This is a genomic window from Leclercia sp. UBA7405, from assembly GCF_037152215.1.
Classification (GTDB): Bacteria; Pseudomonadota; Gammaproteobacteria; order Enterobacterales; family Enterobacteriaceae; genus Enterobacter; species Enterobacter pneumoniae.
Map to the genome: position 1 here is coordinate 1593274 of NZ_JBBCMR010000001.1, position 57671 is coordinate 1650944.

The 57671-nt window shown below is 56.6% G+C and carries 49 protein-coding genes and 1 pseudogene (2 of these 50 only partly in view); 19 read left to right on the forward strand and 31 right to left on the reverse strand.

What is annotated here, in order from left to right:
* The 7 genes from WFN75_RS07820 to opgC form a co-directional block, all read right to left on the reverse strand.
* Positions 1 to 734, reverse strand: partial view of a putative bifunctional diguanylate cyclase/phosphodiesterase gene (locus WFN75_RS07820; protein WP_046885273.1) — the 5' portion only. Its footprint begins 1222 nt before the window's first position; only the first 734 of its 1956 coding nucleotides appear in the window; its start codon is at positions 732 to 734; its stop codon lies beyond the left edge, outside the window.
* A gap of 16 nt (positions 735 to 750) precedes the next feature.
* The gene (locus WFN75_RS07825) at positions 751 to 1245 is read right to left on the reverse strand and encodes a molybdopterin-dependent oxidoreductase (protein WP_046885272.1); all 495 of its coding nucleotides are present in this window, start codon (positions 1243 to 1245) and stop codon (positions 751 to 753) included.
* A 287-nt stretch (positions 1246 to 1532) separates the two neighbouring features.
* The gene (locus WFN75_RS07830) at positions 1533 to 1970 is read right to left on the reverse strand and encodes an ATP-binding protein (RefSeq protein ID WP_442913274.1); all 438 of its coding nucleotides are present in this window, start codon (positions 1968 to 1970) and stop codon (positions 1533 to 1535) included.
* Between the two features lie 7 nt (positions 1971 to 1977).
* Positions 1978 to 2316: an STAS domain-containing protein gene (locus WFN75_RS07835; RefSeq protein ID WP_046885271.1), complete on the reverse strand. Its 339-nt coding sequence runs from the start codon at positions 2314 to 2316 to the stop codon at positions 1978 to 1980.
* Positions 2313 to 3521 (reverse strand): PP2C family protein-serine/threonine phosphatase, encoded by a 1209-nt coding sequence (locus WFN75_RS07840; protein ID WP_336995974.1) that lies wholly within the window; start codon positions 3519 to 3521, stop codon positions 2313 to 2315. The genes WFN75_RS07835 and WFN75_RS07840 overlap by 4 nt, the downstream gene beginning before the upstream one ends.
* A gap of 9 nt (positions 3522 to 3530) precedes the next feature.
* The gene (locus tag WFN75_RS07845) at positions 3531 to 4430 is read right to left on the reverse strand and encodes a hypothetical protein (RefSeq protein ID WP_336995975.1); all 900 of its coding nucleotides are present in this window, start codon (positions 4428 to 4430) and stop codon (positions 3531 to 3533) included.
* A gap of 10 nt (positions 4431 to 4440) precedes the next feature.
* Positions 4441 to 5658 (reverse strand): OpgC domain-containing protein, encoded by a 1218-nt coding sequence (gene opgC / locus WFN75_RS07850; protein WP_212475809.1) that lies wholly within the window; start codon positions 5656 to 5658, stop codon positions 4441 to 4443.
* 284 nt (positions 5659 to 5942) lie between these two features.
* Between opgC and WFN75_RS07855 the strand changes: the two genes are divergently transcribed.
* The 7 genes from WFN75_RS07855 to WFN75_RS07885 are packed head-to-tail and all read left to right on the forward strand — an operon-like array spanning position 5943 to position 17305.
* The gene (locus WFN75_RS07855; RefSeq protein ID WP_336995976.1) at positions 5943 to 7757 is read left to right on the forward strand and encodes a glycosyltransferase family 2 protein; all 1815 of its coding nucleotides are present in this window, start codon (positions 5943 to 5945) and stop codon (positions 7755 to 7757) included.
* Positions 7754 to 9085 carry a DUF3131 domain-containing protein gene (locus WFN75_RS07860; protein WP_046885266.1) on the forward strand — a complete coding sequence of 444 codons (1332 nt, stop codon included), beginning with the start codon at positions 7754 to 7756 and terminating at the stop codon, positions 9083 to 9085. The genes WFN75_RS07855 and WFN75_RS07860 overlap by 4 nt, the downstream gene beginning before the upstream one ends.
* Entirely contained in the window at positions 9082 to 10629 is a 1548-nt protein-coding gene (locus WFN75_RS07865) for a DUF3131 domain-containing protein (RefSeq protein ID WP_442913275.1), read from the forward strand. The genes WFN75_RS07860 and WFN75_RS07865 overlap by 4 nt, the downstream gene beginning before the upstream one ends.
* Positions 10614 to 12008, forward strand: coding sequence for a DUF3131 domain-containing protein (locus tag WFN75_RS07870; RefSeq protein WP_336995977.1), 1395 nt, complete (start codon positions 10614 to 10616; stop codon positions 12006 to 12008). Before WFN75_RS07865 ends, WFN75_RS07870 begins: the two co-directional genes overlap by 16 nt.
* A complete protein-coding gene (locus WFN75_RS07875; protein WP_040075438.1) occupies positions 12005 to 12439 on the forward strand; it encodes a hypothetical protein in 435 nt (144 codons plus the stop codon). Before WFN75_RS07870 ends, WFN75_RS07875 begins: the two co-directional genes overlap by 4 nt.
* Before the next feature lie 2 nt (positions 12440 to 12441).
* Positions 12442 to 15114, forward strand: coding sequence for a hybrid sensor histidine kinase/response regulator (locus tag WFN75_RS07880; protein ID WP_336995978.1), 2673 nt, complete (start codon positions 12442 to 12444; stop codon positions 15112 to 15114).
* Positions 15104 to 17305, forward strand: a complete 2202-nt coding sequence (locus WFN75_RS07885) for a glycoside hydrolase family 2 protein (protein ID WP_336995979.1) — start codon at positions 15104 to 15106, stop codon at positions 17303 to 17305. Before WFN75_RS07880 ends, WFN75_RS07885 begins: the two co-directional genes overlap by 11 nt.
* Before the next feature lie 83 nt (positions 17306 to 17388).
* Here WFN75_RS07885 and paaY read toward each other — a convergent pair whose 3' ends face one another.
* The 13 genes from paaY to paaA all read right to left on the reverse strand — a co-directional run bounded on the left by paaY (position 17389) and on the right by paaA (position 28534).
* On the reverse strand, positions 17389 to 17985 hold the full coding sequence (gene paaY / locus WFN75_RS07890) for a phenylacetic acid degradation protein PaaY (RefSeq protein ID WP_263617726.1): 597 nt from the start codon (positions 17983 to 17985) through the stop codon (positions 17389 to 17391).
* A gap of 10 nt (positions 17986 to 17995) precedes the next feature.
* Positions 17996 to 18931 carry a phenylacetic acid degradation operon negative regulatory protein PaaX gene (gene paaX / locus WFN75_RS07895; RefSeq protein ID WP_336995980.1) on the reverse strand — a complete coding sequence of 312 codons (936 nt, stop codon included), beginning with the start codon at positions 18929 to 18931 and terminating at the stop codon, positions 17996 to 17998.
* 87 nt (positions 18932 to 19018) lie between these two features.
* The gene (gene paaK, locus WFN75_RS07900; protein ID WP_212475800.1) at positions 19019 to 20335 is read right to left on the reverse strand and encodes a phenylacetate--CoA ligase PaaK; all 1317 of its coding nucleotides are present in this window, start codon (positions 20333 to 20335) and stop codon (positions 19019 to 19021) included.
* Between the two features lie 26 nt (positions 20336 to 20361).
* Positions 20362 to 21567, reverse strand: a complete 1206-nt coding sequence (pcaF, locus tag WFN75_RS07905) for a 3-oxoadipyl-CoA thiolase (RefSeq protein ID WP_212476232.1) — start codon at positions 21565 to 21567, stop codon at positions 20362 to 20364.
* Positions 21567 to 21989, reverse strand: a complete 423-nt coding sequence (paaI, locus tag WFN75_RS07910; protein WP_207291814.1) for a hydroxyphenylacetyl-CoA thioesterase PaaI — start codon at positions 21987 to 21989, stop codon at positions 21567 to 21569. The genes pcaF and paaI overlap by 1 nt, the downstream gene beginning before the upstream one ends.
* Positions 21979 to 23406 carry a 3-hydroxyacyl-CoA dehydrogenase PaaH gene (paaH, locus tag WFN75_RS07915; RefSeq protein ID WP_336995981.1) on the reverse strand — a complete coding sequence of 476 codons (1428 nt, stop codon included), beginning with the start codon at positions 23404 to 23406 and terminating at the stop codon, positions 21979 to 21981. The genes paaI and paaH overlap by 11 nt, the downstream gene beginning before the upstream one ends.
* 2 nt (positions 23407 to 23408) lie before the next feature.
* A complete protein-coding gene (gene paaG / locus WFN75_RS07920) occupies positions 23409 to 24194 on the reverse strand; it encodes a 2-(1,2-epoxy-1,2-dihydrophenyl)acetyl-CoA isomerase PaaG (RefSeq protein WP_336995982.1) in 786 nt (261 codons plus the stop codon).
* Positions 24195 to 24196: 2 nt separating this feature from the next.
* Entirely contained in the window at positions 24197 to 24964 is a 768-nt protein-coding gene (gene paaF / locus WFN75_RS07925) for a 2,3-dehydroadipyl-CoA hydratase PaaF (protein WP_212475794.1), read from the reverse strand.
* The gene (gene paaE, locus WFN75_RS07930; protein WP_288820490.1) at positions 24961 to 26031 is read right to left on the reverse strand and encodes a 1,2-phenylacetyl-CoA epoxidase subunit PaaE; all 1071 of its coding nucleotides are present in this window, start codon (positions 26029 to 26031) and stop codon (positions 24961 to 24963) included. Before paaE ends, paaF begins: the two co-directional genes overlap by 4 nt.
* 7 nt (positions 26032 to 26038) lie before the next feature.
* Positions 26039 to 26536: a 1,2-phenylacetyl-CoA epoxidase subunit PaaD gene (gene paaD, locus WFN75_RS07935; protein ID WP_286809085.1), complete on the reverse strand. Its 498-nt coding sequence runs from the start codon at positions 26534 to 26536 to the stop codon at positions 26039 to 26041.
* A 14-nt stretch (positions 26537 to 26550) separates the two neighbouring features.
* Entirely contained in the window at positions 26551 to 27297 is a 747-nt protein-coding gene (gene paaC, locus WFN75_RS07940) for a 1,2-phenylacetyl-CoA epoxidase subunit PaaC (RefSeq protein ID WP_336995983.1), read from the reverse strand.
* A gap of 8 nt (positions 27298 to 27305) precedes the next feature.
* Complete coding sequence (gene paaB / locus WFN75_RS07945; RefSeq protein ID WP_040075422.1) at positions 27306 to 27593, reverse strand: 1,2-phenylacetyl-CoA epoxidase subunit PaaB; 288 nt, start codon at positions 27591 to 27593, stop codon at positions 27306 to 27308.
* 11 nt (positions 27594 to 27604) lie between these two features.
* Positions 27605 to 28534, reverse strand: coding sequence for a 1,2-phenylacetyl-CoA epoxidase subunit PaaA (paaA, locus tag WFN75_RS07950; protein WP_040075421.1), 930 nt, complete (start codon positions 28532 to 28534; stop codon positions 27605 to 27607).
* Positions 28535 to 28818: 284 nt separating this feature from the next.
* Between paaA and paaZ the strand changes: the two genes are divergently transcribed.
* The 3 genes from paaZ to WFN75_RS07965 all read left to right on the forward strand — a co-directional run bounded on the left by paaZ (position 28819) and on the right by WFN75_RS07965 (position 34182).
* Entirely contained in the window at positions 28819 to 30864 is a 2046-nt protein-coding gene (gene paaZ, locus WFN75_RS07955) for a phenylacetic acid degradation bifunctional protein PaaZ (protein ID WP_336995984.1), read from the forward strand.
* A 175-nt stretch (positions 30865 to 31039) separates the two neighbouring features.
* Positions 31040 to 33316: a primary-amine oxidase gene (gene tynA / locus WFN75_RS07960; RefSeq protein ID WP_336995985.1), complete on the forward strand. Its 2277-nt coding sequence runs from the start codon at positions 31040 to 31042 to the stop codon at positions 33314 to 33316.
* Between the two features lie 143 nt (positions 33317 to 33459).
* Positions 33460 to 34182, forward strand: coding sequence for a DUF6216 family protein (locus tag WFN75_RS07965; protein ID WP_263617541.1), 723 nt, complete (start codon positions 33460 to 33462; stop codon positions 34180 to 34182).
* 31 nt (positions 34183 to 34213) lie between these two features.
* Here the strand turns inward: WFN75_RS07965 and WFN75_RS07970 are convergent, their stop codons facing one another.
* Positions 34214 to 35713: an aldehyde dehydrogenase family protein gene (locus tag WFN75_RS07970; RefSeq protein WP_263617542.1), complete on the reverse strand. Its 1500-nt coding sequence runs from the start codon at positions 35711 to 35713 to the stop codon at positions 34214 to 34216.
* Positions 35714 to 35949: 236 nt separating this feature from the next.
* On the opposite strand from WFN75_RS07970, the gene feaR reads away from it, so the two are divergent.
* Complete coding sequence (feaR, locus tag WFN75_RS07975) at positions 35950 to 36858, forward strand: transcriptional regulator FeaR (RefSeq protein ID WP_336996240.1); 909 nt, start codon at positions 35950 to 35952, stop codon at positions 36856 to 36858.
* Here the strand turns inward: feaR and WFN75_RS07980 are convergent, their stop codons facing one another.
* Genes WFN75_RS07980 through WFN75_RS07990 form a run of 3 tightly spaced genes read right to left on the reverse strand, consistent with a single transcriptional unit; the run spans position 36859 to position 40014 of the window.
* Positions 36859 to 37179 (reverse strand): YdbL family protein, encoded by a 321-nt coding sequence (locus WFN75_RS07980; protein ID WP_046885247.1) that lies wholly within the window; start codon positions 37177 to 37179, stop codon positions 36859 to 36861.
* Positions 37180 to 37186: 7 nt separating this feature from the next.
* Positions 37187 to 37378 carry a YnbE family lipoprotein gene (locus tag WFN75_RS07985; protein ID WP_212475786.1) on the reverse strand — a complete coding sequence of 64 codons (192 nt, stop codon included), beginning with the start codon at positions 37376 to 37378 and terminating at the stop codon, positions 37187 to 37189.
* Positions 37375 to 40014 carry a YdbH family protein gene (locus WFN75_RS07990; protein WP_336995986.1) on the reverse strand — a complete coding sequence of 880 codons (2640 nt, stop codon included), beginning with the start codon at positions 40012 to 40014 and terminating at the stop codon, positions 37375 to 37377. The genes WFN75_RS07985 and WFN75_RS07990 overlap by 4 nt, the downstream gene beginning before the upstream one ends.
* Positions 40015 to 40328: 314 nt before the next feature.
* On the opposite strand from WFN75_RS07990, the gene WFN75_RS07995 reads away from it, so the two are divergent.
* Both WFN75_RS07995 and hslJ read left to right on the forward strand, forming a co-directional pair.
* On the forward strand, positions 40329 to 41318 hold the full coding sequence (locus tag WFN75_RS07995) for a 2-hydroxyacid dehydrogenase (RefSeq protein ID WP_046885244.1): 990 nt from the start codon (positions 40329 to 40331) through the stop codon (positions 41316 to 41318).
* A 133-nt stretch (positions 41319 to 41451) separates the two neighbouring features.
* Positions 41452 to 41865 (forward strand): heat shock protein HslJ, encoded by a 414-nt coding sequence (gene hslJ, locus WFN75_RS08000; RefSeq protein ID WP_046885243.1) that lies wholly within the window; start codon positions 41452 to 41454, stop codon positions 41863 to 41865.
* Here hslJ and WFN75_RS08005 read toward each other — a convergent pair whose 3' ends face one another.
* Complete coding sequence (locus WFN75_RS08005) at positions 41866 to 42132, reverse strand: putative hemolysin (protein ID WP_040078481.1); 267 nt, start codon at positions 42130 to 42132, stop codon at positions 41866 to 41868.
* A 268-nt stretch (positions 42133 to 42400) separates the two neighbouring features.
* Between WFN75_RS08005 and nifJ the strand changes: the two genes are divergently transcribed.
* The 3 genes from nifJ to WFN75_RS08020 all read left to right on the forward strand — a co-directional run bounded on the left by nifJ (position 42401) and on the right by WFN75_RS08020 (position 47799).
* Positions 42401 to 45925 (forward strand): pyruvate:ferredoxin (flavodoxin) oxidoreductase, encoded by a 3525-nt coding sequence (gene nifJ, locus WFN75_RS08010; protein WP_336995987.1) that lies wholly within the window; start codon positions 42401 to 42403, stop codon positions 45923 to 45925.
* Between the two features lie 363 nt (positions 45926 to 46288).
* Complete coding sequence (gene ompC, locus WFN75_RS08015; protein WP_212475780.1) at positions 46289 to 47398, forward strand: porin OmpC; 1110 nt, start codon at positions 46289 to 46291, stop codon at positions 47396 to 47398.
* A gap of 188 nt (positions 47399 to 47586) precedes the next feature.
* Positions 47587 to 47799, forward strand: coding sequence for a KTSC domain-containing protein (locus WFN75_RS08020; RefSeq protein ID WP_336995988.1), 213 nt, complete (start codon positions 47587 to 47589; stop codon positions 47797 to 47799).
* A gap of 37 nt (positions 47800 to 47836) precedes the next feature.
* Here the strand turns inward: WFN75_RS08020 and WFN75_RS08025 are convergent, their stop codons facing one another.
* A complete protein-coding gene (locus WFN75_RS08025; RefSeq protein ID WP_046885239.1) occupies positions 47837 to 48259 on the reverse strand; it encodes a GFA family protein in 423 nt (140 codons plus the stop codon).
* A 531-nt stretch (positions 48260 to 48790) separates the two neighbouring features.
* Here WFN75_RS08025 and WFN75_RS08030 point away from each other — a divergent pair.
* Positions 48791 to 49032: pseudogene (locus tag WFN75_RS08030) on the forward strand (hypothetical protein); the annotation flags it as partial.
* 11 nt (positions 49033 to 49043) lie between these two features.
* Positions 49044 to 49979: a tRNA 2-thiocytidine(32) synthetase TtcA gene (gene ttcA / locus WFN75_RS08035; protein ID WP_207291830.1), complete on the forward strand. Its 936-nt coding sequence runs from the start codon at positions 49044 to 49046 to the stop codon at positions 49977 to 49979.
* 43 nt (positions 49980 to 50022) lie between these two features.
* Here the strand turns inward: ttcA and dbpA are convergent, their stop codons facing one another.
* The 4 genes from dbpA to WFN75_RS08055 all read right to left on the reverse strand — a co-directional run bounded on the left by dbpA (position 50023) and on the right by WFN75_RS08055 (position 54130).
* Positions 50023 to 51396, reverse strand: a complete 1374-nt coding sequence (gene dbpA / locus WFN75_RS08040; protein ID WP_046885238.1) for an ATP-dependent RNA helicase DbpA — start codon at positions 51394 to 51396, stop codon at positions 50023 to 50025.
* Between the two features lie 28 nt (positions 51397 to 51424).
* A complete protein-coding gene (ynaL, locus tag WFN75_RS08045; protein WP_419394868.1) occupies positions 51425 to 51607 on the reverse strand; it encodes a proline-rich small protein YnaL in 183 nt (60 codons plus the stop codon).
* Between the two features lie 274 nt (positions 51608 to 51881).
* A complete protein-coding gene (gene zntB / locus WFN75_RS08050) occupies positions 51882 to 52865 on the reverse strand; it encodes a zinc transporter ZntB (protein ID WP_040078480.1) in 984 nt (327 codons plus the stop codon).
* Between the two features lie 122 nt (positions 52866 to 52987).
* Entirely contained in the window at positions 52988 to 54130 is a 1143-nt protein-coding gene (locus WFN75_RS08055) for a methyl-accepting chemotaxis protein (RefSeq protein ID WP_336995989.1), read from the reverse strand.
* Between the two features lie 778 nt (positions 54131 to 54908).
* On the opposite strand from WFN75_RS08055, the gene WFN75_RS08060 reads away from it, so the two are divergent.
* The gene (locus WFN75_RS08060; protein ID WP_212475775.1) at positions 54909 to 56141 is read left to right on the forward strand and encodes a GGDEF domain-containing protein; all 1233 of its coding nucleotides are present in this window, start codon (positions 54909 to 54911) and stop codon (positions 56139 to 56141) included.
* A 74-nt stretch (positions 56142 to 56215) separates the two neighbouring features.
* Here WFN75_RS08060 and WFN75_RS08065 read toward each other — a convergent pair whose 3' ends face one another.
* Positions 56216 to 57671, reverse strand: the 3' portion of a protein-coding gene (locus tag WFN75_RS08065) for a peptide ABC transporter substrate-binding protein (RefSeq protein ID WP_336995990.1). It continues 161 nt past the right edge of the window; only the last 1456 of its 1617 coding nucleotides appear in the window; the start codon falls outside the window, past its right edge; the stop codon is at positions 56216 to 56218.

The window sequence follows — 57671 nt, forward strand, 5'->3', positions numbered from 1 at the left end:
TCGTTTAAATTTTCCCAAAAACATAAACGGTTATTCATTCCCGTCAGTGAATCATGATAAGCGTCATATTCCAGCTTCGCATTCTGGATTTGCAATTTTTCTTTTGATTTTTGCAGCTCTTCCGCCAGGGCCTGCACCTGAAGATGCGCCTTGTGAATATTCCTGTTCTGAATGAATATCAGCCCCCCCAGGATCGCACTTAAAATAATCAGCAGGACGGATGTCGCGGAATAAATATAATACAGCGTTTGAATTTTGCTGTTCGTGCCATTAATGGAGTTAACATCCTTATCGATGGCACCGGAAGAGAGACGGCTCAGCGGCGCATCAAGCGCATGCATCCCTTTCAGGTAGGTTTCGAGCTCTGAACGCGTCATTTTCTCAAGATGCGCATCCAGATAATTGAGACTCTCTTCAAGTTGAAAGGCGAGCGCCTGATGCGCTTTATTGCTTTTTATATAGTGTGCTAAATCGCCCTCTTTCAGGAGATTACTCTGGCTGAGCATAATATCGAGACGCATGCGCACTTCGTCGATCGGCATAGCTTCATCAAGCGCGTAAAGGCCGAGCCACGATTCAAATCGGTAGTATTCTGAAACCAGCTGGGCAGCAGACCATGAATCGGTGTAGTGAGTCAGTTTCTGTAACTCTTGTTGCCTTTCATGCACAAGATAAGAGATATACCCGGTAGATATAAAAAGAAAAAAAATGATGCCAGCCAGTATTCTGTTCATGCTGCTCCTTGAACCACTACTCAATGCTCATTCTGCTGACCTGCCATGCCGATCGTGAATAGAAAATCTGATTATTCAGTTCAGGCATGCTGTCATAGGGATACACCACAAAGAGCGGGCCTTTATCACGGATACGCATGTACTCCCCGTTAACTTTCATCGCCAGGATAACATTGTATTTTTTGAAATCACTGAGGGGGATTTCGGTGGTGTAATCATTAAGCGCCGTCACCTTAACAAGCGAACCTTTTGCCCCGACATAATCCATCAGCTTTTGCAGTGAGATGCCCGTAAAGGTTGTACGCCCGTTATACCAGGGTGAGGTGGTCTGGAAAGTGACCATGCCCAGCTTCTCAAGGCTGGCGACATCGAAAACAGCTTTCCCGTCTTCGTTGGTGTTCTCAATATTACCGGACAGTGTTAAAAGCACTTTTCCTGTCGGTTTGGGAAGTTCACCCGCCCAGACCTGGCTTGAGACCATTAAACTTAACAACATCGCGATCAACCGCATCCTAACCTCACCTCACAGACAGACGTAGTAGAATTATAATTTAGTTAACATGTTATTAATATATCCTGCATGACTATTCTTAAGGCAACTGATTCATAAATATTATAATTTATCAAAATCAGAAGGTTGCCCTTTCTTTTATTTTGTGAACTTGATATGGCAACACCGTTGCCAATAATTAAGCCCTGCTAAAACTTATTGTCACTGTACAAATAAAATCCGCCTGTTAACTCAGCGAAACATCGCACCATGACAGTGAGTATTGTCTCTACCGCTTTAGCGTCACTTTATTTTCGAACGACCAGCTCTGGCGCGTAAAATTTTTGCAGCGTTGTGAAGTTCCCTACCTGGACGCGTTCCACATGAAAGGTATCCACGCTTAACAAAATAAGCTTCAGCCCCCTTCCGCTCTCGGCGAACAGATCGCTCTCCTGGAATGACTCGTTGCGCGCGTCGGCGAGACGCCCGGCCGGAAAAGGATCCCCCGCGTCAGTAAAGTGCAACGTCACGCTTGAGGCTGTGGTGATAAAATCCACATCAAAACGGCTGTTCTCATCTTCATGCAGCGCATAACGAATGATATTGGTCGCGGTCTCACAGACCGCGAGGTCAAGCGCAAAGCGCCATTCATCATTTACCGGCAACGGCGCCATGAGCTGCGCAAGCCACTCCGCCAGTGGCGAGATTGACGTTAATGAGGCCGGAAGCGAAAGGGAACTCTTCACAAGCCACTCACTGATTAAGCTGAGCAAGCGCCGCGGCGCGATCCGGGCAGATACGAAAAATGCGATCCATCCGGGTTAGAGTGAACATATTGCGGATACCCGGGTTCAGTGCGCACAAGGTCATTTCACCTTTGCCGTTCATCATTTTCAGAAGAGAAACCAGCGTTCCCAGACCGCTGCTATCGATAAAATCGATTTTGCTAAAATCCACAATCAAGGCTTTTTGGTCGTCGCCAATCTCGCGGGTAATGGCTTCTTTAAAGGCCGCCGCAACCGAGGCATCCAGCCGGCGTACCGACGGCGTCAAAATATTGACGTTGGGCTGCCGCTCCGTATCGATATTCATATCTTTTCTCCTGTCTGTTCAATCACTAAAAGTGAAACATCATCGGCCATTGTCCTCTGCTCCTCGCAATCCCCGCTGCGCCAGTGGATAAGGTGCTGAGCGAACTGCGGCAGCAGACTATCCAGCGCGAGCGTGGCCCCTTCCTGTAGCCAGCGTTGCAGGCGCGCCTCACCATACTGCTCGCCATCAGGGTTTTCACACTCGGTAATGCCATCGCTGAACAGGCAGAGCCGCTCTCCCGGCGCGAGAGTGAAGTTCACGTCGCTCCAGCTCAGGTCGGGCATCAACCCCACCGGCGCGCCCCCATGGCCGACCGTTCTCACCTCCCCGGCAGGGTTAACGATGAAGGGGGTAGGATGCCCGGCCTGACAAAGCTTGCCCTCTCCGGTTGCCAGATCGATAACGCCATAAATCATGGTGAAGTAGCTCACGATCTCCACCTCATCACTGCAAAAGCGGCTGTTCAGGATCCGCACCACCTCAGAGGGCGATGCCACCTCGTTATCACCGGTAAAGAGGAAACGCTCCACCGCCCTGCCGTGCAAAAACTGGCGGGCAACGGCGAGAGACATCATCGCCGCGCCGACCCCATGACCGGACACGTCCACGCAGTAAAATCCCAGATGATTATCCAGCGGGAACACGTTAAAGATATCGCCGGAAACCCAGGCCGAAGGCAGGAAAATCCAGTCAGAAAAATAATCGCGATAGCGCAGCCGGTGCGCCGGAAGAACCGACTGCTGAATGCGCGCCGCCACCTCAAGGTCTTGCTCAATCTGACGCAGGGCCTCGCTCAGGCGCGCGTTACGCGCGGCAAGCGTGGCTTCAAGAGAGAGCACCCTGGCCCCCGCGTGCAGTCGCGCCCGCAGTTCCCCTTGTTCCACCGGCTTGCTGAGAAAATCATCCGCCCCGGCATCAAACCCGAGCGTCAGATCCCCCGGATCTTCACGGGCAGTCAGCAATATGACGTAAACATAGTGGCCAAACTGGCGGCTGCGAATCTCCCGGCATAATGTCAGGCCGTCCATCTCGGGCATCTCCCAGTCGCTAATGACCAGGCTTACCGGCTGGTTTTGCAGGATCTCCAGCGCAGCCACGCCGTTTTCCGCCTCGCTGACGACATATCCCCACTGCGTCAGCATTCGACTGAGCAAACGCCGATAGACCGGCGAATCTTCAACAATCAGAACGTGCTGAACTCCCATTGCGTCACCTCAAAGCGGTAAGAACCAGATCAGGCTGACCGTGCCTTCACGAAACTTGCCATTGCCGCTCTGGTGGCCCGGGTAACGGGTGCCGGAGTAGTTGGCGTACTGAATAGAGAACGAGCCCGGCGTATAGCCCGCGTAGCCAAAACTATAGCTATAGTCGCCGTTCCAGGGTTGCTGCTGACTCCTGTCCGGGAACCAGAATGCCGTCGCGCGCACGAAGAAATGTTGTTTGAAGGTGTAACCGCACCCGCCCAACATCACTTTTTTATTTTTACGGATGTCGTTGCTCTCCAGATCGTAATAACGCGGTACCCAGCTGTACCCCGCCTGGCAAATAATGGAGTCCCCTTTGTTGATCAACAGGGCGTTTTCTACCGGCTTCGGTAGCGAAAATTTATAGGCCAGCGTTACGGCACCCTGTTCAAAATAGGTGTGCCGGTGATTGCCGGAGGTCCAGAAACGGTTATCGCCATAGTTGCTGTAAACCAGGCTGAAGGTATTGGCATGCCAGTCGTCATAGCCAAAGCTATAGCGAAAATCAGCGGTATAGCGGCTGGTATCCGTCACGGGCAGACGTGACGTTACGTTGGCAAACCAGTAGCTGTAGGGGGAGTATTGCAGGCTAAGGTTCAGCGTCTGGTTATATTTCCTTTTCTGCTCTGCGCTATCCGAGCTGTTTGGGATAGACATCCACTGCTCTTTTAGCCCGGAACTAAAGCTTAGTGCGCCGGAAAAGACATCCTCATTCCCTGAGAAAAGCCGTCCCCAGCGGCTGGTGAATACCCCCGCCTGCACCGGCTCGCCATCTTTATCACGCAACGTTTGTCCCTCTTCCTTCTGCGCTGCTTCAGTGCTCACACTGGCACACAGTAGCGCGCAGGCCAGCCAATATTTTTCCCGCATCTGCCCTTCCTTAGTTAGGTATCCAGCGCGCAGCGACGTTGTATTTCGCCATGAGCCACAGCACGGTCAACGCTGCTGCATGAACGAAGGTGTTGACGAGCCAGTCCTGACGCCAGAGATCAAAGGTCACAAACTGGCTTACCGCGAGCACAACATAGACATGCAAAATAAAGGTATACAGCGAACGTTGCCCCAGCGGGATGAGGAACCAGCCGGCCAGCCGGTTAAGGGGCACCCAGCACCAGGTTAACAGCAGATAGACCGTCACCATCAGGCTGATATCGTTAAGGACCCGCACCGGCCCAAGGCCATTTTTTGCCGCCCAGGTATGGTAAAACGCATTGAAATCCGCCGGCGGGATGGTGTGCATCAGGAGGGCGGGCGGCATAAAGGGGTTAGTATGGTTCTGGGCCACATACCCCAGTACCAGCGCGATCGCCACCAGCGCCACCACCACCGCTTTACCGGGTGGGGTGCGGGCAAACGAGAGGAGCTCCGCTTTGTACCAGCCGCTGCACATCCCCAGTACAAAAATAAACTGCCACGCCAGTAGCGGAAAAGCGAACTCAAACTCAGACGGCGTAACGCGCACTGGCCAGCGCTGCCAGCAGCAGTAGACCAGCAGCGATAGACCCAGCAGCCAATAGACTTTTCCGCGTTGCAGCATCCCTAAAAATAGCGGGCTTAAAAGCAGCAGAAAAATATAGAGACCGAGGATCTGCGTCTGATGAGGGCCAATTTGCAGGTAGAGAACAATGTTAAACCAGGTCTCTTTAATTTGCGGCGTGACGGGATAGAGTGACCAGGTTGTGCCAGAAAAGCGATCGGTAAAATGCGTTACCTCAAACACGTTAATAAAAGGCAAATACCCTAATAAAAGAAAGGAGAGAATGATAATAATATTTACCCGGTATATTTTCCACGCCCGGAGAAAAAGCCCCCAGGAAATAGTAAGCAGAACCGTTTTTTCCAGTCTGGTACGATTCAGCATACCTAGCATAAATCCGGAAAGAATAACAAACCCCTCGGCACCGGTAGTCAGACCAAAACGCTCCCAGGTAAATATATTAAATATTGACATCACTTCGGTATGTGCAACCACCATCATGACCAGCGCAATACCGCGCATAAAATCAATGCGCAAGTCGCGATTACCCGCCAGTGAGTACCGCCAGGATATTGATTTAACGCTTTTTTCTTGGGTTATCGCTGGCGCAATCTGGCTCATAGTGAGTCCTGTTATCTATCCTGAAAAAGCCGCGTATCACTTATTTAGATAGCGTATATGCGTTCATCTGGCAATGAATGAAGCGAGGCCAAAAAGGCTTAATAATAAATAACAATCATTTTAGCCGCCCTACACTGTTGCAATTCCCGGTCTGGAATATTTTTCTTCGCCATCTACACTGATTTTATCGATTGTATTTATAAGCGTTAATTTGCGTGGCACTCCACACTGTCGAAAGCAGGTGTTAATTCAATTGTCATCGTGGAATCAGGATATCCTTAACTATGGATTTTTATTTTTCCCGTTTTGAACATCGTCAGCCGCCTGAACCGCTCCAGTCGCCGCGCTGGGTAATAATGACCTGGCAAGTATTAGCGGTTGCCGCGCTTATTCTTGGTGCTAATTATATCTACTGGCGCTGGACAGCCTCGCTGAATACCGATGCGCTCTGGTATGCCATTCCGCTGGTGCTGGCAGAGACTCTGGCCTGGATCGGTACGGTGCTGTTTACCATTAATTTGTGGAAGGAAGAGGACCCTGCGCAAAATCCGCCGCCGGTTGAGATCAACGACTGCCTGAGACCCGAAGACGCAGAAGACGTAAGGCCTATCAAGGTCGACCTTTTCATCGCCACCTATTCCGAAGATGTGGAGCTGGTCAGGCTCTCGATCCGCGATGCCCTGAAAGTCACCTACCCCGGCCCGCTGGATTTTAAGGTGCACGTGCTGGATGACGGACGACGCCCCGAGATGAAGGCCGTCTGCGAACAAGAGGGAGCCAACTACATCACCCGACAGACCAATATCGGCTTCAAGGCCGGTAACCTGCGCAATGGGCTTGAACAGACCGACGGTGATTTCCTGGTAATTTGCGATGCCGATACCCGCGTTTTTCCGACGCTGCTGAGCCATACGCTCGGCTATTTTCGCGATCCGGACGTCGCCTGGGTACAAACCCCGCAGTGGTTCTTCGACCTGCCGGAGGGTGAAAACCTCTCACGCTGGCTGGGGCGCAGGGCGGGTAAAGTGGGCTACGGGCTGGGATGGCTGGCGCAGAAATTCATCGGACCGGTCACCGTTGGCCGGGACCCCTTCTTCAACGATCCGCGCATGTTCTATGACGTAATTTTACGCCGCCGCAACTGGGCTAACGCCGCATTCTGCTGCGGCGCAGCCTCTATCCACCGGCGCGAAGCGGTGATGCAGGCGGCGTTACGAAGCTATGTCTGGGCTGTCGAAGAGGAGATCGACCGCCATACCCGCGATATACGCGATCCCGCGATGCGCGAAACCCTGCAGGACGCCATGCGCCCGCACGTTGCGTTCGATACCGAGCTTACCCCCTATAAGTTTCACGTTTCCGAGGATATCTATACCTCGATCCTGCTGCATGGCGACAGCGCGCGTCGCTGGCGCTCGGTGATGCACCCGCGTATTGAATCGAAAATGCTCTCTCCGCAGGACATGCTGACGTGGATGATTCAGCGCTTCAAATATGCCGCGGGTTCGCTGGATATTCTTTTCCACGATAATATTTTCAGCCGCCGCCGCTTTAAGCTCTCGTTGCCGCAGACGCTGATGTACGCTACCACCTTCTGGTCTTACATGGCCTGCGTGTGGAATACCGTATTTCTGATCTCCCCCATTATTTATCTTTTTACCGGTATTCCGCCCGTCTCCGCCTGGTCTGAGCCCTTTTATCTCCATTTCCTCCCCTTTTTCATTGTCTCCGAGCTGGCATTTATGTTTGGCACCTGGGGCATATCGGCGTGGGACGGCAGGGCCTCTTATCTCTCGTTTTTCTCCATGAATCTGCGCGCGTTAAACACGGTATTGCGCGGGGAGCAGATTAAGTTTCACGTCACGCCAAAAGAGCGACAGACCGGCCGCTTTCTCTATCTGGTGAAGCCGCAAATCGCCATTGTCGTGCTTACCCTGGCAGGGCTCATCTGGGGAGGCATTCAGGTGGCGCGAGGGGAAGTAGACGACCCTTCCGGCTACGTCATTAACATCTTCTGGGGCGCGGTCAATATTGCTGCCATGCTGCCGCTGATCCTGGCCGCCATGTGGACGCCGGCTGAAGAGGAGGCGCAGCCATGAGAAAACGCGATGCGCTGCTGTCCGCCCGCAGTTACCTCACGATTTTGATCGGCTTTCTGCTGGGGTTCGCCATTGTTGTCTGGGTAGAAAAACAGATGCCAACGCGTGTCGAAAGCAGTGCGGGAATGAGCCTAAGTAATGATTTCCCTCCGCTTCCCGCCCCGCGTGAATTGACCTTTGACGAGGCTATCTGGGCGCGCGTGGCATGGCAGTATTATGTGAATAATACGCAGCCGAACGGCCTGGCCAACGCACACGATGGCGAACCCTGGTTCAGCCTGTGGAGCACCGGCAGTTACCTCTTTGCCATGATCGCGGCAAAGCAGCTCAATATTCTGAGCGACGACGAGTTTGATGAACGCGTCACCGCCGCGTTGTTTACCCTGGGCCAGCTGCCGCTTAATCCGCAGGGGTTGCCCGCTGCCTATTATCATGCAGACACGCTTCACATGCTGGGTAAGCCGGATCCCTCCGCGATAGGCATGGGCCGCCTGCTCAACGCCCTGCAAACATTGCTGTGGCGTTATCCTCAGCACGCCGCCGCCGTGCGCGATCTCTTTAACCAGTGGAAGGTGGCGGCCCTGATTACCAACAACACCGCGACACAGGCCGCCGCGCCGCTTCATCACTGGGCGCTGGCGGTGGATGAGCCCAGAAACAGCTTCGGTTACCGCTTGTATGCCAGCCATACGCTGCGGCTCATCGACAGCGCAGCGGGACTGGCGGTCACTAACCCGCCGGAGGGGCAGCAGATGATCGACATCGACGGCATCATGGTGCCCGACGAAGGGCTGCGCACCCCCTGGGGTCGTCAGCCCTCTCTGATCAGCCTTCCCTATCTGTTAACAGGCCTCGAACTGGGTTTTGACGTCCAGAGCGCGGAGATTACCTGGCGCATTATGCAGATCCAGCAGCGCCGCCACGGCTTGCGGGTCAGCAAGCCCCCTATCAGCACCGACTATGCCGAGCCCGCCCCGGACTATGTGAACGATCTGCCTGACCGCCAGCCGCTGCAAAACAGCGCCCTGCGCGATGCCACCCCCGAGCAGACGGCTATCACCTCTACCCGTACCGCCTTTGCCTGGTATGCACTGTTCCGCAATGGCTGGAGCGAAGCCTTGCGCCAGCAAGTGCAGAAATTGCAGGTACCCGGCAAGGGCTGGCAGCGCGGACTTAATCTCAACAGCAGCGTAAACGACATCGTAGACGGCGACACTAACGCCATCGTGCTCGAAAGCCTGGCCTATATCGTTCACGGTCAGATGCTATGTCTGGCCTGCCTCGGCCCCGCCAATCCACCTACTTCGTCAGCAGGAGCTAAGCCATGAAGCTGAAATCGTTACTCTATTTTCCTCTTCTGGCCGGGCTTATGGCGTGCTGGCTCACCCTCTCTGCGGCGCAGGCCGCCACCGGGCTACCGGCCTCCGAGTACGAACCGCGTAGCGGGGAGCTGAATGCGCGAGAGATGGCGATTGCCAAAAACGCCTGGCAATATTTTGTCGCCAATTACCAGCCCACCACCGGGCTGGTGAATGCCGTAAATAAATACCCCTCCACCACCATGTGGGACAGCGCCTCTTATATGGCTGCCATGACGGCAGCCCGTGAGCTGGGGATCATTGATAAAGCCGAGTTCGATCGTCGGATGCTGAAATTACTCGCCACCCTCAACAAGCTGGATTTATTCCGCAACGAGTTACCTAACAAGGCCTACAACACCATCACCGGGCAGAAGGTTAACTACCAGAACAAGCCTGGAGAAATTGGCTTCTCGGCGCTGGATATCGGCAGGATGTTGATCTGGCTGAAGGTGATTAAAGAGCGCTATCCGGAATACGGCAACAGCATCGATAACGTGTTACTGGGATGGAATTTCACCAACGTCATCAACCCCTGCGGTATGCTTTACGGCGCTTACCTGGAAAATGGCCAGCCAAAGTATGTCCAGGAGGGGCGCCTCGGCTACGAGGAGTATGGCGCGGCGGGGTTCTCGCTGTGGGGCTTTGGCACCTGTCAATCCAGCCAGCCTCAGCCCTATGAGCTGGCAGAGATCTACTGTGTGATGGTGCCTTACGATTCGCGCGATCCCCGTATGACCAGCCAGCACAACTATGTGGTCACCGAGTCTTACGTCCTCTACGGCCTGGAGTTTGGCTTTGATAAGCCCGAGGATCGGGATAACACCCCGCGCGACTACTCGCACCCCTGGATGAAAAACTTCGCTGACCGGGTCTACCAGGCCCAGGAGAACCGCTACGCGATTACCGGGGTGTTAACCGCTCGCTCCGAGCATCAGCTCGATAAGTCCCCCTACTTCGTTTATGACACCGTCTTCAGCGACGGCTTTAACTGGAACACCATCACCGATAAAGGCCAGTACGTACCCAATACCGCGGCCATTTCGCTGAAGGCGGCGCTGGGTATGTGGGTCTTATGGGATTCGCCTTATACCGACCGCCTGCTGGACGCCATCGAAAACGCTAACGAAGCGGACAAAGGCTATTACGAAGGGCTGTACGAAAACGGCGATGGCCCCATTAAAGAGTTCACCGCCAATAACAACGGCATCATGCTGGAGTCGCTGCTGTTTAAAAAAGAGGGCAAATTGCTGCAGTTCAATACTGACAACCCGAAAAACCGCGATTTCGCCCCTTCGCTCTGGGACAAAAAGCTGGTGGATCTGTTTGAGCCGAATAACACCGCGCGCAATCGCCCCTTCCTGAACAGTACGCCGGCCGTCAAAACCTGGTGTGAACAGACCGGCACTACGCAGCGGACAAAACCCGCCTGCCAGGCTTGCCAGTGCGCCTCTTGCAACGCGGACGCGCCCGTTAAATTACCCCCGGTGACCGCGCAATGCTTAAAACCCTAGCCCGCACGCTGGCGGTCTCTGCTGTGGTATTGGTCGTCCTGCTGGCGCTGTTCAGCCGGGAGGGCGCCGGGTGGCGCTGGTTAACCAAAGGGGGCTGGCACACCACCGCGCGTATCGATGCCCTCACGCCCCAGGAGCGGGAGTGGGCGCGTATTGCGTGGCGCTATTTTGAAAATAATACCCAGCCGCAAACCGGGTTAGTCAACGGTAGCGACAAACAGCCGCGCGCAACCTTGTGGCAGATGGGCGATACGCTTATCGCCCTGCTGGCCGCCCGGGATCTGGGGCTGGTTAACGAGCCTGAGTTTGATGCCCGGCTGACCCGCCTACTGGGCACGCTCAATCGCCTGGCGCTAACCGACACCCGTACGCCAGGCAGACTTTATTCCACGCAGACGGCGTCCCCCATTGATTTCAGCGGTAAGCCAGCGAAGAGCGGCTGGTCGGCAAAGGATATGGCGCGGCTCATGCTGGCCCTGCGGCTCAGCGCTGAGCGCGCTCCTCAGTATCGCGAGTATCTGGATAAGATCATTCTGCGCTGGAACTTTTGCCCGGTCATCGACGACGAGGGAGAGTTGCGCTCTGCTTCAATGCAGAACGGGCAGCCGATGATTCGCGACGAACTCCGTCTCGGTGAGAGCGAATATGCCGCCAGCGCGTTTCGCCTGTGGGGGTTTGCTCCCGACAAGGCGCTAAACCCGCCGTCGCAGCATGTCATTCTCTTTCAGCGTCGGCTCGCCGTTGATGCCCGCGACCCGCGCACCACCTGGCAACCCTCGCTGCTGACCACCCTTCCCGCCATGCTACCGGGGCTGGAGTTCGGCTGGCAGTTGCCCGGCGTCTCCTCCGATCTGCAAAAAACGCTGCGTACCCGCGCCGAAGGGATATGGCTCAGCCAGAAAACGCGCTGGGAGCAAGATAAAGTCCTTACCGCGCGCGCCGACTTTTATCTCACTCAGGCTCCCTGGCACGTTGAGGATACCGTCTGGGGGAATGGCTATGCCTGGAACACGCTGGGAGACGATGGAAAATATTATCCCCGGCTGGCACAGGTGTCGACCAAAGCGGTTTTTGTGCTCTGGGCGCTGTGGGATAACGACTACACCGACAGCCTGATGGCAGTGACTCGCCATCTCAATCGCCCGCAGCAGGGGTGGTTCGAAGGTCGCGTCGAGGCAACCGGGGACATTAACCCCACCCTCACCCTCTCAACCAACGCCATGGTGCTGGAAGCCCTGCTGTACAAACACAACGCCGGGCCGCTGTTTGAAAACGGTCTGGTGGATAACGCGGGCTATTTCTCTCGCCGCACGTCAGATACTTTCAACCCGCCCGGCCTCTGTCTTCCGGGTGAACGGGCCGCGAGGGCCACGCCATGAAATTCTACCGCGACCTCTTTGAGGCAAGCCTAAACCGCGTCATCGCCGGGCACGACAGAAAACGCTTTTTCGAGGCCTTCTGGGACACCTTCATTCATATGTCTCCTGAAACGGAGCGGCACTTCGCCCGTCGCCCGGAACAGGAGGGGCAGCAGATGATCTACAAAAGCTTCTTCGCCATGCTCGCGGTCGACGGCGTGCTGTTTGTACCCGATTTTCTCGAACGGCTTGCCCGGGAGCAGAGCGATGAAGGGCTGCGCCTGCCTCCGCGCTTTTTTGCCCTGTGGCGAGAAGCGATGCTCAGCACCGTACGCACCCGCGACCCGCTCTGCGATGAGGAGATCCTCACGGCCTGGGCGATGGCGATAGCGCCCGGTCTGGAATATCTGCGCCGCCAGGCGGAGCTTCACTATCAGGCGGGAGACGACTAACTATGCCATCCACCTCTCCTTTCGATCTGAACGCACTGCCCATGGGGGTGATGATCTATGATGCGGCGGAACGCCTGCAGGGCTGGAATGACAAGCTTACCCTCTATTATCCCGTCATTACCCCCTGGTTAACCGTTGGCGCCACGCTGGAGAGCCTGGCCGAGAAATTTATTGATTCGGGCTATCACATCGATCCCGTCCGTCGCCGCACCCTGCGCGACGCGATAATCCGTAACTGTCGTCAGCCGAACCACCGTGAAGTGCGGCAATCCGGAAACCGACGGCTCTATGTTCAGCACCAGCGACTTAACGATGGCGGCATTATCAGCCTGCATACGGATATTACCGGGCTGGATGAGGCACAGCGCTCACGCCACCAGCTGCACGACGATTTTTTACTGACCGCAGAGACAATCCAGATAGGTATCTGGGACTGGCAAGTCTCCCAGGACAGCCTGCAGGTCAACGATACGCTGCTGGCGATGGTGGGCCAGTCGCGCGTGCAGTTACACTACCCGCTGCGCTTTTTGCTGAATCTGGTTCATGCCGAAGATTTGGCCACCCTGCGTAACGCGATGACTGCCTCAAAAAAGGATCATATGCCTGTTTTTGAATGTGAGATACGCGTTCAGCATCCGACCCAGGGCTGGCGCTGGATGCTCATCTCAGGCCAGGTTGTGACCCTCAGCATGCAGCAGGAGGCCGAACGCGTTATCGGCACGCTGCAGGATATTACCCGGCGCAAAGAGGCAGAGCTTCTCGCCATTGAGGCGGCGAAAGTCGCTCAGGAGGCCAACGAGGCGAAAAGCGCGTTCCTCGCCAACATGAGCCACGAAATCCGTACCCCGATGAACGGGATCCTCGGCATGACCCAGCTCTGCCTGGACACGCCGCTGAATCCAGACCAACGGGAATACCTGACGCTGGTAATGAGTTCGGCCCAGTCGCTACTGCACATTATCAACGACATTCTCGACTTCTCGCGCATTGAGTCGGGCAAGATGTCGGTCGATGAAGAACCGCTGGAGATCCGCCCTTTCGTTCAGGCGTTGATTCGTCCACATATGCCCGCCGCCAGTGAAAAAGGCATTGAGCTGCTGGTGGATATCGCCCCGGCCGTGCCGGAAGTGCTAATGGTGGATGGCCCGCGGCTGCGTCAGATCCTGACCAACCTGCTGGGTAACGCGCTTAAATTTACCCATCAGGGCGAAGTGCTATTGGTCATTGAACCGGGCGCTGAACCCGATCAATGGCGCTTTCGCATTCGCGATAGCGGGATCGGCATACCGCCGGAGAAGCAGAAAAAAATCTTCGAGGCCTTCAGCCAGGCGGACAGTTCCACCACCCGCCGCTACGGCGGTACCGGGCTGGGATTAACCATTTCGGCCCGACTGGTTAGCCTGATGGGGGGAGAGCTCAGCGTGCAAAGCGAACCGGGAGTGGGCAGTGAATTTGCCTTCACCCTGGTGCTGCAAAGCCAGCAGGCTGCGCCGACCAGCGGCGATACCATGACGGGCTTTAACGGCGAACGGGTGCTGGTGGTTGACGATAACAGCACTAACCTGCGCCTGCTCGATACCATGCTTCGCCAGATGAACCTGACGCCGACCTGCGTGAATAACGCGAAAGAGGCGTTACGGCTGGCCGGCACCGACGCTGGCTGGCCACTCATTCTGCTGGATGCCCAGATGCCGGATATGGACGGCGTCTCCCTGGCGCTGGAGATCACTGTCCTGCCGCAGGGTGAGCAGAGCCATATCATCATGCTCAGTTCAATGAGCCGCCATTTTGATGCCAATATGCTGAAACGCATTGGGATCGCTCATTATCTGCATAAGCCCGTTGCCCATCGCGAACTCTATCACGTCATTGCCAGCGTCCTTGCCCCCGCGCCGGCTACGGCCCCGCCGCCGCCCGCCGCCGAGCCGGCCACAGAGGTGGGTGGACTGAACATTCTGCTGGCAGAGGACAACCTGGTGAACCAGAAAGTCGCCAGGCGGTTGCTGGAGCGGCTCGGCCACCGGTGCGAAGTGGTGAATAACGGCCGGGAAGCACTGACGCGCTGGCGCGAGCAGCCCTGGGATCTGCTCTTTATTGATCTGCAAATGCCCGAAATGGACGGTGAGACCGCCCTGCGCCTGATTCGGGAAGAGACGCGCGCGCAGGGGCGCAGCCACCAGCCCGCCATCGTAATGACCGCCCACGCCATGCAGGGCGATAAAGAGCGTTGTCTGGCGATGGGCTTCGATGGCTATATTGCCAAGCCGGTGAATCAGGAAGCCTTGCAGCAAGAGATCGCGCGCGTTGGCGTCGGGATCGATAAGGGACTGCCGGACGAGGCGCGCCTACTCAGGCAGTGTGCAGACGATCCTGACCTGGTGCAGGAGCTGCTGCTGTTATTCAGCACCGGACTTGACGAGTCGATAGCCGCCATCGTGCAGGCTATCGACAACGACGATCGCGAAGCACTACGCCGGGCGGCGCACAGGCTACGCGGTGAAGCGCTCACCCTCGGCTTCACCGGCCTGACCGAAACGCTCCAGCAGCTTGAGAGCGAGGCGGCATCGCTGGACCTGGCCGGGCTAAGCGCGCTACGACGCGAGCTTCTTGATGAGGCCGGGCGCAGCGCGACATGGCTACGCCAGCGGGTGCAGGAGGTAAAACATGATCCGTAAATTGCTCGTGCTGCTGATGGTCACTCCTCTACTGGCGCAGGCCAGCCAGCCCGTCACCTGGTCGCTGGCAGGTCAATGGCGCGTACATGATGCTAACGACGAGACCTTCGACGGAGTGAACACCCCGGACCGTCACTGGCGCGCTATCCAGGTGCCCGCCAACTGGTACAGCGCCGGATATGACCACCAGGGCGCGCTCTGGTACCGGCATGAATTTTCCCTTCCCGAACGCGCACCCGATACCATGGCGACGCTGGTCTTTGACGGCGTGGACTATTTCGCCGATGTCGTACTGAACGGTAAAACGCTGGCCCGCCATGAGGGGTATTTCCAGCGTTTCCCGGTGGACGTCAGCGACACGCTACGCCGCCATAACCGGCTCGCCGTCAAGGTGAACAGCCCATGGGAAGATCCCAAAACCGTCTGGCCGCTGCACAAAACCCAGATGAAAGGCATCCTTAATCAGCATGACACCCGCCCCGGCGGCGCCTGGTCTGAGCATGGGCAGGATGCCAACTCCGGCGGGATCTGGGCGCCGGTGAAACTGCACCTGAGCCGCGGTGTGACCATAGACGACGTAATTCTGCGCCCGGACTGGCGCGACGGACTGGAAAAGCCAGTCCTGCGCGCCGAGATCCGCTACCGGGCCCTCACGGCCGGCTCTGTGACGCTGCGCCTCTCTGCTGCGCCAGATAATTTCAACGGCCAGCGCATTGAGCAGACCTTTTCGGTAAACCTGACGCAGGCGAACGGCAAGCCCCAGAGCCTGAACGTCAGCCTGCCGATGAAGGGGGCCAGGCTGTGGTGGCCAGCAGGGTATGGCAAGCCAAACCTGTACCGGGTCCGCGCCACGCTGGTGGATGACCAGGGGGTGATGGACACCGCTGTCACGCGCACCGGATTACGCAAGCTGGAAGAGCAGCCTGACAATCAAGGCTGGCGCATTAACGACCGACGGCTGTTTATCAAAGGCAGTAACTATATCGGTTCCCCGTGGCTCGGCACCCTGACGCGCCAGAAATATCGCCGGGATTTCACGCTGCTGCAGAAGATGAATGCTAACGCGATACGCGTGCATGGGCACGTAGCCGGTCGCGCCCTCTATGAAGTGGCCGATGAGATGGGGCTAATGATCTGGCAGGATGTCCCTCTGCAGTGGGGCTACGACAACAGCGACGCCTTTGCCGATAACGCCGTGCGGCAGACTCGCGACATGATGGCGCAGTTCGGCAACTCGCCGGCAATCATCGTCTGGGGCGGCCATAACGAACCGCCCTGGAACTCGCCCTGGATGGAAAAACGCTTCCCGGACTGGAATAAAACCCTGAACCAGACGCTGACGACCCGGGTGGCCGATACGCTGGCAGAGGACCGTTCGCGCATTGTGCACCGTTTTTCCGCCGTTGAAGAGCACTACTGGGCCGGATGGTACTTCGGCACCCCGCGCGACCTGCTTGCCCCGGCGAAGACCGCGATCATCACCGAGTTTGGCGCCCAGGCGCTGCCCCGGCTGTCGACGCTAAAAACCATTATTCCTGCTGACCTGTTATGGCCGAAAAGTACCGCAGCCGACGACCCAGGCTGGACGCGCTGGAAATACCATAACTTCCAGCCTTTCCAGACCTTTAAATTTGCGGGAATACCGTGGGGCAACAACATTCAGGAGATGATTAAGAACACCCAGGAGTATCAGGCGCAACTGGTGGCCATGGCCGCCGAGAGCTATCGTCGGCAGCGGTATCAGCCTGTCACAGCCCTCTTCCACTTTATGTTTGTGGAAACCTGGCCCTCAATTAACTGGGGGGTGGTGGATTATCTGCGTAAACCGAAAGCGGGTTACTATGCGTTGCAGCGCGCTTATCAGCCAATTCTCCCCTCCATTGAACCCCTTAGCGCAACCTGGCGCGTGGGGAGTGAGGCCAGAATAGGCCTGTGGGCGATTAACGATAGCTGGGAAGCCTGTGACGCCTGTCGCCTGACGTGGCAGGTAAAGCAAAACGGACGCGCCCTGGCGAAAGGGAATATGACCCTGACGCTCCCTCCCGATTCGGGTAAAAAGGTCAAGGAGATCGCGGTGACCCCCACCAGCCAACACAAGGTGACGATTGAGTACCGTATCGAGCATCAATCGGGTGCGCTCGCGGGGTTAAACATGCGAGAAGAGAACGTTGCGGCGCAGAGCGCGCGTTAAGGCAGGGTGAAATGGGCAGTGCGGCCGTTCTGGAGAACGCGTTAGTGAATCTCCTCAGCCGCACCCTTTCATGCAATGCAGAATCAGCGGGATGATTTTGGCCGCAGGTTTTCATCAAACACCAGCCGCTGACGTCCCGGCTCCACTTCCCGCAGCGGTTCCACCTGATGCAGGGTACGCTTACAGCGATCCACCAGCACCTGATACTCCCGGGTGCCCTGCTTCTTCCAGGCCATTTCCTGCTCCGTCAGCGCGCGGATGGCTTTCGCCGGGCTGCCGATAATCAGGTGACTGGCGGGCATTTCCGCCTTCGCTTTCACAAAGGCCGCCGCGCCAACAATGCTGTTTTCGCCAATCACCGCACCGTCCATGATCACCGCATTCATCCCCACCAGCGCATTCTTGCGGATAACGCAGCCGTGCAAAATGGCGCTGTGGCCGATATGTCCGTCCTCTTCCACAACGGTATCCTGCTCGGGAAAGCCGTGCATCACGCAGTTATCCTGCACGTTAGCCCCGTCTTTCACCACAATGCGCCCGAAATCGCCCCGCAGGCTGGCATTGGGCCCGATATAGACCCCTTTGCCAATAATCACATCGCCAATCAATACCGCAGTCGGATGAACATAGCTCTCTTGCGCCACGACCGGCGTCAGACCATCTATTTGATATACAGGCACATAACCTCCGTTACGCGCTGGTCAGGCCGCCAAAGCGTTGCCAGTAAAGCGATCCCGGCGCAGGCAGTTCACCCACCGTGGTCTCGCCCTTTTCACTGACAAACGCCAGCGCCCCGGGCGCCACGCGTTGATAAATGTTGATACAGAGTTGTCGCGCCGTTTGCCCCGCCCAGTGCGGTGGGAGCAACTCCTCCGGCAACAGCGGATCTTTAAGGATCACGCGACGGTAAAAATGGATCAGCAACAGCTGGATCTGAAAACAGCGCTCAGGCGTTAATGCCTCCGCAGAGGCTTCGCGCAGCAGCGGCAGTAGCGGCCTGAACGAGTCGATAAAGCTTTCGTACATCAGGTTCTGTTCGCTTAAATGCCAGCACTCTTCGACACGGGCGCGCAGCGCGGCGCGAGAAAGCGCCAGGGGGGTGTGCGCTTCAAAACAGATGACGTTATCTGCCACCCCCGCTTCATGCAGCAGCGACTGCACGTCGGCCAGTTGCTGGGATGGCGAAGCCATCAGGCTCGGCGCCAGCGTGCCAAACCCCTGCCAGATGAGCTGCTTTTTCACCTCATTGAGGGTGGATTTATCCAGCCCCTCCGACAACAACAGCAGCCACTTACCATCCCAGGCGGGCTGTTCCGCCCGGTAAATTTTGTGTTCCGCGCGGCGGGTTAAACGCAGCCCCTTGTCGCTCAGTCGATAAAAACTGCGTCGTCCAATGCGCGCCACGTCCAGCCAGCCCTCTTTGTTCAGGCGAAACAGGGCGGTACGCACAAACCGTTCACCAAATCCCATTCCCTCAAGCAGCGCAGCCAGGCTACCCAGCCAAATTTCCCCGCCACGATGGGAGAGCGCATCGCCATACAGGGAGGCGATCAGTGAGGTTCCGCTCACGGGTACAGAACTGACCGCATGCTGGATATAGTCGTCGAGTTTACTCATGTGATTCATTCTGCAGTTATTATGAGTGAGGATGAATCATAGCACAGCCGAAAAGCGTCTGGCCCGCCCCTAAAAGAGAGAGGGCCAGCGTCAGGATTAGCCGTTGGCGGCCATTTTCCGCAGGTCGAATACGCGACAGGCTTTTCCTTCGGAACGTGGGATGCTGCCACAGTTCACGATAGTGACATCGGTCGAGATCCCCACCATCGATTTAATACGATGGCGCAACTGGTGGCAGACCTGGCAGCGCTGTTCATGGCTGAGCATCAGACTGCTCTGTTTCAGCTCGACCTTCACGCAAAGTGAATCAAGATGGCCGTTACGGTTCACTTCCAGCTGGTAATGCGGCGAGAGATGTTCAAACTTGACGATCTCCTCTTCCAGCTGGGACGGGAAGACGTTAACGCCGCGAATGATGAGCATGTCGTCACTGCGTCCGCTAATGCGATCCATCCGCCGCATGGTGCGCGCCGTCCCCGGCAGCAGGCGCGTCAGGTCACGGGTGCGATAGCGAATCACCGGCAGCGCCTCTTTGGTCAGGGTAGTGAACAGCAGCTCGCCCTGCTCGCCGTCCGCCAGCGGGGTACCATCGTTCGGATTGACGATTTCAGGATAGAAATGATCTTCCCAGATGGTCGGACCGTCCGCAGTTTCAATGCACTCCATCGCCACTCCGGGCCCCATCACTTCCGACAGACCATAGATATCCAGAGCGGTAATGCCGAGGCGTTTTTCGATTTCGCAGCGCATCGCCTGCGTCCACGGCTCGGCACCAAACACCCCGACCCGCAGGGAACATTGACTGGCGTCGCCACCCATTTGACGCTCTAGCTCTTCGATCAGATTCAGGCAGTAGGAAGGCGTGACCATAATCATATCCGGCTGGAAATCACGGATCAGCTGGGCCTGTTTTTCGGTCTGGCCGCCGGACATGGGGATCACCGTCGCCCCTAAACGCTCGGCGCCATAATGGGCACCCAGCCCGCCGGTAAAGAGCCCGTAGCCGTAGGCGACGTGAATTTTATCTTTTGCGCTGCCGCCCGCTGCACGCAGCGAGCGCGCAACCAGATTGGCCCAGTTATCGATGTCATTCTGCGTATAGCCCACGACCGTCGGCTTTCCGGTCGTGCCGGACGAGGCGTGGACGCGCACCACCTGCTCCATCGGCACGGCAAAGGTGTCGAACGGATAGTTATCACGCAGATCTTGTTTCGTGGTGCAAGGGAACTTGCGGATATCCGCCAGCTCTTTGAAATCATCAGGGTGAACGCCCGCCGCATCGAATTTGCGTTGATACATCGGGACGTTGTCGTAAGCGTGTTTTAGCGTCCACTTCAGACGCTGGGTTTGCAAAGCCTGCAGTTCATCAACGGAGGCGGTTTCAATCGGATCAAGCTTTGTTGTCGTTGTCATTGTAGGGTGCTCACAGTAAGAGTTGATCAAACACGCTCAAGGATCATGGCAATGCCCTGACCCACGCCGATACACATGGTGCAGAGTGCATACCGCCCGTTGCGGCGGTGCAGCTCGTGGGTGGCCGCCAGCGCCAGTCTGGCCCCGCTCATCCCCAGCGGATGGCCTAACGCAATCGCCCCGCCGTTCGGGTTGACGTGGGCGGCATCATCCGCCAGACCCAGTTCACGCAGAACGCCCAGCGCCTGCGCGGCAAACGCCTCGTTCAGCTCAATCACGTCCATATCGTTGATGCTTAAACCGGCACGCTCCAGAACTTTGCGGGTGGCTGGCACCGGGCCCAGCCCCATCAGACGCGGCTCAACACCGGCGGTGGCCATCGCCACAATGCGCGCGCGTGGGGTTAAGCCCTGGCTGGCCGCCATGTCGGCGCTGGCGACGATCAGCGCTGCGGCGCCATCGTTCACCCCGGACGCGTTCCCGGCGGTCACCACCCCATCGGCACGGAAAGGGGCTTTCAGGCCAGCCAGCATCGCAAGCGTGGTGTCCGGTCGCAGGTGCTCATCGTGCTGCACTTCGGTCACGGCCCCTTTTTTGCCTTTCAGAACCACCGGCACAATCTCCTGCGCCAGAATGCCGCTGGCCTGCGCCTGGGCGGTGCGTTGCTGGCTGCGGTAGGCAAAGGCGTCTTGATCCTCACGGGAAATATTTAACAATTTGGCTACATTCTCTGCCGTTTCGGGCATGCTGTCAGTACCAAATTGCTGTGCCATGAGCGGGTTCACAAAACGCCAGCCGATGGTGGTATCAAAAATCTCGTTCTGGCGCTGAAAGGCGCTGGTGGCTTTGCCCATCACGAAGGGGGCGCGGGACATCGACTCCACTCCCCCGGCGATCATCAGGTCGGCATCCCCGGCACGAATGGCGCGGGCCGCGAAGCCCAGCGCATCAAGGCCAGATCCGCACAGCCGGTTCAGCGTCGTACCGGAGACGGTCTGGGGCAGCCCGGCCAGCAGCAGCGACATGCGCGCCACGTTGCGGTTATCCTCCCCCGCCTGGTTGGCACAGCCGTAAATCACATCATCAATACATCCGGCATCCAGACCGGGATTACGCGCCAGCAACTCGCGCAGCGGGATGGCCCCCAGATCGTCGGGGCGTACGCCTGATAAGGCGCCAGCGTAGCGGCCAATCGGAGTGCGGATCCCGTCACAAATATAGGCGTCACGCATCATGCTTCTCCTGTGATAGTGCCGCCGATGCGGTGGGATTTCCCACGGAAGAAGGCGACGGTTTTCTGTTGTTGATTAACGATTTCGATGTCGTACACGCCGGTCTGTTTGCCCTGGTGACGAACCTGCGCGGTGGCGGTCAGTCTGTCGCCGGCAAAGGCCGGGCGGATAAACTCGATGGCGCAGCCGGACGCGACCGCCGCCAGCCCCTGGCTGTTACAGGCGTAGGCGAAGGCGGTATCGGCCAGGGTAAATAGCTGGCCGCCGTGACAGCTTTGATGGCCGTTCAGCATTTGTGGCGTGACCTGCATGGTCAGTACGGCATAACCGTCATTCATCTCGATAATGTCGATGCCATACGCCTGGGCGCAGGCGTCTTTTTCATACATGGCTCGGGCGTTACGCCAGGCGTTATGACTCATAGCTACTCTCCAGAAGCGCACGCTGGCGCAGCAGGGAAGATGGGCGATAGCGCTCTTCGCCGTAGTGTCGTTGCAGGTTTTCCAGCAGGATCAGCACCCGTTGCCAGCCGAGTTGTTCACCCCAGGCCAGCGGGCCGCGCGGGTAGTTCACCCCCAGCCGCATCGCGGTATCGATATCCTCTTCCCGGGCCACCCCTTTTTGCAGCGCGTCCAGGGCTTCGTTGATGATCATCGCCAGGGTGCGCCAGATAATCAGCCCTGGATAGTCTGCGACCTGCAGGACGCGCTTGCCCCGCTGTTGCAGATAATGCACCGCTTTACGCGTCGCCGAAGCCGGGTTGCTGGCGGCGCTGGCGATGACCGCCACGTCCCCTTCAAGACGATCAATCACCACCACCGGGCAGGCGTGGCGCGCCGCTAAGGCCTGCGCTGTCTCCCCCTGCGTCTCAATGAGCAGCAGATCGTCAATTTTAGTGACACCGTCACTTCTCTTTTCACTGTAACCGGCGCTGTCGCCGTCGCTTACCGTCTCATACCAGCCCACCGTCGGCTTATCGCTGCGCCAGTTGTAGACGCCCTGTCCGCTCTTCTTGCCGAGACGGCCGCCCAGCACCAGCTCTTGCTGCATCAGCGAGGGGAGAAAACGGCGCTCTTGCCAGAAGGCGTTAAACACGGAACAGGTCACGGCAAAGTTGACGTCCTGGCCGATCATGTCGGTAAGCTCCAGCGGTCCCATAGGGAAGCCCGCCCCTTCGCGCAGGGCAGCGTCCAGATCCTGCGGGGCTGCCACCTGCTCCTCCAGCGCACGCCAGGCTTCGGCGTAGTACGGACGCGCCACACGATTGACAATAAAACCCGGGGTAGACTGGCAACGCACCGGCTGTTTACCCCAGCGGATCGCCAGGTCGCACAGCTGCTCAACCACTTCGTTCGAGGTTGCCAGCCCGCTCACCACCTCCACCAGCTTCATCACCGGTGCAGGGTTGAAGAAGTGCAGACCCGCCACGCGCTCGGGATGAAGCACGCCTGCGGCAATGGCGGTAATCGAGATCGAAGAGGTGTTACTGGTCAGCAGGGTCTGCGGCGGGCAGATCTCAGCCAGCTGGGCAAACAGCGCCTTTTTCACTTCCATACGCTCGGACGCCGCTTCAATCACCAGATCGGCGGCGGCCAGCGCCTGAATGTCGGTGACCGGCGTCAGTCGGGAGAGCGTCTTTACGCTCGCTTCGGCGCTGAGCTTGCCGCGGGCCACGCGCGATGCCAGACGGCTGCGGATGCCCTCGATGGCGCGGGCAATCGCCCCGGCGTCGATGTCATATACCAGCACCGGGTGGCCCTGACTGGCCGCCACTTCGGCGATCCCGGCCCCCATGATGCCGCTGCCGATGACCGCGACGGTTTGAACAGATAGCGTCATGATTATTTCCCCGTGAAGTGCGGCGCACGTTTGTTGAGAAACGCACTGACCCCTTCGCGATAGTCGGCGCTTCGGCCCGCTATGCGCTGATAATCACGCTCCAGATCGAGCTGAGCATCGAGGGAGTTGGTTTCCGAGGCGTTGATGGCCTGTTTAATTAACCCCAGCCCGAAGGTGGGCTGGGCGGCCAGATGCACCGCCAGCTGCTGTGCGGTATCCACCAGCGCGGCATCGTCCACCACCTGCCAGATCATCCCCCAGGCGTGCGCCTGCTCTGCGCTGAGCTTTTCACCCAACAGCGCCAGCCCCATCGCCCGCGCCCGGCCCGCGACGCGCGGCAGCAGCCAGGTACCACCGCAGTCCGGCACCAGCCCCAGCTTGCTGAACGCCATGACAAAGTTTGCCGAACGCGCGGCAATCACGATGTCGCAGCCCAGCGCGAGGGTAGCGCCTGCGCCAGCGGCTACGCCGTTCACCGCGCAGATCACCGGTTTTGGCAATGCCGCCAGACGACGAACCAGCGGGTTGTAAAAACGCTCAACAGACATCCCGAGGTCCGGCGCAGGGCCGTTCGGGTCAACGTTACGGTCGTTCAGATCCTGCCCGGCGCAAAACCCGCGTCCGGCCCCGGTGATCAGCAGGCAGCGGATAGTCTCATCGCGTTCGGCCTGCTTCAGACATTCCGCCAGCTGCTGGTGCATCACATCGTTAAAGCTGTTAAGCCGATCCGGGCGATTGAGGGTAAGGGTCATCACCCCGTGTTCAACGTGACTAAGAATGTAATCCATGGTTAACGTCCTTTAAATTCGGGGCTGCGTTTCTGCAGGAAGGCGGCGATCCCTTCGCGACGATCTTCGGTGCCGGCCAGCAGCGTAAAGAGCTGACGCTCCTGGGCAAGCCCCGCCTGCAGAGGAACTTCCTGCGACTGGCGCAGCGCCTGTTTCGCCGCCTGCAGTGCCAGCGGCGAGTGGCGTGCCATCTGTGCGGCCTGCTGCAGGGCGTACTCCAGAGTCAGGGCATCCGGGTGAATATCACTCACCAGCCCTGCCGCCAGCGCCTGTCGGGCGGTGATGCTTTCGCCGGTCAGCACCATTTTGCTGGCCAGCGATTTGCCAACGCAGCGGATCAGACGCTGGGTGCCCCCGGCGCCCGGCATAATCCCCAGGGTGATCTCCGGCAGCCCAAAACGGGCGCTTTCACCGGCAATCACCACGTCACAGAGCAGGACCAGTTCGCAGCCCGCTCCCAGCGCGTAACCGTTCACGGCGGCAATCAACGGTTTACTGAAGGTGTTGATACGCGCCCAAAGCTGGGGGCGAACGTCGTTGAGGGTGGCGGGCAGATCTTTTTCCGCCATCTCGTTCAGGTCGGCCCCGGCGGCAAAGAAGCGGGCATCGCCGGTGATGACGCATACCGAAATCGTGTTATCCACGGCGGCGGCTTCCAGCGCCTCTGCCAGCTGGCCGAGCAGTGCATTATTCAGGGCGTTGCGCGCCGCGGGGCGGTTTAGCGTCAGTTGCAACACGCGGCCATGACGGGTCTGGATCAGTTCGCTCATGCCATCCCCTTCGCGTCGAAGTCGACTACCACGTCAGGCGTCAGCGGCAGGGCCTGGCAGCTCAGCACATAGCCTGCGGCCAGTTCGTCCGGCTCCAGGCTGTAGTTGGTGGTCATCTCGACTTTTCCGCGCACCACTTTGCACTTACAGGTGGCGCAGACGCCCCCTTTGCAGGCATATGGCAGGTCAGCCCCCTGGCGCAGGGCCGCATCAAGAATGCTTTCATCTTCCGCCCCGAGAGTGATTTCCCGGTCGCGGCCATCCTGGCGGACAGTCACTTTCTGTCCCTGCGCCTGCACGCTATGGGCGCGTTTGACCGCCGTACCCGGGGTGTTAAAACGCTCCAGATGGATGGCTTTTTCCGGCATCCCCAGCGCTTTCAACGCGTTTTCAGCGTCATCCATCATCGCCGTAGGGCCGCAGATAAAGGCCTGATCGAACTGACTGAAATCAATCAGTCGTTGTGCCAGCGCGTGCAGCTTTTCGCCGTCGATACGCCCGCTCAGCAGCGCGCTGTCCAGCGTCTCCTGGCTGAAGATATGCACCAGCTGCAGGCGCGACGGGTAGCTGTCTTTCAGGTCCGCCAGCGCCTGGCGGAACATCATGCTCTGGCTACTGCGGTTGCCGTAGATCAGCGTGAATTCGCTGTCGGGTTCGGTTTGCAGAGTCGTGGCGATAATCGCCAGCATCGGGGTAATACCGGATCCGGCGGCAATCGCCAGATAGCTCCCCTGCTGTCCCGCCTGCGGCTGATAGCCAAAGTGGCCCTGCGGAACCATCACCTCCAGCGCCATCCCCTGCTTGATCTCCCCCTGGGCATAGCGCGAGAAACGCCCGCCGTCGATGGCCTTCACCGCCACGCTGATCTCCCCCGGATGAACGCTTCGACAGATGGAGTAGCAGCGGCGCAGCTCCTCATCGCCGAGGCGAGCCTTCAGGGTCAAATGTTGACCGGGACGGAAGCGATACGCCTCCTGCAGCGTGGGTGGGATAGCGAAGGTGATGGTCACCGCATCGCGGGTTTCGGGCTCCACTTTTGCCACCGTTAAGGAATGAAACGTTGTCATGGCAACCTCAAATACATTTGAAATAGTCGAAGGGTTCACGGCAGCTATCGCAGCGGTAGAGCGCCTTGCAGGCCGTGGATCCAAATTCACTGATAAGGGTGGTCGAGGTGCTGGCGCACCGCGGGCAGGTCACCTCGGCCGCCAGATGGGCGTGGCAACTGTGTCCGGCGGGTGGGCTAATGCCATACTGACGCAGACGCTCGCGGGCATCCGGGGTCATCCAGTCGGTGGTCCAGGCCGGGTCGAGCTGAATAGCGACCTGCACCGGCGTAAAGCCGTGCGCGGTCAGGGTGTCGCGGATCGCGCCGATCAGATGATCCGTTGCCGGACACCCCGAATAGGTGGGGGTGAAGCCGATCGACCAGCCGTCCCCCTGAGCTTCAACGCTGCGCACCATGCCCAGGTCGGTAATGGTTAATACCGGGATCTCCGGGTCCGGGATCTGGCTTAACAGCGACCAGATTTGCGGGACTTCGGCGGGGGCCAGTTCAGCGAAACGTTGCATAGCGTCCTCCTCTGTTACCACTGCTGACCGGGATAGACGCGTTGCAGATATTGCATCTCTGCCAGCATCGGCCCCAGATGTTCGGTATGCAGACCCTGCCTGCCGCCGCTGCGGTAGGCCGCCTCTTCTGGTACCGTCAGGGCTGCATCCTTGAGACCGGTCATGATTTCCGCTTCCCAGGCGTCGCGCAGCGTACGCGGATCGACCGCGATGCCCTCTTCACTCAGCGCCAGGTCAATGTCGTCGGCCTCAAACAACTCCCCGGTAAAGCGCCACAGTTCGTTGATGGCCTGCTGCATTCTTTCAGCGGAGAGTGCTGTCCCGTTGCCGAGGCGCTCCAGCCAGCCGCGGCTGAAACGCAGGTGGTAGCGCACCTCTTTCAGCGACTTGGCGGCGATCGCGGCCAGTTGCGCATCGCGGCTCTGCACCAGACGGCTATACAGCGCCACGTGCCAGGCATCGATGAAATACTGGCGCGCGATGGTATCGGCAAAGTTACCGTTCGGTTGCTCCACAAGCAGCAGATTGCTGAACTGACGCTCATCTCGCCCGAAGGCCAGCGAATCTTCATCGCCGTCCCCTTCCAGCTCGGCGGCATAGGTTAAGAAGTTGCGCGCCTGCCCCAGCAGATCGAGGCCGATATTGGCCAGCGCCAGGTCGATCTCCAGCTCCGGTGCATGGCCGCACCACGCGCCAAGGCGCTGGGAGAGCACCAGCCCGTTATCACCCAGACGCAGTACATAAGCCGTTAATGTTTTCATCCCTGACCTCACATATGCTCGATGCCATCAGGGATGGTGTAGAAAGTGGGATGGCGATAGACCTTGCTCTCGGCCGGGTCGAAGAACTCGCCGCGTTCTTCCGGCTGGGAGGCGACAATTTCGCTCGCCTTCACCACCCAGATTGAGCAGCCTTCGCTGCGGCGGGTATAGGCATCGCGGGCATTCTCCAGCGCCATGCGTTCATCGGCGGCATGCAGGCTTCCCACGTGACGGTGAGACAACCCCTGTTTGGTGCGGATAAAGACTTCGTATAACGGCCAGTATGTTTTGCTCATTGTGCTACCTCCTACGCGACGTTGCGGACGTGCTGTTTTTCGGCGTGCGCCAGTGCGGCTTCGCGCACCCACGTCCCCTCTTCCCAGGCTTTACGCTTGGCGGCCAGGCGCTCGTGATTGCACACGCCGCGACCGTTGATCACGTCGTCAAATTCTTGCCAGTTGATTTCGCCGAAGCGGTAGTGGCCGCTCTCTTCGTCCAGATGCAGATCCGGGTCCGGCACGGTCATGCCCAGCATCTCAACCTGCGGCACGGTGTTGTCGACAAAGCGCTGACGCAGCTCATCGTTACCAAAACGTTTGATTTTCCAGGCCAGGCTGCGGGCGCTGTTCGGTGAGTTATCATCGTTGGGTCCAAACATCATCAGCGCTGGCCACCAGAAGCGGTTGATGGCGTCCTGCAACATCTGCCGCTGCGCCTCGCTCCCCTGTGACAGCGCCATGCAGGCTTCAAAGCCCTGACGCTGGTGGAAGCTCTCTTCTTTACAGATTTTCACCATCGCCCGGGCGTAGGGGCCATAAGAGGTTCGGCAGAGCGCCACCTGGTTCACAATGGCCGCCCCGTCCACCAGCCAGCCAATCACCCCGATATCCGCCCAGCTCAGAGTGGGATAGTTAAAGATGGAGGAGTATTTCATTTTGCCGTCGAGCATCTTTTGGTAGATGTCTTCCCGGGCGCAGCCCAGTGTTTCTGCCGCACTGTAGAGATAGAGTCCGTGACCCGCCTCGTCCTGCACCTTCGCCAGCAGAATGGCTTTGCGCCGCAGCGTTGGTGCGCGGGTGATCCAGTTACCTTCCGGCAACATGCCAACAATCTCAGAGTGCGCGTGCTGGCCAATCTGACGGATCAGCGTTTTACGATAGGCTTCCGGCATCCAGTCTTGCGGCTCAATGGCCGTCTCCTGCGCGATGCGTTGCTCAAAACGTTGTTCTTCTGTCACATCATCACCTTTATGATTCGTGAATCTATCAAGTGACGCCGATTAGCGAATCACTTTGTTTTTTAAAAGTTACACAAAGGTTAAATATAACCCCAAGAGTTGTTTGTCTATTTTGTGATGGCGCTCGCAACCCTTTTGTTTAGCCCGCGTCGCACCTGGATCGATGCGCAGGACATTCGTCAGGCAAGATCACATTGTTAACAAATCATTAAAACATTCCTTGCATTTTATGATTCGCGATCAAACTATCTATAGTGAAATCACGAAACACTTGGAGAGAAGAAATGCAGCAGTTAGCCAGCTTCTTATCCGGCACCTGGCAGTCTGGCCGGGGCCGTGAACGCAGCATTTATCACGCCATTACGGGCGAACCGCTCTGGCAGGTCACCAGCGAAGGGCTGGATATGGCCGCCGCGCGTCGCTACGCCATTGAGAAAGGCGGTGAGTCACTTCATGCGATGACCTTTATCGAGCGCGCCGCGATGATCAAAGCGGTGGCGAAGCATCTGCTAAGCCAGAAAGCGGAGTTCTATGCCCTCTCGGCACAGACCGGGGCAACTAAAGCCGATAGCTGGGTGGATATCGAAGGGGGCATCGGTACCCTTTTCACCTATGCGAGCCTGGGCAACCGCGAGCTACCGGACGATACCCTGTGGCCGGAAGATGAACTGATACCGCTCTCTAAGGAGGGAGGCTTTGCGGCTCGTCATGTACTGACGTCGAAATCGGGCGTGGCGCTGCATATTAATGCCTTTAACTTCCCCTGCTGGGGGATGCTGGAAAAACTGGCGCCAACCTGGCTTGCCGGAATGCCTGCCATTATCAAACCGGCCACCGCTACCGCTCAGCTCACCCAGGCGATGGTAAAATCCATCGTTGAAAGCGGCCTGGTGCCCGAAGGGGCAATCAGCCTGATATGCGGCGGCGCGGGCGATCTGCTTGACCACCTGGACAGCCAGGACGTGGTGACCTTTACCGGCTCGGCAAGCACCGGTCAGATGCTGCGGGTTCACCCCAACATCGTCGCCAAATCCATCCCCTTCACCATGGAAGCCGACTCGCTAAACTGCTGCGTACTGGGGGAGGACGTTACGCCGGAACAGCCGGAATTCGCCCTGTTCATTCGTGAAGTGGTGCGTGAAATGACCGCCAAGGCCGGACAGAAATGTACCGCTATTCGCCGTATCATCGTGCCGCAGGCTCAGATCGAGGCGGTGAGCCAGGCGCTGATTGCCCGGCTGGAAAGCGTGGTGGTCGGCGATCCGGCGCAGGAGGGGGTAAAAATGGGAGCGCTCGTCAACGCTGAACAGCGCGCCGACGTGCAGGAGAAGGTGGATGCGCTGGTGACGGCAGGCTGTCAGGTGCGCCTTGGCGGCAAAGCCGATCTCAACGCGGCCGGCGCATTCTTCCCGCCGACGCTGCTCTTCTGTCCGCAGCCGGATGAAACCCCGGCGGTGCATGCCACCGAAGCCTTTGGCCCGGTCGCGACTCTGATGCCGTACCAGGATGCTGAACACGCGATGGCCCTTGCCCGCGCGGGTGAAGGGAGCCTGGCTGGCACGCTGGTAACCGCTGATCCGGCGCTGGCGCGGCAGTTTATTGCCGGCGCGGCGCGGGCGCATGGCCGTATTCAGATCCTTAACCAGGAGTCGGCGAAAGAGTCTACCGGCCACGGCTCTCCTTTACCCCAGCTGGTTCACGGCGGGCCGGGACGTGCCGGGGGCGGCGAGGAGTTGGGCGGCCTGCGCGCGGTGAAACATTATCTGCAGCGTACGGCGATTCAGGGCAGCCCATCAATGCTGGCAGCCATCAGCAAACAGTGGGTACGTGGCGCCAGCGTGCAGGAAGATCGCGTTCATCCGTTCCGCAAATACTTTGAAGAGTTACAGCCAGGGGATAGCCTCCTGACGCCGCGCCGTACCCTGACCGAGACCGACATCGTCAATTTCGCCTGCCTGAGCGGGGATCACTTCTACGCCCACATGGATAAAATCGGTGCTGCCGAGTCGATCTTCGGCGAGCGCGTGGTGCACGGTTACTTTGTCATTTCTGCCGCTGCCGGTCTCTTTGTGGATGCGAGCGTTGGCCCGGTGATTGCCAATTACGGCATGGAAAATCTGCGCTTTATCGAACCGGTCAAACCGGGCGATACCATCCAGGTACGCCTGACCTGTAAACGTAAGACGCTCAAGAAACAGCGTACGGCGGATGAGAAACCGACCGGCGTAGTGGAATGGGCGGTGGAGATCTTCAACCAGCATCAGCAGGCCGTGGCTCTCTACTCCATTCTGACCCTGGTCGCGCGCCAGCACGGGGACATTGATCTCTGACCCTCCTCTTCCGGATAACGCAGCCTGCGTTATCCGGCTTCTGGCACATCTGACAAATAATCTGGCAAACGCAGGCAAACAGTGTCCATGGCGATATTGCTATGTTGGCGATGAGTAAACCGCGCGCAGAACAGCGGTCCCGAGTGCACAACGACACAACAATACGAGGTTAATTATGGGAAGCCCCTCTCTTTTTTCCCCGCGTAAAACGGCAGTCGCTCTGGCCGTCGCGGCCCTTTTACTTGGCCAGGCGCCGGCGATGGCGCATGGCACCGCCGCACACATGGTGCCGATGGACAAAACCCTGGCCGACTTTGGCGCGGATGTGCAATGGGATGACTACGCCCAGATGTTTACCATCAGCAAGGATGGCGCCTTTGTGAAGGTGAAACCCGGCGCGAAACAGGCGATGGTCAACGGCCAGCCGGTGACGCTACAGGTGCCGGTGGTGATGGAAGGCCAGACGGCGATGATCCCCGAAACCTTTATTAACGACGTCTTCCAGTCAGGGCTGGACCAGACTTTCCAGGTGGAAAAGACCCCGCACCCGCTGAACGCCCTCTCGGCCGACGAGATCAAGCAGGCGGTGGAAATTGTTAAAGCCGCGCCGGATTTCAAACCTAACACCCGCTTTACCCAGATTGCGCTGGTAGAGCCTGAAAAAGCCAAAGTATGGGACTTTGTCCTCAATGGCACCGCCGTTGATGCGCCTCGTCAGGCCGCCATCACCATGCTCGACGGGAAACATATCGTCGAAAGCGTGGTGGATCTGCAAGAGAAAAAAGTGGTCAGCTGGGCGGCTATCAAAGATGCGCACGGCATGGTGCTGCTGGATGACTTTATGACCGTACAAAGCATCGTCACCTCCAGCCCGGAGTTTGCGCAAGCGCTGAAGAAGCACGGCGTGGATGACCCGAGTAAGGTAGTGACTACGCCGTTGACGGTCGGTTACTTCGACGGTAAAGACGGCCTCCGGCAGGAAGATCGCCTGCTGAAGGTGGTGAGCTATCTGGATGTCGGTGACGGTAACTATTGGGCCCACCCGATCGAAAACCTGGTGGCCGTGGTCGACCTGGAGCAGAAAAAGATCCAGAAAATTGAAGAGGGTCCGGTGGTGCCAGTACCGTTGACGCCGCGTCCGTATGATGGCCGCGACCGCGTGGCGCCGAGTCTCAAACCGCTGAATATCGTGGAGCCGGAAGGTAAAAACTACACCATTACCGGCGACATGGTGCACTGGCAGAACTGGGATTTCCACCTGCGACTGGACTCCCGCGTAGGGCCGATTTTGTCGACCATTACCTATAACGACAACGGTAAAAAACGTCAGGTTATGTACCAGGGATCGCTGGGCGGAATGATCGTGCCTTACGGCGACCCGGATGTGGGCTGGTACTTCAAGGCTTATCTGGACTCCGGCGATTATGGCATGGGCACCCTGACCTCCTCGCTGGTGCGCGGTAAAGATGTGCCTTCAAATGCGGTGATGCTCAACGAGACCATTCCGGACTATACCGGGGCACCGATGGAGATCCCGCGCGCTATCGCTATTTTCGAACGCTATGCCGGGCCAGAGTACAAGCACCAGGAGATGGGTAAACCCAACGTCAGCGCCGAGCGGCGGGAGCTGGTGGTGCGCTGGGTCAGTACCGTAGGGAACTACGACTACATCTTTGACTGGGTCTTCCACCAAAATGGCACCATCGGAATTGATGCCGGGGCAACCGGTATCGAAGCGGTCAAAGGGGTGCAGGCGAAAACCATGCACGATCCGAGCGCCAAAGATGACACTAAATATGGCACGCTGATCGACCATAATATTGTTGGCACCACCCACCAGCATATCTATAACTTCCGCCTGGATATGGACGTAGATGGCACTAACAACCGCATGGTGGCCATGGATCCTGAGGTGAAGCCAAACACCGCGGGCGGCCCACGTACCAGCACCATGCAGGTGAATCAATACACCATTGATACCGAACAGCAGGCGGCACAGAAGTTCGACCCCGGCACCATCCGCCTGCTGAGCAACACCACTAAAGAGAACCGCATGGGTAACCCGGTGTCTTACCAGATAATCCCTTACGCCGGGGGCACCCACCCGGTCGCCACCGGAGCGAATTTCGCGAAGGATGAGTGGATCTACCATCGTCTGAGCTTTATGGATAAGCAGCTGTGGGTGACCCGCTACCATCCCAATGAGATGTACCCGGAAGGTAAATTCCCGAACCGCTCCATTCACGATGAGGGGCTGGGCAAGTACAGTAAAGATAATGAAAACCTGAACGACCAGGATAACGTGGTCTGGATGACCACCGGTACCACCCACGTGGCACGTGCGGAGGAGTGGCCTATCATGCCAACCGAGTGGGTCCATACCCTGCTCAAACCCTGGAACTTCTTTGACGAGACCCCTACGCTTGGCAAGAAGAAAGACGACAGTAAATAACTGTGAAGCCGGGCGTGATGCCCGGCTTTTTTTGCCATGGTTAACACGATATGACCACCGCCTCCCGGGACGTAACGCTTCCTAATTCACTATCAGGCTGCTAATAATGTGCCAGTGGATGATGATCGACCGAAGAGGACGCTATGGAAAATAATATTTCTTTCATCGACTTAATTGGCAAGGAGTTCAGCGGATCGCCAATCGGAACGCTGGCTGCATTTATCGCGATTTTTGGCGCCATCGTAGCGCTCATGAAGGTCTGTGCCAGGCGGAACCCCGCTTCGGCCCATGAAATTTACCAGAAGAATGGAATAAGCCGGTTTCTGTTGTTCCTCTTCGCAATCAATCTCCCTTTAAACAAAACCCCCTCGATATCCAGAACCGAGCTGATTGGATCATGCTTAATCGCCGCTATCTCGCTGAGCGCCTGCGGTTTTATGGGCAACATGCTGTTTAAGGTCGCGAATACGCCAAAAGGCGCGGCATCGCTTTTTTACAAGCCTACCGATGAGAACTTTTATCTCTCCCCGCAGGGCGGTTCAGAGGCTTTTGCAGTCATCCGTAAAGGGCGTTGGTCGATCACCCCGGCCACCTGCCAGGCTCCCGCAGAAATGCCGCTTACCCCCTCCCACGGCCTGGTACAAATGATTTGCGAGACCTTTGTTAATGAGGAATATAAGCAGGATGTGATTAAGGCAGTAAAACAGTTCGAAAAAGATAAGCCGGTTATCTACACCATGGTCACCTTGCTCAGTATGTTGCTGTTCTGGATCGCCGCAAGCCTGCTGCTCTCGCTTATCTATAAAAAGCGACTCCACAACTATGTTAAGAACGAGCACAAGATTGCTGAAAGCTACGTGATGTGAAAAAGCCCTCTGGCGAGGGCTTCAGCTAACTTCAATACCGTACACACACCGATTTGGTTTCACACCAGCCGTCCAGCCAGTCGGGGCCAAAATCACGCCCGGTGCCGGACTGCTTCATGCCACCGAACGGCAGGTTGGCGTCAATCAGGGTATGGCTGTTCACCCAGACGGTACCGGCCTGCAGTCGATCGCTGTACGAAAGCGCATGGCTGATGTTTTGCGTCCAGATGCTGGCGGTCAGGCCATATTCGGTGTCGTTCGCCAGCTTCAGCGCCTCTTCCCCGTCGGCCACCCGCACTAAATTGACGACCGGGCCAAACACCTCTTCCCGCGTCAGGCGCAGGCTGGCATCCGGGTTCACCACCAGCGTTGGCGAGACATAATAGCCCTTACCGTCCGGCCCACGATTGCCGGTAATCAGCTCCGCGTGCCCGGATTGCGCTTCATCAAGGAAGGTCTGAACCTTGTCGCAATGGGCGCGGGAGACCAGTGGGTTGATATGTGCTTGCGGGGACATGCCCGGCCCGACGCTTAAGGACTTCACCGCCTGCTCAAACCCGCTTACCAGGGTGTCGAACAGCGGCGCTTCGATATAGATACGCGAACTGGCCGCACACACCTGGCCCTGGTTGAGGAAGCTGCCGGTCATTAACCCTTCGATAACCCAGGCCGGATCGGCATCTTTCAGCACAATGGCCGGGTTTTTGCCACCCAGCTCAAGGGTGACGCCCATCAGACGCTCCGCCGCGGCGCGGGCAATTTGTTTGCCGGTGGCGGTAGAGCCGGTAAAGCTCACCTTAGCGATATGGGGATGGCTGGTCAGGGCGGCGCCGCACACTGCCCCGCTGCCCGTGACCACGTTAAACACGCCGTCGGGAATACCCGCTTCGCTTGCCAGCTCGGCCACCCGCAGCATGGTCAGCGGCGTGGTTTCCGAAGGCTTGATCACGATCGAGCAGCCTGCCGCCAGCGCGGGCATCACTTTCCACATACCAATCATCAACGGGAAGTTCCACGGCACGATGCCCGCCACGACGCCGACGGGTTCTTTGCGTGTCCAGGCCTGGTAACGTGCCCCCTGGGGCATGGGAATAGAGAGGTCGAGGGTCTTGCCGGTAATTTTGGTGGTAAGTCCGGCGGTATAACGCATCCAGTTCAGGGTGCAGCCCACTTCAAAGGCGCGGGAGATATTAATGGATTTGCCCTGCTCCAGGGTTTCAAGCTGGGAAAGCGCCTCACTGTGCTGCTCCACCAGATCGGCAAAACGCAGCAGAATGCGTTCACGCTCGGCGGGCAATTTACCCGCCCAGCTACGGCCCACAAAGGCGCGCCACGCGGACATGACCGCGCGATCGACATCCTGGGCGCTGGCGTCGGCGGTGGTGGCAATCACCTCGCCGGTCGCCGGGTTGAACACGTCCAGACGGTTATCGCTATCGGAGGCAGTCTGCTCTCCCTCGATCCAGAGACCGTGCTGGCGGTCTAAAAATTGCTGCACGCTTTGCAGTACGGCGACCTGAGTATCAGACATACCTTCTCCTTATCTTTCGCAGGGTGTCACAGCAGTCTAAGGTGGCTTTGGCAAATCCGCTTTTATCTCTATGACATTCACTTTGTCACCTGTGACAGGCACCGCAATTCGTGATAATTCCCGCTTATTACACTATTCCCGGTAAGTGTTCTTTCCTATAGTCAGCGCAATGCCTGTGGAATTTGGCAACATAAATGCAACAATGCTTAAACATTAACGGCGTGACGGGAATGAATATGGCGTGCGTAAGCGAACAGGAAAGATTTCAGCACTGGCTGGCGCAAATTAACGCGGTTTGCGGCAGTTTCGCGGCCCGGCCAATGAACGGTGAATTTTTTGGCGAGCTGGAGTCGACCTGGACCGGTAACCTGAAGCTGAGCACCGTGACCGCCGGTGGCGTGAATCTGTTTCGCACCCGCCAGGAGATTAAGCACAGTAACGACGCCTGGTTTTATACCGTTTTCCAGCTCGAAGGCGTGGCGGGACTGGAACAGGATGACCGTCAGATCACCCTGGCAGCCGGGGATATTAGCTTAATCGACGCCTCGCGCCCCTGCTCGCTTTACTGGCAGGAGAAGTCTCGCCAAATCTCCCTGCTGCTGCCCCGACAGATCCTTGAACAGCACTTACGTTTTCAGGAGGTGAGCTGCGCACAAAAACTCTCCCATACCCTGCCCACGGTACAATTAAGCCACCGTCTGATGCAGGAGAGCATGAGCAACCCGACGCTTAGCGAGCAAGAGAGCGAAGCGGCGCTGGAGGCGATGGTCTGCTTACTGCGCCCGGTATTACAGCAGCGTGAAAGCACCCTGCCGCGCAAGGAGCGCCAGTTCAAAAGCGTGCTGTCATTGATTGACGATCATATTCAGGCGGAACATCTGCGCCCCGAGTGGATTGCGGCAGAGAGCGGTATGTCAGTACGCAGTCTCTATCGTATGTTTGCCGATAAAGGACTGGTGGTCGCGCAGTACATTAAAAACCGTCGTCTCGATCTCTGCGCGCAAATGCTGCGCGCAACCCGCGATGAAGAGAAGCTGGCGGGCATTGGTTACAGCTGGGGCTTTACCGATCACAGCCATTTTTCTACCGCCTTTAAGCAACGATTTGGCATCTCACCCGGGGAATACCGCAAACGCCACCGCTGATCACTTCTTTAGCCACTTGCCGTTAATGCCTTTGACATACTCACCGGGGCGGGCGCGCTCCACCAGCTTGATGCCGGCCATTTTGGCCACTTCGTCTACCGGAATATTGTTACTGTCCGCCAGTTTTTGATAGCTGTCGGTACGCGCCTGGTTAATTTGCGCTACCAGCGCCAGCGTCTCGCGATCCTGAGCCACGGGCGCCAGGTATCCGTCCAGCGTCTCCCCTACACGCCCCTGGCTGCGGGCTTCGTTCAACGTGAGCGCCGAGGCCTGCGCGCAGAGTCCCAGCGTAAGCAGAATGATGGCTAAGGATTTCTTCATGACCACCTCAGAATAGATCGCTGCGGGATTTCAGCAGCGCTTCCACGTCTTTATCCACTTTAATGTGAATTTCGTGTTCGATCTTCACGTTCATATTGATGGTGATGGGCTCTTTCGGGGCCGCCACTTCGATACGCGGCGTACAGCCCGTCAGCAGCATAACGACCACGGCGGCGACGCCACCGGCCAGTGTTCTCATTGTTGTTCCTCACATTCCTTGCCCTTCGGGCAGTGGGTTGCTGGTAAGGTGGCGTTCTGTTCAAGCCACGCTTGCAGGTTGTCGCCAAAGCGCAGGCTGCGCCAGAGAGTAAACACATTTTCCTGATGGGTGTAGTTCAGGTTAACGGCATTCGATTTGCCATCCACGCGGCTGATGCCTTTAAGCGTTGACGATAGCGTCAGCTCCCCCAGGTTATCTACATTGAGTTTTGTCCACGACTGAGAAATTTCCATGTAGCGCAGCCAGTCGATAGCGACGCCGGCGGCCATGTTGTCTTTTACGATCGCGTCTGCCGTGTTTTTATCGATACGCAGGGTCATTGGCCCGGCGTTAGAGAGCCAGCCGTCTTTGATAATCCACTTATCGTTATCCAGCCAGAACGGCAGCGCGCCGCTCACTGGTCCGGAGAGGGTAAACTGCTTCGGATTCACGGCGCTGATCAGCTCGCTGGAGGAGATATTCTGCACGCGTAACAATGCCGCATCATGCTGGGGCATCCGCAGTTGCTGCATGGTGACCTTGCCCCCCAACAGTTCGACGTTGACGTCGGTTAACAGCAGCGGCGCCTCTTCGCGCCAGGGGTAATCGCCCTGCAGGTCGGCGGTGATGTGGTGCATCGTCACCTGGTTTTTCACCTCCGCGATACGCAGCGTAACCGGGCCGTGGGTGCCCAGCGACCAGACGCCCTCGCTGAAGCGGAATGGCAGGACGAAATCGACGCCGTTGATCTCGTTGTCGGGCATCCAGACGCTGCCGTTTTTTAGCACGCCATGTCCTCCCGCCTCAAAACCTTGATCCGCCGCCGCAGAAAAGGCGACCTGGGCATAGAGCTCCCCATCGCGTAGCTTCATTTTCCAGTCAGGCGGGACCAGGGGCTGGAAGACGTTTAACGACTGCTGCGGCCACCACGCCTGCCCGCGTAAACGTTCGCCATCCCAACGGCCATTCACCTGTACCGGGCCGATAGCCCCGGCGTGCAGCGCCCCTTTAAACTGGAAGAGCGTGGGATCGGTGCCATCGACGCTGAACGTCAGGGTGGAGGGCGGCAGCACGCTGCCGCCGGTAAAGGTCGTCTCTTGTGCATTAAAGGCCAGCGCGCCGCTAAAATGGGGATCGGCAGGGTCTCGCTGCCAGCGCACCGGGCTTTCCAGTACCAGCCGCGGCTTGCTGGCGAGCATAGAGCCGTATTGCAGTTTATCAAAGCCGGTGGAGAGCGCGTTCAGCGCAATCACCGTGTCGCGCCATTCGCCCTTGCCTGCTACATCCCAACGCGCCTGCATGGGCAGAAAATGTCCCTCGCCCCAGTAACGCCACTGCCACAGCCCCTTATCCGGCAAAAAGTTGTTCGCCTGGCCGTCAAGATGAAGGGTGAAGTTACCCATCTCATTTTCATGCGCGCGCAAAATGGCCTGTAAACGTCCATCAATGCCATTACTGGTAAGCGTGACCCCGGCCAATGGCCACCGCACTTCATCAATATTCAGCGCGTTGATGAGACGGCCACGCGAACGTAGCAGCGCCCCGGGGGCAAAAGCCAGTTTAGGATCGGCCAGGCTGCCCGTCAGCGTTGCCGGGAGCCCGGCGTAGAAAATGAGATCATCCTGCTTGGCCTCACCGTTAAGATGCAGCGGCATATTGCTGTTATCCATACTTAACGTGCCGGGGCCAAAGCTGAGCACGGCGTTACCCTTTCCGGCATCACCGGAGGTAACCACGTTCATCCGGCCAGAAATAGTGGCCTTATCGATGCCCTGCTGCCAGTTTTCAATTCGCACCCCCAGCCGACCGCCAAGCGGAATGCCCGATTGCGTCCAGCTCCAGCGGCCATCGCTGATGGAGAATTGCTCCGGGGTGATCTGCCAGGGAAGATCCAGCAACGGCTCGCCGCTTTCGCGGGCAATCATCACCAGTTGACCTCTGTTATTCTGCCACTCCAGTTCGGCATCGACCGGAGAGTTAACCTGGGGCACCGAGAAGGTGGTCACGGCATGCCCCTGTACCGGCAGGCCGTCCGGTACGAGCGGAAGCGTGAATTCGCCCACCAGCTTCACCGGCTGGGGCGAGTCTGGCAACTGGATCTCAACATCGCTGACGGTAAGATTTTGTCCGCGCAGCGTACCACGCAGCTTGATTGATTCACCGTCGTAATGGATTTCCTGCACTTTCGGGGTCAGTGAAGCGGTAATTCTGCCTTGCCACTGCTGCCAGGGCGCCAGGGTCAGGCGATCAATACTCAGCCAGGTGTTGGGCAGTAATGATTGCCACTCCGCAAGGGTCTTCGGGGCGGCTGCGCTCGGCGCGCTTTGCGGAATTTTGCTGAAACAGGCGCTATTAAGCGTGACCGCAGCGGCGTCGAACTGCCAGCGGCTGGGGTGAGAGAGCGTGGCATTTTCGATGCGCGCGATTTCGCAATCTTCTACCAGATAGCGCAGATCGGGGATGACCAGGGCGTGGCGCGTCAGGTGCGGGCTTTTTTCGAAAGCAATGCGGGTCCCCACCGGCAGCCAGATCCCGGCCAGGGTCGGAACCCACTGGGCAAGGGTCATCAGCAGCGTCAATGGCAGCAGTAACAGCAGCAGAAGGAGCGCGATGGCGGCTTTGTATTTACCCTTCATGGGTAGTTAATATCCTGATTTAGCGAAAATATTTGCCGGCAATGCCGGGCATTGTGGCACGTTTAGCCGCCAGATTGAAGCCAGGTGCGTTTTAAGGATAGTTGCTCTGACCCGAAGCGGTAAACCGCGTGTGCTGATGCGTTAGGGTAAAGCGAGAGTGGCAGAATAAAACCCTGTTGTTTTAATCTGATAGAGTTCAGGCGCAAAGATGCTCTAGAATTATTCATAGAAGATATTGATTTCAATAATTTTTCATAAAATGTAAAATTATTTTAATTACGCTACTATGAAGTCAAATCACTGGAGAAAGTCCTATGAAACTCGCGGTATATAGCACAAAGCAGTACGATAAAAAGTACCTGCAACATGTTAACGAGGCGTATGGCTTCGAGCTTGAATTTTTCGACTTTCTGCTGACTGAAAAAACGGCCAAAACGGCGCACGGCTGCGAAGCCGTCTGCATTTTCGTCAATGATGACGGGAGCAGACCGGTGCTGGAAGAGCTGAAGAAACAAGGGGTGAAGTATATCGCCCTGCGCTGTGCGGGCTTCAATAATGTGGACCTCGATGCCGCCAAAGAGCTGGGGCTGAAAGTGGTTCGCGTCCCGGCCTACTCTCCGGAAGCCGTGGCTGAACATGCCGTTGGTATGATGATGTCCCTGAACCGTCGTATTCACCGTGCCTATCAGCGCACCCGTGATGCGAATTTCTCCCTCGAAGGTCTGACCGGCTTTACCATGTACGGTAAAACGGCGGGGGTGGTCGGTACCGGTAAAATTGGCGTAGCGGCACTGCGTATTCTGAAAGGTTTCGGTATGCGTCTGCTGGCGTTTGATCCCTATCCGAGCGCAGCGGCGCTGGATCTCGGGGTTGAGTATGTTGATCTGCCGACGCTCTTCTCCCAGTCCGATGTGATCTCCCTGCACTGCCCTCTGACCCCGGAAAACTATCACCTGCTCAATCAGAGCGCTTTCGACCAGATGAAAGACGGGGTGATGATTATCAACACCAGCCGTGGCGGTCTGGTTGATTCTCAGGCCGCGATCGAAGCGCTGAAAACGCAGAAAATCGGTGCGCTGGGGATGGATGTTTACGAGAACGAACGCGATCTCTTCTTTGAAGACAAATCAAACGACGTGATTCAGGATGACGTGTTCCGTCGCCTGTCGGCCTGCCATAACGTGCTGTTCACCGGCCACCAGGCCTTCCTGACGGCCGAAGCCTTGATCAGCATCTCTGAGACCACCCTCGGTAACCTCAGCCAGCTGGCCAAAGGGGAAGAGAGCCCGAACGCGCTGGTATAATGTCCCGCAAGGCATTGTTCATACATAGATATGGACAATGCCTTTTCGCTTTCAGATTAAGCCCGATGATATTTTTCACATCCTTTATAGAATGTGAGTTAGGCATTTCGCAGTAATAATGTTGAGAACCAAAATGAAAACGCTCGTTGCAGTAACGCTGTTAAGCCTGACCCTGACCGGCTGTGTAAACCCAGGGAAAGCCTCAGTGCAAAAAGATCAGTTACAGAACCACCGCTTTGTGCTGGAAAGTGTTAACGGCACCGCCGTAAAGCCCTCCGCCACACCACCTGAAATCGCGTTTGGTGAGAAAATGGCCGTATCAGGGGTGATGTGTAACCGCTTCAGCGGTGAAGGGAAGCTCTCAGAGGGCGAACTGAAGGTCAAAGAGATGGCGATGACGCGCAAACTCTGTACCGACCCTCAGCGGAATGAGCTGGATAATACGCTCAGCACTATGCTGCGCAAAGGCGCGCAGGTTGACCTCACCCAGGATCAATTAACCCTGGCGACGGCAGAAACGACGTTGATGTTTAAACGTGTGGAGTAATCAGTAACTTCCGCACGATCCGCCGGCAAGCGATTGTTCACTGCAACGTTTGCCGTTGGGCAAGGCACACATGCCGATGGCCGAGCCATCCAGTTGACGTGCAACCGAGAGCGAGCCGCCAATCATGGCGCAGTTCGCTTGTCCCGAGTTGGACATCGCCGCTCTCATCCCCGGCGCGACATGCGCGGCGGTGGCCTGCTGAACAGGTTCATTGCTACAGGCCGACAGTAACAAGGCGGCACACCCTACCCAAAATGCTGCACGCATAACTTCTCCCCACATGAATTGGCAAAACCTAACCATCATAGGCACCCACTCCGCTCGCGTCGAGACCGCATACGCGTATTTATGCGTCCGCGAAACATTTTCTCGCAATTTTTTGGCAAAACCTTGATCTGATCGGGGGCGCGGCCGTCTCCCAGGACACAAAAGCGAAAATTGAAAAACCCTACCTTTGCTAACATTAAAGGATAATTACAGGACTCGTCATCGCGCGCGAGTCCCCTCTTTTTTGCGCAATGTAAGGGTGTCTCCTATGCAAACTATTGACGGTAATGGCGCAGTCGCGTCCGTCGCGTTTCGCACCAGTGAAGTGATCGCCATTTACCCAATTACCCCCAGCTCCACAATGGCTGAACAGGCCGATGCCTGGTCGGGTAATGGTTTAAAAAACGTCTGGGGCGATGTGCCCCGCGTTGTTGAGATGCAGTCAGAAGCCGGGGCGATCGCCGCGGTGCACGGGGCGTTACAGACGGGGGCGCTCTCGACCTCGTTTACCTCTTCGCAGGGGCTGCTGTTGATGATCCCGACGCTTTACAAACTGGCCGGTCAGTTAACGCCGTTTGTACTGCACGTGGCGGCCCGTACCGTTGCCACTCACGCCCTGTCGATCTTTGGCGACCACTCCGACGTTATGGCCGTACGCCAGACCGGCTGCGCCATGCTCTGCGCGGGCAGCGTCCAGGAAGCGCAGGACTTTGCCCTGATCTCACACATTGCCACCCTGAAGAGCCGCGTGCCCTTTATTCACTTCTTTGATGGGTTCCGCACTTCGCATGAGATCAACAAAATTAAGTCGATTACGGACGACACCATCCGTAGCCTGTTGCCGCAGACAGAGATCGATGCCCACCGGGCCCGGGCGCTGAATCCGGAACACCCGGTGATTCGCGGTACATCGGCAAACCCGGATACTTATTTCCAGTCCCGGGAGGCCACCAACCCGTGGTACAACGCGGTGTACGACCACGTGGAGCAGGCGATGAACGACTTTGCCGATGCCACCGGACGGGCGTACAAGCCCTTCGAGTATTACGGTCACCCGCAGGCGGAGCGCGTGATAGTGATCATGGGATCGGCCATCGGGACCTGTGAAGAGGTGGTCGATGAGTTGTTGACCCGTGGCGAAAAAGTGGGCGTCCTAAAAGTGCGTCTTTATCGCCCCTTCTCGGCCCGACACCTGCTGGCCGCACTGCCCGAGAGCGCACGCGCCGTGGCGGTGCTGGACCGCACCAAAGAGCCCGGCGCGCAGGCGGAGCCGCTGCATCTGGATGTGATGACCGCGCTGGCGGAAGCCTTCAGCAGCGGCGAGCGCGAAACACTGCCGCGCGTTATTGGCGGGCGCTATGGCCTTTCATCTAAAGAGTTTGGCCCGGATTGCGTGCTGGCAATCTTTAACGAACTGCAGGCCAGCAAGCCGAAGCCGCGCTTTACCGTGGGGATCTACGACGACGTGACCCACCTCTCTCTGCCGTTACCGGAAAACACCCTGCCCTCGCGTGCGAAGCTAGAAGCGCTGTTTTACGGTCTGGGCAGCGACGGGAGCGTGTCGGCCACCAAAAACAACATCAAAATCATTGGTAATTCCACCCCCTGGTATGCCCAGGGCTATTTTGTCTATGACTCGAAAAAAGCAGGCGGGTTAACCGTCTCGCACCTGCGCGTCAGCGAGGAGCCGATTCGCTCTGCCTATCTGGTGTCGCAGGCCGATTTTGTTGGCTGCCACCAGCTGCAGTTTATCGACAAATATCAGATGGTAGAGCGCCTGAAACCGGGCGGCATCTTCCTGCTGAATACCCCCTACAGCGCCGATGAGGTCTGGGGGCGTCTGCCGCAGGACGTGCAGGCCATGCTGAATCAGAAAAAAGCGCGCTTCTTTGTGGTGAATGCCGCAAAAATTGCCCGCGAGTGCGGTCTGGCGGCGCGCATTAACACCGTGATGCAGATGGCGTTCTTTCACCTGACAAATATTCTGCCAGGCGACAGCGCCCTGATGGAACTGCAGGGGGCGATTGCCAAAAGTTACAGCAGCAAGGGTCAGGAGCTGGTGGAGCGCAACTGGCAAGCGCTGGCACTGGCCCGCGAATCGCTGGCAGAAGTGCCCTTGCAAGCGGTAAATGCCAGCAGTCCGCACCGTCCACCGGTGGTATCGGATGCGGCACCAGACTTTGTTAAAACCGTCACCGCCGCGATGCTGGCAGGTCTGGGTGATGCCCTGCCCGTCTCCGCGCTGCCGCCGGACGGTACCTGGCCGTTGGGCACCACCCGCTGGGAAAAACGCAATATCGCCGAAGCCATTCCGATCTGGAAAGAGGAGCTCTGTACGCAGTGCAACCACTGCGTCGCTGCCTGTCCGCATTCGGCCATCCGCGCGAAAGTGGTCTCGCCTGAGGCGATGGAAACGGCACCGGCCAGCCTCCATTCACTGGATGTGAAATCCCGCGACATGCGCGGACAGAAGTATGTGCTGCAGGTCGCGCCTGAAGATTGCACCGGCTGTAATCTCTGCGTTGAGGTGTGTCCGGCTAAAGATCGCCAGAACCCGGAGATCAAGGCCATCAATATGATGTCCCGGCTGGAGCACGTCGAGGAGGAGAAAACCAACTACGACTTCTTCCTTAACCTGCCGGAAATTGATCGTAACCAGCTTGAGCGGATCGATATTCGTACCTCGCAGCTTATTACGCCGCTGTTTGAATACTCCGGCGCCTGCTCCGGCTGCGGTGAAACGCCCTATATTAAGCTGTTGACCCAACTCTACGGCGACCGGATGCTCATCGCCAATGCCACCGGCTGCTCCTCTATTTACGGGGGGAATTTGCCCTCCACGCCGTACACTACCGATGCCAATGGCCGCGGGCCGGCCTGGGCGAACTCTCTCTTTGAGGATAATGCCGAGTTTGGTCTGGGCTTCCGCCTGTCCGTAGACCAGCACCGGGTGCGGGTTATGCGCCTGCTGGAACAGTTTGCCGATAACATCCCGGCTGATCTGAACTCTGCGCTGCACGCTGACGCGACGCCGGACGTGCGTCGTGAACAGGTTACTGCGCTGCGCAGTGCGCTTCAGGGCGTTGCGGGGGCTGAACAGCTCCTTACCGATGCCGACGCACTGGTGGAAAAATCGATCTGGCTTATCGGCGGTGATGGCTGGGCTTATGACATCGGCTTTGGCGGGCTGGATCACGTGCTCAGCCTGACGGAAAACGTCAACATTCTGGTGCTGGATACTCAGTGCTACTCCAATACCGGCGGTCAGGCATCGAAAGCGACGCCGCTGGGTGCAGTGACCAAATTTGGCGAGCATGGCAAGCGCAAAGCGCGCAAAGACCTGGGCGTCAGCATGATGATGTATGGCCATGTGTACGTGGCGCAAATTTCGCTGGGTGCCCAGCTTAACCAGACCGTGAAGGCGATTCAGGAGGCGGAAGCGTATCCAGGCCCGTCGCTGATTATCGCCTACAGCCCGTGCGAAGAGCATGGTTACGATCTGGCGCTGAGCCACGACCAGATGCGCCAGCTTACTGCAACCGGATTCTGGCCGCTGTATCGCTATGATCCGCGTCGCGCCGATGAGGGGAAACTGCCGCTGGCGCTGGATTCACGTCCCCCGTCTGACGCGCTGGCCGAGACGCTATTGCAGGAGCAACGCTTCCGTCGTCTTAACGCGCAGCAGCCGGAGGTGGCAGAGCAGCTCTGGAAAGACGCCGCCGCCGATCTGCAAAAACGCTATGATTTCCTGGCGCAGATGGCCGGTAAAGCGGAGAAAGCGCCGAGCGAGTAATCCCTATTTAGCGGTATAAAAAAAGCCCGAAGATTTGTCTTCGGGCTGTTCCATTTGGAAAACAATAGGATTTAAAATTTTAAATCGTATTCTCAACGAATTTAAATAACAACGGGCATATAACGCAGCCTATTCTAATACAGTTAACGGAACAGGTATAATTCCTATTTCACATAGTTCCACTTAAATATATTCATGTAACTTATCATTATTTCCCCTGCATTATATCCTTGAGATTTTACTTACATAGTAACAATTATACCTTGTGACTCCGCAAGCGAGTGAATTAGCATGAGACACCTTTCCAGCCGGGAAGGTTCAGCACGTATTAAATAATAAAATATAGCTTGAGGATCCGTCATCATGAAAAGAAAAGTTTTGGCTTCGATCATTCCTGTCCTTTTAATGGCTAGCACAGCTCATGCGGCAGAAATATATAACAAAGATGGCAACAAATTAGATCTCTACGGCAAGGTTGATGGCCTGCACTATTTCTCTGACGATAAAGGGGCTGACGGCGATCAAACTTATATCCGTCTGGGCTTTAAAGGCGAAACCCAGATTAACGATCTGATGACTGGCTACGGCCAGTGGGAATATAACGTCCAGGCCAATAATACCGAAGGGTCTGAAAATCAGTCCTGGACGCGTCTGGCCTTTGCGGGCCTCAAGTTCGGCCAGTACGGCACTTTTGATTACGGTCGTAACTATGGCGTGCTGTACGACGTCGAGGCCTGGACCGATATGCTGCCAGAGTTCGGTGGCGACAGCTATTCCAAAGCAGATAATTTCATGACCAACCGTGCCAATGGCGTGGCGACTTATCGCAATGCGGATCTGTTTGGCCTGGTTGAAGGCCTGAACGTAGCGCTGCAGTATCAGGGTAACAACGAAGATGAGGGCAACGGGAACGAAGGCACCAATAACGGTCGCGACATTCGTCATGAAAACGGGGACGGCTTCGGTATCTCCTCTACCTACGATTTCGGGATGGGTATCAGCGCCGGCGCGGCCTACACCACCTCTGACCGTACCAACGCGCAGATCAACCGTACTACGGCGGGCGGTGACAAAGCGGATGCCTGGACCGCCGGCCTGAAATACGACGCCAACAACATTTACCTGGCGACCATGTACTCTGAAACCCGTAACATGACCCCGTATGGCAAATTTGAGGACGCGGTCGCCAATAAAACCCAGAACGTCGAAGTCACTGCCCAGTATCAGTTCGATTTCGGTCTGCGTCCGGTCGTCTCTTATCTGCAGTCAAAAGGGAAAGATTTGGGTCACGGCTGGGGCGACCAGGATCTGGTGAAATATGCTGAAGTGGGTGCGGTTTACTACTTCAACAAAAATATGTCTACCTACGTTGATTATAAAATCAACCTGCTGGATGAAGACAACGCTTTCTATGCCGCCAATGGCATAGGTACCGACGATATCGTCGCCACCGGTCTGGTTTATCAGTTCTGATAACAGCCGCCCGCGTATCCTCGCGGGCGACTATTTTATACCAGCCCATCAGTTTTGCTTATTTCACACCCACAGTTCATAACCTTATATTTAGGCTTTACACGCAACCACTCATTTTAGTTGCGCCAACCGGGGGAATTGAGCCAGGATTACTATCACCTCTGCCTCGAAGTAAAGGGGACCTTGCTATGAATCATCACGCCGTCAAATCTTCACGCATCGCGTCTATTGCTTACGATACATTTAGCGAAACGCTGGAGATTCGTTTTATCGATCGCAGCGCGTACAGTTATCAGCGTGTGCCGGTACGTATTTATAACGACTTTTTGAGCGTCGTCTCGAAAGGTCGCTTCTATGATGGCGTCGTAAAAGGGAAGTTTAAAGAGACGAAGCTTCGGTGAACGCACCTCCGCTGTGCGTCTGCCCTTAACCTCCAGGCTAATCCGCCAGCCTGCGGACCGGGCGATAGGTGAGTATTCCCGCCAGCCCGCCGCCGCCGTCGTTCGGATGTACGGTCCCTTCCGACACCTCCACTTCCGGGAAGTCGAACGGCGAAACATACTCAATGCAGGCCACGTTCACGCCATATTGATCGGGCCTGGAACGACGCTGATGGAAGGTGTAGATGCCGCATACTGAACAAAAATAGTGCGCCGCCGTCCGCGTGTTAAATCGGTACTCTGTCAGTTTATCTTTGCCTTTCAACACCGTCACGCCCGACAGCGGTGCTGAGACCACTACCGCGCCGCGCATACGGCAAAAGGAGCAGTTACAGCGGCGGATGGTGTTAAACCCATCCGACAGCTCAACCGTAAATTGCACCGCGCCGCAGTGGCACTGCGCTGACACTTTATTTGCCATAGGATCCCCCTCGTTGAAACTCTGCTAAAAATGCGCACCCTGTTATGACAGGCCCCACCGGTACGGGTTAAGTGTAAGACGCGCTGGCGATTACTGCCCGCCTGCAGGGCATGACGTAACGCCTTCTTGTACTTTGGCTGGGCAAGGCATTGCCGCTCAGGTGCTTAATTTGTCGTAATTAATGGGCTTGGGGGCTAATGTGTGAGGTTATACGTAAGGAAAGTCCTAATCACCAGGCCATACGCTTGTTGTTGGTGGCCAGGCTGCCAGGCTATTGATGACTCTGATGCGGAGAATGCCAACTCCGGGGAAACATCAATAAAAAGAGCGTTAAGACTGAGACTCCTGTAGCCCTCCTTGTGGGGGCTTTTTTTTATCATGGTGCCCCTTAAAGCGCGTTTTTTAGCGCACCGCGATCACGTATTTTTACCCGCCAGACGTGATAGAAAATAGAGGCGATGCACGCTCTTTACCCTTTATGCGTTCCTGAAGCGTTTACAAATTTTGCTGCGCAGGAAGCAAGAGTGACGTTCTGCGCTAAAACATGCTGGCATTCGTCGCCGCAATCCGTACCATACACGGCACACTTTCGCATGCTGGTGATGACCAGCAGGCGCTAACCCGTCTTTTATTGTTAATCGGATGGGGCACATTCATGCGCAGAGGGTGTACGAAATCTTTGCTTTCTTGAAGATGAGAGCAATAGCGAACAGGCGGTAATGCTGAAGACCAGACCGGCGCTTTACCCCACTGGTGCCCCATTTGATATCTGAGTAACTTTTAAATGCAACAGAATCAAGATATTAGTAAAAAAGAACAGTACAACCTGAACAAGCTGCAAAAGCGTCTGCGTCGTAACGTCGGCGAAGCCATTGCGGATTACAACATGATTGAAGAAGGCGACCGCATCATGGTCTGCCTGTCAGGTGGTAAAGACAGTTATACCCTGCTGGAGATCCTGCGAAACCTCCAGCAGAGCGCCCCGGTCAATTTCTCGCTGATTGCGGTCAACCTTGATCAGAAACAGCCGGGCTTCCCGGAGCATATCCTGCCGGAATATCTGGACCAGCAGGGTGTGGAGTATAAGATTGTTGAAGAGAATACCTACGGCATTGTGAAAGAGAAGATCCCGGAAGGCAAAACCACCTGCTCGCTCTGCTCTCGCCTGCGCCGCGGTATTCTCTACCGTACTGCCACCGAGCTGGGTTGCACCAAGATTGCCCTCGGCCATCACCGCGACGACATCCTGCAAACCCTGTTCCTGAATATGTTCTACGGTGGCAAGATGAAAGGCATGCCGCCAAAATTGATGAGCGATGACGGGAAGCACATAGTGATCCGTCCACTGGCCTACTGCCGCGAGAAAGATATCGAGCGCTTTGCCGAGGCTAAAGCCTTCCCGATTATTCCATGTAACCTCTGCGGCTCGCAGCCTAATCTGCAACGCCAGGTGATTGCCGACATGCTGCGTGACTGGGACAAACGTTATCCAGGTCGCATAGAAACCATGTTCAGCGCCATGCAGAACGTAGTGCCATCGCACCTTAGCGATATCAACCTGTTTGACTTCAAAGGTATTAAGCACGGTTCAGAAGTGGTGAACGGCGGCGATCTGGCCTTTGACCGCGAAGATATTCCGATGCAGCCGGCGGGATGGCAGCCGGAAGAAGATGACGCACAGCTGGATGAGATGCGCCTGAACGTCATTGAAGTGAAATAAAAACAACGCGTCTCAGACAAGCGCTGAGACGCGATTTCCCCGCCTATTTCAGCAGGCGAACGCGGCAGGTTTTGCCTTTAATCTTTCCGTTTTGCAGCTGTTTCCAGGCTTTCTGCGCTACCGACTGACGTACTGCCACATAAACGTGAGCGGGATGGACAACAATTTTCCCGATATCGGCACCCTCCAGCCCAATGTCACCGGTTAACGCCCCCAGCACATCACCCGGACGCATCTTGGCTTTTTTCCCGCCATCAATGCACAGGGTGGCCATCTCCGCCGCCAGCGGCGTAATACTGACATTCGCCGGGGCTGTGACCCAGTTCAGTTTGATTTGCAGCATCTCCGCCAGGATGTTGGCGCGCTGCGCCTCTTCCGGCGCGCAGAAGCTGATGGCTAACCCGCTGTTCCCTGCACGCGCAGTACGTCCGATACGGTGGACATGGACTTCGGGATCCCATGCGAGCTCGTAGTTCACCACGAGCTCCAGGGATTTGATGTCCAGGCCACGGGCCGCCACATCCGTCGCCACCAGCACGCGCGCGCTGCCGTTGGCAAAACGCACCAGAGTCTGGTCACGATCGCGTTGTTCTAAATCTCCATGCAGGGAGAGCGCGCTTTGGCCCGCCGCGGTCAGGGCGTCACACACCGACTGGCAATCTTTTTTAGTATTACAAAACACCACGCAGGAGGCGGGTTTGTGAATGCTTAGCAGCTTCTGGAGCAGCGGGATTTTGCCCTGCTGCGTGGTATCAAAGAACTGCTGTTCGATCGCGGGTAACGCATCCACAGTGTCGATCTCGATCGCCAGTGGATTTTGCTGCACCCGGCCACTGATCGCCGCAATGGCTTGTGGCCAGGTCGCCGAAAAGAGAAGGGTTTGTTTAGAGGCAGGGGCAAAACGGATCACTTCGTCGATGGCCTCGCTAAATCCCATGTCCAGCATGCGGTCGGCTTCATCAAGCACCAATGTTTGCAGGGCCTCCAGCGACACCGTCCCTTTTTGCAGGTGATCCAACAGACGGCCCGGCGTGGCAACGATAATGTGCGGCGCATGCTGCAAGGAGTCGCGCTGGGCGCCGAACGGCTGACCGCCGCAGAGGGTTAAAATTTTGGTGTTAGGCAAGAAACGCGCCAGACGGCGCAGTTCGCCAGCCACCTGATCCGCCAGCTCCCGGGTCGGGCAAAGTACCAGCGACTGCGTCTGGAAGAGCGAGGCATCAATGTGCTGTAACAGGCCAAGACCGAATGCAGCCGTTTTACCACTGCCGGTTTGCGCCTGCACGCGTACATCGCGTCCCTCAAGGATCGCCGGAAGCGCGGCAGCTTGTACAGGAGTCATCGTCAGGTAGCCCAACTCGTTGAGATTATCGAGTTGGGCGGCAGGCAGTACGTTCAGTGTAGAAAAGGCGGTCACAATTATTCTCGCGTTAAAAAAGTCACAGTCAGCAGGCGCGTATCCTCGCAGATCTGCCCTTACGATGCGACATTTTAATCGGAACTTCATCAGGGGGTGGATCCGGCATCGGTTGCGGACGCGGAATAGGTTCGGGCACAGGTATCGGGTCGGTAGGCACCGGGTCCGATTGTTGTGGCTGCCAGAGCAGCAGTGTTAACAGACAGGTCATTTTACCCTCCGGGCATTGGGAGTGACTCTTTTAGGGTAGACGCTGCTGTACGACAGGCAAAAAAAAGCCGACTAATTTAGTCGGCGTCGTACGAATCAATTGTGCTATGCAGTAATTCAAAAAAGGAAGTAAGACAATATGGAGCGCAACGCCCATCGCTTGACGTTGCATTCACCTGCGAAACGAATAGTGCACCTTTACGACAGGCAGTTTCTTGACCTCGCTCAAGTAAAATGGCGTTTTAAGCTTTTCACAACCTGAGAAATGCGTAAATTTACAGCCATTTACTGCGATGCAACCACCATGCAACACCGCCGATTAAAACCACTAACATGATGCAAAACACTGAAAAACCGAAGCGGTATGCCCCTCCGGGAATGCCGCCCAGATTGACGCCAAACAGGCCGGTTAAAAAGGTACTGGGTAAAAAGACCATCGCCATCAGCGACATCGTGTAGGTGCGCCGGGATAGCGACTCCTGCATCACCTGCGCAATCTCATCGGACATCACCGCGGTTCGCGCGATGCAGGCGTCAATCTCATCCAGCCCGCGGCCAAGACGGTCAGCGATATCCTGCATCCGCCGGCGCTGATCGTCATTCATCCAGCTCAGGCGCTCACTCGCCAGCCGTGCATAGACATCGCGCTGCGGAGCCATATAGCGCCGCATCACAATCAGTTGTTTGCGCAGGAGCGCGAGGAAACCGCGCGGGGGAATTTGCTGATCGAGCAGATTGTCTTCCAGATCGATAATTTTATCGTGCAGCTCTTCAATAAACTCGCTGGCGTGCTCGGTCAGGGCATCGCAGACATCCACCAGCCAGCCACCACAATCTTCCGGCCCGGTCCCCTCTTTCAGATCATTAATGACATCGTCCAGCGCCAGTACCTTGCGCTGACGCGTCGAGACAATGAGCCGCTCATCCATATACACGCGCATCGCTACCAGCTGATCGGGACGTTCATCGGTGCTGCCATTAATACACCGCAGGGTGATCAGGGTACCCTCACCCATTCGCGTAACGCGCGGGCGCAGACTTTCCCCAGCCAGCGCATCGCGCACATAGTTGGGGAGTAATGGGGTCGATGCCAGCCAGTCAGCACTCTCAGGTTGCGTGTAGTTCAGGTGAAGCCAGCAAGGGTGTTCACGATCGATGATATCGTCGTTTTCCAGCGGCCTTGCTGCCCCCTTTCCGTCAAGTATCCACGCAAATACCGCGTCAGGAACGTTAACTTCAGATCCTTTAATGCCTTCCACAGCGCCTCCGCCTTTCATCTATCTTGTTGTCAGTCTAGCCACCCTGGCATGTTAAGCAACAATTTACATGGGCATCGCGCTGAATTTGCTCATAAAAAAGCCTGGCGAACCAGGCTTTATCTTTAGTAAGAGTGCCCCATTCGTGAGGCTAATCGTCGCCCATCCATGCCATACTTTTCCGTATTCTCTTGCTCGAGACGGAAGTTACGCGTGCGGGCCTGCAGCTCAATCACCTGATTTTTTAATACCGCAGAGGAGCCAGAGAGTTCATCGACCATCGCCACGTTGCTCTGGGTCACGTTCTCCAGGTCGCTCAGCGCGAGGGTGATTTGCGCAATGCCCATCTCCTGTTCGCTGGTGGAGTTCGAAATCTCATTCATTAGCTGGCTCACCTGACCCGAGCCGCTCACGATATCGCGCATGTTCTTTTCTGCCTCCGACACCACCATCGCCCCCTGGTTGACGTTATGGCTGGTCACGTCGATGAGCGATTTAATGTTTTTGGCCGCTTCCGCACTGCGATGGGCCAGGCTACGTACCTCACCCGCCACGACCGAGAAGCCTTTACCGTGGTCGCCGGCGCGTGCGGCCTCTACGGCCGCGTTCAAGGCCAAAATATTGGTCTGGAAAGCGATACCGTCAATCATGGAGATAATTTCGGTCATCTGCTGAGCGCATTCGGTTATCGAATTCATATTATTCGCCACCTGCCCCATCAACTCGCCCCCCTTTTTCGCTTGCTGTGTGGCGGCATTTGCCCGCTCGCTGGCCAGACGGGTGTTGTCTGCCGTGTTACGTGTGGTGGCGGCCATCTGCTCCATACTGGCCGCCGTTTCTACCAGTGAGGCCGACTGCTGCTCTGTTTTGGCCGACAGCGCCGCGCTGCGTGCCGCCAGCTGATCCGACAGGCTCATCGCCGTTTGTGAAGAGGCACGAATTTCACTTACCAGCGTCGCGATATTGCCGGATAGCGTGTTAATGCCCGGGATTAATCGCCCGGCGCAATTATTACCGAACTCGGGAATGATTACGCCCAGTTTGCCCGCGGTAACTTCTTCAATACTTTTTTTCACAGTATTGATCGGCTTCACAAGAAATTGTGTCAAATAGGTGAATAACAGTAAAAAAGCGACGATGAAGAAAATGTTCAACGCGATCAGTAGAGTGAATTTACCGGGAGACACTGCAACCAGGAAATTGGATATTAAAAAGACGCCCACGAGATAAACAAGAACAAATGTTCTTACGCTAATGTTTTTAAGCATAATAGAGTCCGCAATCGATATTTTTGTCGATATTGAGTTTATAGCACCCGCCTTTTTATTTTTCATCTCAAATTTGAGGTCTTGTTGCCTTTGGTGGTCATACCAGTTAATTTGCGTTAGATAAGGATATAATCTGCCATTAATAAATACAGACCAGCAAAAACTCCATAAAGCATGCGCCCTATATACTATATCGTTATTTTTTAACAACGTAGTTTTTTATTGCGCGACGTCTCACTGATGAAAAGAATCAGGGCTGATTAAACCTAATTTAGTCACGCTTAAGTATTATCGAGACGGCGTGTTTCTTCAATACTGCTACAAATAATGATAAAGATTTTTCGCTGAATACCGATAACGTATAGACCCAGAAATAATATTCTGGCCGAATGGTCAATTATTTGCCAGACTGTTTCGACTTCTGCATGCCAGAGATGCAATAATTTATAAAACAGTGTTTTTATTCCGGTTCTCATCCACCACCCCGTTCTATCCTGACTCCCTGCTAATCATCTCGATGATTGGCGTCCCTAAGCGGACCCAACGTTTTACCGCGAACGCGCGTTTGTTGATTAATTACGTGGCGATTGAGACCCGGTTTTCAGCTCCGATCGTGGCAACAGAAAAACGTTAGTCGTCAGTAAAATAAATAAGAATCATGCGCGGGTCTCACAAAAAAATCATGCCTGATGGTATGAAGTAGAGTATGTTGCAAAGAAACCCGTGCGTGTCGTTTCCGTTATGGTCCAGGCTGCGTGCCGATAAATGGGACTTAATTATGTCGCTACCTGAGTTTGATGCGCTTAATATTCTTAAAACGCCCGTCTGGTTGATCTCCGCGGAAACAGAAACCCTGCTTTTTGCCAATACGGTGGCGAAAGCGTTTATGCAGGGGGCAACGTTCGACGCGCTGCGTAAGGGGAATTACTGCGCCCATGCGCAAACGTCGCTGGCCATGTATGTTCCAGATTTAAAAGCGCAGCAGGAGATTGTTGAGGTCTGGACTATCCTGCATCGCGACGAACAAATCACCCTGAGCTGCCGGCTGTCGCTGACCTCCTTTGCCCCTTATGGCGAAGTGATTGTCTTCGAAGGTCTGCCTCCCCAGCCTGCGACGGGGCTTAAAGCCACCCGCTCGGCCACCTATCAGCGCAAAAAACAGGGTTTTTACGCCCGCTTTTTCCTCACTAACAGCGCGCCGATGCTGCTGATCGATCCGGCCCGTGACGGCCAGATCGTAGATGCCAACGTCGCGGCCCTCAATTTCTACGGCTATAACCATGACGAGATGTGCAGCAAACACACCTGGGAGATCAACACCCTTGGCCGGAACATCTTGCCAGTCATGAACGAAATCGCCCGCTTGCCCGGCGGACATAAGCCGCTGAATTTTGTCCATCGCCTCGCAAACGGGACCACCCGCCACGTACAGACCTACGCCGGGCCAATTGAAATCTATGGCGATAAGTTGATGCTGTGCATCATTCACGATATTACCGAGCAAAAAAGGCTGGAGCAGGAACTTGAGCACGCCGCCCTTCGCGATTCACTCACGGGGCTGCTGAACCGCCGTCAGTTCTATAGTCTGACCGACAAAACGACCGCCGCTCAGCTGCCGCTCCAGCAGGAGTTCAGCCTGCTGCTGGTTGACACCGATCACTTCAAAGATATTAATGATATGTTCGGCCATCAAAAGGGGGATGAGGTATTGATTGCCCTTGCAAGGATGCTGGAGAGTTGTTGCCGCAAAGACGATTACGTCTTCCGCTGGGGGGGCGAAGAGTTTGTCCTGCTGCTCCCCCGCACTTCACTGGAAGCGGCTTTACAACTGGCAGAAACTCTTCGCGTCGCTATTGCTCACATCGCCCTTCCCGGCCTGCCGCGCTTTACTGTCAGTATTGGTGTCGCACGTCACAACCCGGACGAGAATATAGATGAACTTTTCAAACGGGTGGATGATGCGCTCTACCGCGCAAAAAACGATGGGCGTAACAAGGTGCTGGCCGCCTGAAGGGGTAGCCCGGTTCCACGCCCCCCTTTCTGATTAGGCGCGGTTGCCTGACCTTCACAGGCAACCGCTACGCATCAGTGTTTCTCAATATACATCGTGCGGCTGTAGGCCACGTCTTCCGGGTTATTGATTGGGTAGCCCTTCACCCAGGGCTTGATCAAGCGGCCATTGGTGTATTGATAAATCGGGGCCACTGGGGCTTTTTCGGCCAGAATTTTCTCTGCGGCGTTGTAATCCGCATTCCGCGCCTGCACGGTAGTCTCCATCGAGGCCTGGTTGATCACTTTGTCATACGCCGGGTCGTTGAAGCGTGAAATATTCCCCGTGTGGGTGGAGGTCAACAGCGAGAGGAAAGTCGACGGCTCGTTATAATCCCCTACCCACGAGGCGCGGATCACATCGAAGTTGCCGGTGTTACGACTGTCGATGTAGGTTTTCCACTCCTGGTTTTGCAGCTTCACATCCACGCCGAGGTTCTTCTTCCACATCGACGCCACCGCGATGGCGATTTTCTGGTGGTTTTCAGAGGTGTTGTACAGCAGCGTCAGCTTCAAGGGGCGCTGAGGATTATAGCCTGCCGCCTGAAGCAGGGTTTTCGCCTGGGCGTTAAGCTCCTCTTGCGACATCTGCTCAAACGGCGACGGCTCCGGAGTAAAGCCCGCCGTCACATCCGGGGTGAAGTGCCAGGCCGGTTTTTCGCCCGTACCCAGGACTTTCTCGGCCATAATGCGTCGGTCAATGGTCATGCTCAGCGCCAGACGCACCCGGGCATCGGCGGTCGGCCCTTTCTGGGTATTAAAGGCGTAGTAATAGGTACCTAGCTGAGGGGGCGTATAGACCTGCCCTGGAATATCTTTCAGTAACTTTTGATAGAGGTTTTTCGGGAAAGATTCTGTAATGTCGATATCGTTCGCCAGGTAGCGTTTGGTGGCGGAAGACTCCTGATTGATCGGCACAAAGGTCACCTTCTTCAGTACCGTTTTGCCATTGTCCCAGTAATGCGTATTGGGCTCGACCACCAGCTTCTCGTTCACCACCCGATCTTTCAGCACGAACGCGCCGTTTCCTACCAGCGCACCAGGGCGGGTCCACTCTTTACCGCTTTCGACGTTGGCTTTTTGTACCGGATAGAAGGCGAAACTGGCGGTAAGGTTAGCAAACCACGGCAAGGGTTTATCCAGTTGCACGCGCAGGGTGTGGTTATCTACCGCCGTTACGCCGAGCTTGTCTGGCGTGGCTTTCCCGTCAATGATTGCCTGAGCGTTGGTCACGCCCGCCAGCGCAGCAAACCACGCAAAAGGCGACGTGGTTTTCGGATCAACCAGACGCTGCCAGCTGTAAACAAAATCTTGTGCCGTGACCGGGGTACCGTCTGACCACCGGGCATTATCGCGCAGAGTGAAGGTCCAGACCCGGTTGTCATTGCTCTGCCAGCGGGTAGCAACACCCGGTACCAGCTCGCCTTTCTCGTTCTGGTTTACCAGTCCTTCAAACAGATCGCGTATAACCTGAATTTCAGGCAGCCCCACG

Coding starts and splice junctions, on each gene's coding strand:
- WFN75_RS07825 (WP_046885272.1), bottom strand. CDS start 1,245: ATGCGGTTGATCGCGATGTTGTTAAGTTTAATGGTCTCAAGCCAGGTC.
- WFN75_RS07835 (WP_046885271.1), bottom strand. CDS start 2,316: ATGAATATCGATACGGAGCGGCAGCCCAACGTCAATATTTTGACGCCG.
- WFN75_RS07840 (WP_336995974.1), bottom strand. CDS start 3,521: ATGGGAGTTCAGCACGTTCTGATTGTTGAAGATTCGCCGGTCTATCGG.
- WFN75_RS07845 (WP_336995975.1), bottom strand. CDS start 4,430: ATGCGGGAAAAATATTGGCTGGCCTGCGCGCTACTGTGTGCCAGTGTG.
- opgC (WP_212475809.1), bottom strand. CDS start 5,658: ATGAGCCAGATTGCGCCAGCGATAACCCAAGAAAAAAGCGTTAAATCA.
- WFN75_RS07855 (WP_336995976.1), top strand. CDS start 5,943: ATGGATTTTTATTTTTCCCGTTTTGAACATCGTCAGCCGCCTGAACCG.
- WFN75_RS07860 (WP_046885266.1), top strand. CDS start 7,754: ATGAGAAAACGCGATGCGCTGCTGTCCGCCCGCAGTTACCTCACGATT.
- WFN75_RS07865 (WP_442913275.1), top strand. CDS start 9,082: ATGAAGCTGAAATCGTTACTCTATTTTCCTCTTCTGGCCGGGCTTATG.
- WFN75_RS07870 (WP_336995977.1), top strand. CDS start 10,614: ATGCTTAAAACCCTAGCCCGCACGCTGGCGGTCTCTGCTGTGGTATTG.
- WFN75_RS07875 (WP_040075438.1), top strand. CDS start 12,005: ATGAAATTCTACCGCGACCTCTTTGAGGCAAGCCTAAACCGCGTCATC.
- WFN75_RS07880 (WP_336995978.1), top strand. CDS start 12,442: ATGCCATCCACCTCTCCTTTCGATCTGAACGCACTGCCCATGGGGGTG.
- WFN75_RS07885 (WP_336995979.1), top strand. CDS start 15,104: ATGATCCGTAAATTGCTCGTGCTGCTGATGGTCACTCCTCTACTGGCG.
- paaX (WP_336995980.1), bottom strand. CDS start 18,931: ATGAATCACATGAGTAAACTCGACGACTATATCCAGCATGCGGTCAGT.
- paaK (WP_212475800.1), bottom strand. CDS start 20,335: ATGACAACGACAACAAAGCTTGATCCGATTGAAACCGCCTCCGTTGAT.
- pcaF (WP_212476232.1), bottom strand. CDS start 21,567: ATGCGTGACGCCTATATTTGTGACGGGATCCGCACTCCGATTGGCCGC.
- paaI (WP_207291814.1), bottom strand. CDS start 21,989: ATGAGTCATAACGCCTGGCGTAACGCCCGAGCCATGTATGAAAAAGAC.
- paaH (WP_336995981.1), bottom strand. CDS start 23,406: ATGACGCTATCTGTTCAAACCGTCGCGGTCATCGGCAGCGGCATCATG.
- paaG (WP_336995982.1), bottom strand. CDS start 24,194: ATGGATTACATTCTTAGTCACGTTGAACACGGGGTGATGACCCTTACC.
- paaF (WP_212475794.1), bottom strand. CDS start 24,964: ATGAGCGAACTGATCCAGACCCGTCATGGCCGCGTGTTGCAACTGACG.
- paaE (WP_288820490.1), bottom strand. CDS start 26,031: ATGACAACGTTTCATTCCTTAACGGTGGCAAAAGTGGAGCCCGAAACC.
- paaD (WP_286809085.1), bottom strand. CDS start 26,536: ATGCAACGTTTCGCTGAACTGGCCCCCGCCGAAGTCCCGCAAATCTGG.
- paaC (WP_336995983.1), bottom strand. CDS start 27,297: ATGAAAACATTAACGGCTTATGTACTGCGTCTGGGTGATAACGGGCTG.
- paaB (WP_040075422.1), bottom strand. CDS start 27,593: ATGAGCAAAACATACTGGCCGTTATACGAAGTCTTTATCCGCACCAAA.
- paaZ (WP_336995984.1), top strand. CDS start 28,819: ATGCAGCAGTTAGCCAGCTTCTTATCCGGCACCTGGCAGTCTGGCCGG.
- tynA (WP_336995985.1), top strand. CDS start 31,040: ATGGGAAGCCCCTCTCTTTTTTCCCCGCGTAAAACGGCAGTCGCTCTG.
- WFN75_RS07965 (WP_263617541.1), top strand. CDS start 33,460: ATGGAAAATAATATTTCTTTCATCGACTTAATTGGCAAGGAGTTCAGC.
- WFN75_RS07970 (WP_263617542.1), bottom strand. CDS start 35,713: ATGTCTGATACTCAGGTCGCCGTACTGCAAAGCGTGCAGCAATTTTTA.
- feaR (WP_336996240.1), top strand. CDS start 35,950: ATGGCGTGCGTAAGCGAACAGGAAAGATTTCAGCACTGGCTGGCGCAA.
- WFN75_RS07980 (WP_046885247.1), bottom strand. CDS start 37,179: ATGAAGAAATCCTTAGCCATCATTCTGCTTACGCTGGGACTCTGCGCG.
- WFN75_RS07985 (WP_212475786.1), bottom strand. CDS start 37,378: ATGAGAACACTGGCCGGTGGCGTCGCCGCCGTGGTCGTTATGCTGCTG.
- WFN75_RS07990 (WP_336995986.1), bottom strand. CDS start 40,014: ATGAAGGGTAAATACAAAGCCGCCATCGCGCTCCTTCTGCTGCTGTTA.
- WFN75_RS07995 (WP_046885244.1), top strand. CDS start 40,329: ATGAAACTCGCGGTATATAGCACAAAGCAGTACGATAAAAAGTACCTG.
- hslJ (WP_046885243.1), top strand. CDS start 41,452: ATGAAAACGCTCGTTGCAGTAACGCTGTTAAGCCTGACCCTGACCGGC.
- WFN75_RS08005 (WP_040078481.1), bottom strand. CDS start 42,132: ATGCGTGCAGCATTTTGGGTAGGGTGTGCCGCCTTGTTACTGTCGGCC.
- nifJ (WP_336995987.1), top strand. CDS start 42,401: ATGCAAACTATTGACGGTAATGGCGCAGTCGCGTCCGTCGCGTTTCGC.
- ompC (WP_212475780.1), top strand. CDS start 46,289: ATGAAAAGAAAAGTTTTGGCTTCGATCATTCCTGTCCTTTTAATGGCT.
- WFN75_RS08020 (WP_336995988.1), top strand. CDS start 47,587: ATGAATCATCACGCCGTCAAATCTTCACGCATCGCGTCTATTGCTTAC.
- WFN75_RS08025 (WP_046885239.1), bottom strand. CDS start 48,259: ATGGCAAATAAAGTGTCAGCGCAGTGCCACTGCGGCGCGGTGCAATTT.
- ttcA (WP_207291830.1), top strand. CDS start 49,044: ATGCAACAGAATCAAGATATTAGTAAAAAAGAACAGTACAACCTGAAC.
- ynaL (WP_419394868.1), bottom strand. CDS start 51,607: ATGACCTGTCTGTTAACACTGCTGCTCTGGCAGCCACAACAATCGGAC.
- WFN75_RS08055 (WP_336995989.1), bottom strand. CDS start 54,130: ATGCTTAAAAACATTAGCGTAAGAACATTTGTTCTTGTTTATCTCGTG.
- WFN75_RS08060 (WP_212475775.1), top strand. CDS start 54,909: ATGTCGCTACCTGAGTTTGATGCGCTTAATATTCTTAAAACGCCCGTC.